The sequence below is a fragment of the Pseudomonas sp. FG-3G genome (assembly GCF_901007645.1).
In the GTDB taxonomy this organism is placed as follows: domain Bacteria; phylum Pseudomonadota; class Gammaproteobacteria; order Pseudomonadales; family Pseudomonadaceae; genus Aquipseudomonas; species Aquipseudomonas rhizophila.
Genome location: NZ_CAAKGZ010000041.1, coordinates 56065 through 108410 on the forward strand (window position 1 = coordinate 56065; position 52346 = coordinate 108410).

Below are 52346 nucleotides of genomic sequence, written 5' to 3' on the forward strand. Positions count from 1 at the left end.
ACTACGCCAAACTGATCAAGATCGCCGCCGCACGCGGTTAAAACCGATTCGATAGGAGTGACCGGATGAAAATCATCATCCTCGGCGCAGGGCAGGTCGGCGGTTCGCTGGCTGAACATCTGGCCAGTGAAGCCAACGACATCACCGTGGTCGACACCGACGGTGACCGCCTGCGCGATCTCGGTGACCGCCTCGACATCCGTACCGTACAGGGCCGTGGCTCATTGCCTACGGTGCTGCGTCAGGCCGGTGCCGACGATGCCGACATGCTGGTGGCTGTCACAAACAGCGATGAAACCAACATGGTGGCCTGCCAGGTCGCTCACACGCTGTTCCACACCCCGACCAAGATCGCCCGGGTGCGCGAGGCGGCCTACCTGACCCGCGCCGACCTGTTCGACAACGAAGCGATCCCGGTGGATGTACTGATCAGCCCCGAGCAAGTGGTGACCAACTACATCAAGCGCCTGATCGAACACCCGGGCGCTTTGCAGGTGATCGACTTTGCCGAAGGCAAGGCGCAATTGGTCGCGGTCAAGGCCTACTACGGCGGACCGCTGGTGGGCCAGCAACTGCGCCAGCTGCGCGAGCACATGCCGAATGTGGAGACGCGGGTCGCGGCGATTTTCCGACGTGACCGGCCGATCCTGCCCCAGGGCGATACGGTGATCGAAGCGGACGACGAGGTTTTTTTCATCGCCGCCAAGGCCAATATTCGCGCGGTGATGAGCGAAATGCGCCGTCTCGACGAAAACAACAAGCGCATCGTGATTGCCGGCGGCGGGCAGATCGGCGAGCGTCTGGCCGAAGCCATCGAAAGCCGCTATCAGGTCAAGATCATCGAGATGAACCCGACGCGCTGCCGTTACCTCTCGGATAACCTCGACAGCACCGTGGTGTTGCAGGGCAGCGCCTCGGACCGTGACTTGCTCCTGGAAGAAAACATCGCCGACGCCGACATCTTCCTGGCCCTGACCAACGACGACGAAGCCAACATCATGTCCTCGCTGCTGGCCAAGCGCCTGGGGGCGAAGAAGGTGATGACCATCATCAACAACCCGGCCTACGTCGACCTGATCCAGGGTGGCGAGATCGACATCGCCATCAGCCCGCAACTGGCAACCATCGGCACCTTGCTGGCCCACGTGCGGCGCGGCGACATCGTCAGCGTGCACTCCCTGCGCCGTGGCGCGGCCGAAGCCATCGAGGCGATTGCCCATGGCGATGCCAAGTCCAGCAAAGTCATCGGCAAGGCCATCCGCGACCTCGGCCTGCCGCCAGGCACCACCATCGGCGCGATCATCCGCGACGAGCAAGTGCTCATCGCCCATGACGACACCATGATCCAGACCGGCGACCATGTGATCCTGTTCCTGGTGGATAAAAAGCATATTCGTGATGTGGAGAAGCTGTTCCATGTGGGGTTGAGTTTCTTCTGATCCAGGCTTTGCGGTGGCAGCAATGGCCTCATCGCGAGCAAGCTCGCTCCCACAGAGGATCTCCATGGCTCACAAATATTTGTGAGCCACCCCAACCCCCTGTGGGAGCGAGCTTGCTCGCGATAGCTATCTAGCAGCCAACTAATCAACCCCTGACACACCAGATAAGGACGCCGCCATGCTCGACTCCCTGGAAAAAATGCTCGCCAAAGGTGTGGATAACTCATTGCTGCGATTCGGCCTGGGCAAGGGCTACCTGGACCTCGGCGAATTCGCCCGGGCCGCCGAACACTTCCAACGCTGCGTCGAACTCGACCCCAAATACTCAGCAGCATGGAAACTCTTAGGCAAAGCACACCAAGGCCAAGGCGACCTACCGGCAGCCCGCCAAGCCTGGGAACAAGGCCTCGAAGCCGCCCGCGCCCATGGCGACAAACAAGCCGAAAAAGAAATGACCGTGTTCCTGAAAAAACTGGACCGCCACCCCTGAACGCCACGTACCCGTGGCGAGGGAGCTTGCTCCCGCTTGAGTGCGAAGCACTCACAAAAAAGCCCACCGCGTTCTCACTACCCGCCCGCCAAACAACCAACACACAAAACCCTGTGGTGAGGGGATTTATCCCCGCTGGGCTGCGAAGCAGCCCCAAACAGCCAACACGCAACTTCAGCCAGCCTAGCGTTGTCTTGCGCAGTTGCCGGAGACCGGTTGCATCGATAGTAGAAGGTCGCCCAAGAACCTCCCTTCGTCTCGTAAAGTGGCAACCCGACCGACCCGTGCCTATAGTCTTTGGCGCTAGACAGCTACCGGAGGCATGGACATGAGCCAGAGCATTTCGCCCGCCGCTTCACTTGTGCAAAAAACAGGCATGGTCGCCACGACCTTATGGGGCTCGGACAAAATCGCAGGTATCACGGTCGATCCGGACGGTGCTATCTGGCTTGGCGCTTATAGCCGCCTGGGGCTAGGAGGCGAAGAGGATTCAGGCTTCACCGGCAGCCTGGTCCGGTTCAATGCCAACGGTAGCCTGGACCGCGACTTCAGCGGCGACGGTAAATCCCTTCTCCCGGTGTCGCTCGACATCGAGGACGGCGGCAATGCCGCCGTGCAGCCGGGCGGGGGCTACCTGGTGGCGCGCTACGTGAAAGTAGGAGACGCCTGGGTGTCGGGCGTCAGTCGTAACTTGGCGGACGGCAGCCTCGACACGAGTTTCGGGAACGGCGGCACCGTGACAGTGCCTTTCTATTGGAATGAAGATCTAGGCCAGCAAGCGTCGTTCTCCGTGCAACGCGACGGCAGCTTTTTCGCCAGCGCTGGATATCCCTCTGGGGAGATCTATATCGCCCGCTTCGACGCGACGGGGGGCTTGATTTCGTCTTTTGGAGAGGCCGGGGTCCTGCACCTACCCGCGTCCATCGGCATTCACCCCAGCGGCACGTTCGACGTTTCATTGCAGGGAGACGGGAAGGTATTGGTCACGGGGCAAGACACCCTGACCCGCCTCAACCCGGACGGTACGCTGGATAGCAGCTTTGCGAACGGCGGCAGCCTGGCCCTGAATGTCCACGCAGACGCCCTGGTCATCCAGGATGACGGCAAAATCCTGCTGGCGGGCGCCTCGGGCGGCGTGGCGACCGTCATCCGACTCAATGCCGACGGCTCACTCGACAGCGATTTCGGTGAACAAGGTCGGGTAAGTTGGGGCTCGGAAAGCGCTCCTTTTGCAGTCGCCGACATGATCGTGCTGGCCGACGGCAAGCTATTGATTGGCGGAAGCCAAGGTACGAGCGCGGACGGCTATCTGGCCGCCTTGGTCCAGTTGAACCCCGACGGTCGTCTGGACCACAGCTTTGGCAATCCCGACGACGGCTATTACCACCTTGACGGTGGCCACGACGATGACTTCTTGCTCGGCACCGCGTCGTTCGACGATGCGATCTTTGGCGGGGCTGGAAACGATCTGCTCGACGGCCAGCAAGGTCGTGACCTGCTCACGGGCGGTGCCGGGGCCGACACGTTCCGTTACCAGTCAGTCACAGACAGCTACCGAACCGCAACCGCGGCCCATAGCGACCGCATCACCGACTTCGACCCCAACAGCGATACCCTCGACCTCTCCTCCCTGGGCTTCCTCGGGCTTGGCAATGGCCATGACGGAACGCTGGCGATACGCGTCAATGAAAGCGGGACGCGGACCTACCTCAAGAGTTTCGAGGCCAACGCCGATGGGGAACGCTTCGAAGTGGTCTTTGACGGTAACTTGGGCCAAGCGCTGAATGAAACCAACATCCTGTTTCAGCAAGCCAGGTTGATGGGCACCGAAGGGGACGATCGTTTACAAGGCAACGCTCGAAGCGAAATCATCGAAGGGTTCGCGGGCGATGATCGCCTTTATGGCGCGCTAGGGAATGATGTGTTGGTTGGCGGAGAGGGTCGAGACCTGTTGGTGGGGGGCGGTAACAACGATGTGTTCCGCTTCGACGGACTGAGCGACAGCTACCGTACCGCCACCGAAAACCATACTGATCGCCTGATGGACTATACCGCGGGTGAAGACACGATCGACTTGTCCGCTTTGGGTTTTACCCGGCTGGGAAATGGTTACGACGGCACGCTGGACGTGATTTTCAATGAAGCCAAGAACCTGACTTACTTGAAGAGCTACGAAGCCGACGCGTCCGGGGCTCGATTCGAGTTGAGCTTGGTGGGGGACCATTCCGGTTACCGCGACTTGAACATCATCTTCGCCGAGCCCTTGGATGAGGAGGCTATTCAATTGATTGGAGTGGCTAACGACTTCTGGGTGTAAAACACAAACTTGACCAGTTCAGATCGCCACTCCTGACTTCGCATAGGACCGCTTCTGTGGCGAGGGAGCTTGCTCCCGCTTGAGTGCGCAGCACTCATAAAAAAGCCGACCACGTCTTCAATAACAGCCCGCCAAACAGCCAACACACAAAACCCTGTGGCGAGGGGATTTATCCCCGCTGGGCTGCGAAGCAGACCCAAAAAAGCCAACGGAATCAGCCTGACACACTGCGACTCCTGCGCATGACCAACACACCCTGCCGGCAAGGCGAAATGATTTGAATCCAATCCGCTCCTTGTAGAGAATCGCCACCTTTACCCCAAAAGGATATGGGCGATGAAGTTCGAAGGGACTTTCCAATACATGGGCAATCACGGGATCGTCTTCAACGTCTCGCAGATCACCCTCACCGACAGCGAACGTGGGCGCTTGCGCGAGCTGCATTTTGGCGAAGCGAAAAGTGCCCACTATGAGGTCAACAGCAAGGTCGTCGAGGTGTACGACAAGATGCTGGCCAAAAACCTGCCGTGCGTGATGATGATCGGCATCTCCAAGCCGCTGACCCGGCAACAGGGCGATGCCCTCAATACCCAGCGCACCACGATCGCCACCCTTGCAGCCGCGGCCTTCACTGCCGCCGCCAAGGCTGTGGCCCCCTCTTACGTGGCGGCATCTGTAGGGGCCGGTGTGCGCACGTATGCCAATGAAATCCTGCCCACCTACCATGCGGGCGACGTACTGGTCAGCATAGAAGCGCAGGTCAACGGCGGCATCGGCCCGCAACGCACCCTCTCGACATTGATCATCAAGGCCTGACTGGAGACGTACATGTCCGTAATTACTCAATTGGTCATTGCCTTGGTGTTGTCCTTTCTGCTCGATCGATTCCTCAAACCCTATCTGCTACGCAAGTGGCTAGGCGTGGTGTTGGTGGTGGCGGGTGCGGTTGGCTGCGTTTTGGCCGGTCAGACCCGCTTGTTGGGGTTTGATCTGGGGTTGCTGTCGGTTTTTGCCGTGGCGATAGGGATGGGGTTGTTCATGAAGCGGCGGCGGTTTGAGGAGGTTGGCTGAATGGTAAAGGGGAGAGTTCTTCTGAAAATGTATTCTTCGCCTTTCGCTCTTTTTATGCACCCGTCGCGATGAGGAGCCGTTGATGCAATTTCGAGGTTTTACGTTTGGCCACATTGAGGTCGAGGCCGAAGGACGAGCCCACGACCTACATAACTTCTATGCGGCCAGCGCCATTCACTATGCAGCGCTAGAGCGCACACTCATTCTCAGGTTTACTCGGCGCACCGAAGACTGGGTGCCACCAGAGGAAGCGAGACAGATCACCGTGAAATTCCGTGAGGTGAGCTACTTTCGTGCCGAGGGGCGCGATCCGGATTTGGCCGAGGATGATTGTGTACTTCATGCGATTGGAACTGTGGAGTCTGGTGCTGAGACGAAAAATTTTTACCTGGCGGATAACATTCCGGCAGACCAGCACTTAGTTGTGTGCTTTGCGTCAGGGCTGACGTTACGGATACAGGCGGAGGAAGCAATATGTGAGATTGATGTCTAGGCGCCCGCTGTGGCCGATTCTCGACTGTCGTCACCGGCAGAGAGCGGCCCCTGGACATCCTGATGGCGAAACAGTAGCTTTTTTAGCTAGTAGGCGAGAAATACTCAATAGCGAATCATCCTCCTCATGCCGCACTTCACTTGGACTATGTCGAGAAATGGGACCGAAAACTGAAGAGCTGATCTGCATTCTTGATCAGCTTGCAATAGTGCTTGAAAGCGGCGGAGACACCCACTGGAGTTTCTGGATGCGTAAGGCAAGGGCACTATTGCTGGATTCTGATTACTCTGGGATTGAGTATCTACTGTCAGCCTATGGCGGAATGGGCTCATTAAATGATCTCATTCTTGGTCAAAGCTATGTCGGTGGCGTCCTTTCCTGGAATCCAGGTCATGTCGAGCTAAACGAAAAATTCATTGAATTGCGCAACAACGCCGAGCAGCTCGCCTACGCAATAAAACGGTCTCAAGATTGATCAGGCACCTAAACAACGTCCCCCGCAGCCGCGTTTGTGCATTCCCTTCGCGTCAAACCTTAGACGGCAGTAGATGAATCCAACTCTCGACACGGAAGTGTCTAGTCCTGAAACAGGTGTAAACCTTATTCAGGACTAGACAAAATAAATCTGAGAATCATCTGGCCGGCCTTCCCCCTCACAGAGGTGGCGCAAAATTCAAGGTGCGAACTTAGACTTCTGCTGAGGAGGCTGTGATGAAATTCTGTGGCATAGACCTGCATTCGAACAGCAGCGTTGTAGTGCTGGCCCTGGTCCTCACGCTGTTCGGCTGCGCTACCGCGTCGGACCCGCCGAGGAGTGCGGGTGGCGATTGGCGGTCCTTCTATGTAGTGAATCATGGCCTGCATACCGGGTTGGTCATTGCGCGCCCCGATCTGCTTCAGGTGCTTCCCACACTGGCCGAAGCGTTCAGCGACGGCGACTTCGTGGAGTTCGGTTGGGGTGACGAGGATTTTTACCGAGCCCCACAGGCCACCTTGAGCCTCGCCCTGCGAGCCTTGTTCGGGTCGAAGGCAACCGTGCTGCATGCGGTCAAGATTGACGGGGATCCCAGGCGGCGTTTCGCCACAAGCGAGGTCATCGAGGTGCGGGTGACGGAGGACGGTTACCGACGACTGCTCGCGTTCGTGGCCGGGACCTTCACTCACTCAGCGACGGGCACCTTGGTGGTGCTCGGGCCTGGCTTGTATGGAGAGAGCCGGTTCTACCAGGCCGAGGGTCGCTATTCGCTGTTTTATACCTGCAATACCTGGGTCGCAGAGGCGCTGACCGCGAGCGGTTGCCCAATGTCGCCTACGACGGCGATTACGGCGGGGAACGTCATGTCGCAGTTACGCCGGGCGACAGCGGTCGGTGCGTCCTGCCTTGACTGAAAAGGGGACGACTGAAAAAGGGAGACTGACAAGGGGAAAGAGAGATCTTCTGAAAATGAATCCCTTTGTCCAAGGAGAACCGTGATGTGGCCTAGTCAGTCGACATTTCCAATGTTCGCGAGAAAAATCCTGGTGTCCCGATTAGACCGCAGACAGACTACGCGGCATGCCGATGGCGCAGTCGCCACAAGTTGTTCCATCTTCGCTCGTGCTGATTTTTTCGTCCGCCACATGAACCTGAAAAACTCCGGCAGATTAGCCAGTCGTTCGGGGCAGTTCTCCGGCAAGTCAGGCCGAGATCGACCGTGCTTAAGCAGCGTTCTGAGCAGTACGCGCCAGAATCTAAGCGTCGCCGATCGATCAATCCATATCAAAAGATCTGCGCGGCTCAATCGGTTGTCCCAAGTAGCTGAATGGCCTCCTTCGAATATCCAGCGATCACGGGCCTCGACCTCGCGACAGAGGCGCGTTTTTTCGTCACAGGTTCGTTCGACCCATCCTGGCAGCCAGTGAATAGTGTCGATATGAACGACAGGCAAGCCCGTATGCTCGCCAAGCTTACGTGCCAAGGTGCTCTTTCCAGACCCAGGCTGACCAACAATCATCACCCGTTGCATCGAAGCTCCTTTTCGCTATGCATGCTGATTTTGGGGGCGCGATTTTACGTCGATGCGCGTCTCCGTCAACTGCAAGGTGGGTTTACGTCCTTGGCGCTACTTCGGAAAGAGACCATGATTTTGCGTTCACCTGTAACCGGACCGTCTCATCATCGTGGGCTGTCGCCGTTTCAGTGAGTGGCTAGGGAGCTGTTGTCCCGAATCTGGTTGATACACCACCGAATCCATTATCATCAGCCCGCGATTCGGCAGCCCCAAGCCCCGGAAAGGTCAGGGCACCCAATGGAAATCAGGGAGAGATGGATGTACCTCAATCAAAAGTCCGGCCGCTGTATCTTGTTGGCCGGTGCGCTGGTAATTAGCGGTTGCACTTCTTTTTTGCAGGGCAAGCAGTATGTCGTTCCCGGCCCCAATGAACCCTCCGCAACGGTTCGCCTCAAGGCTGGAAATGGTGCGAGACTGGATGCCATGACCTTCAGCGATAATGGATGCTATGCGGGTTACACAATCCTGCCCTCTAACGGCGACTACATCGAATCCCGGGTTGCCGTGGACAAGGAGCTGATCCTGACCTATGGGCAGGTCGCAGGAAGCAGCGTGTGTCAAATACCGTTCTCCTTCACGCCACAGAACGGCGCCACCTACACCTTGATCCAAGGCTCCTGGAGCAAGCCCAAGGTGGGCATTCTCCCAATCTTCAACCGCGACGAATACTTCTGCGGGGTAGGCGTGATCAAGAAAGTCGGCGATCAGGAGAGCGTCGAACCCATTCAACAGCTGCAAATCAAGACTGGGTTCGCATGCCTGAGGTTCGTTAAATAAAGGCACTGCACGGCATCCGTTGCGCGTCGGTTGAATCTTTTCGGACGGATACTGAAGAATGAATTTGGCCTCGTTTTCAAATCTGCTCAACAACGCGGCACCGTCCGTAACACCAATGATTTCATGGATCACGGCGATTTTTAGGGGCGTGTGATCGAGCTGAAAATCTGAGTTGTTGCGGGAACTGGGGACAGATCACGATTTTGCGCTCACCTGTAATCGGACCGTCTCATAATCGTGGTCTGTCCCGTTTCCTTCCCCGTTTCCGCGCGTTTGCCCATGTCCCCGTTTCCGCAGGCGGAAAAGGAAATGACCGAGTTTCTCAAGAAACTGGACCGTCACCCCTGATACCCCCCCGGCGACTCGATCTACCGTGGCGAGGGCGCTTGCCCCCGCTTGAGTGCGCAGCACTCATAGAAAACATCAGAAATAAATCCGCTTCTATTGAATGATAGCAATGCATAGCAAAAACTAGGTATTTCAGCTAGCTTTAGCTATCTTTCTATAGATTTTGCTATTTCGTGAGGTCGACATGGATCCCTACCGTAATCCGTTTGCGCCCGGGGCGGGCAGCAGGCCCCCTGAACTGGCGGGGCGCGACCTGATTCTTGAGGCGGCAAGAATTGCCTGTGGGCGAGCCGTCAATGGGCGAAGTGCTCGTTCCATCATGCTCCTTGGCTTAAGAGGCACGGGTAAGACGGTCCTGTTGAATGAGATAGGAAAAATTGCAAAGGAGGAAGGTCTTTTCGTCTCCAAAGTGGAGGCGCCAGAACGTGAAAGCCTTGCACGTCTTCTTTATCCTGAAATGCGAAAGGTCATGCGCGCGCTTTCCAGCGTTGAGGTCGCCAAGCAAATTGCTAATCGTGGGCTAAAAGGACTTCGCAGCTTTGCATCAATCTTCAAGATTGATATTGGCGGTATTGAGATTGGTGTTGAGCCTGAGCCTGGACTCGCGGATAGCGGAAATCTTCAATACGACCTTCCAGATCTTTTTACTGTAATAGGTGAAGCCGCACAGGCCGCCGGTAAAGGCTGGATTCTTCTCATTGATGAAGTCCAATACCTCACCGAAGCAGATCTATCGGCACTGATTGTCTCTATCCATCGCATGTCGCAAGAAGGGCTTCCGGTGCTGCTGGTCGGTGCAGGTCTTCCGCAAGTTGCTCGGTTGGCGGGTGAGGCGAAGTCATATGCCGAGCGGCTTTTCCTTTACCCGGAGGTGGGGGCGCTTGATCAACCGTCTGCGGCTCAAGCCGTTCAAAAGCCGATCCTAGAGGAGCAAGCCTCTATCGACACTGCAGCTCTGGACAGCATTGTTGATCGGACGCAGGGCTATCCTTTCTTTCTTCAAGAGTGGGCATCCACGGCATGGAACAACGCCGAGGGACCTGAAATTACCGCTGACGATGTCGAGCATTCTTATTCGGAGACATTGGCCTCTCTCGATGCGGGCTTCTTCAGGGTCCGTATCGATCGGCTTACACCTTCGGAGGTTCAGTTTGTAAAAGCCATGTCCACCCTTGGCGATGGCCCCTATGCCATCGCTGATGTTGCGAAGGTTATGGGGCGTCCTCAATCATCGCTTGGTCCGACTCGGGCCAACATCATTTCCAAGGGAATGATCTACAGCACAGATCACGGATATCTGAATTTTACAGTTCCTCTTTTCGCAGAGTTCATGCGTCGCCAGGAATGAGGGCCTGCAATGTGTGGCGAGGGGAATATCTCCTCGCCACACAGCTTGATGGTGTTGCGGTTAACGTGGCTCCACGTTATCCAACACCCGATTCGCCAACAACGAACTCAGCTCAATCAACTGCTGAATCCCCTGCGCCACATGGCGCCTCGATCCATCCAGATCAAACGCCAGATCACTCACCATGGCATCAGCCGAAGCTAACGTCTCGCTGAGGTTGGCGAGCAAGCATTCGTTATCAAGGCCTTTCACAACGGTGTATAGCTGCCCCGGTTTGGGGTCGTCTTGAGATTTTTCAGATTTCGGCAGCAAGTAGTGATCAAGCACGCGTTTTGTGGTTTCGTCTTGCTGCTTGGCTTTCGATTTTGCGGATGTAGAAGTGGAATCTGCCTCTGGCGGATTCGGGGTTATTTTGAACATAGGTGTGGGCCTCATATTAGGCCGCACCATCTCGCTACTAAACGAAAGGGTGGCGGCTGTGCGCAAGTTAGTAGACCGGTAACCCACACCAAACCCGGCGCGCCCGAGGGCGCCATGCGCACAGCCACCATCGAGAACAGGCAAATGCCTGACTGATGAGACTTGTACAACCGAAGTGGGACCCGAGCTACTAAACCCGACCACTGATGGGCAGTGGCAGGAAGACAATAGAACCCCGGGACAAGGCGCACAAGCGGGCGGATTCTGGCGTAGTTGTAGGCAAAGGCGCAAGGATGCGTGGCTTGGTGAAGGTGTGTGGGCAGGTTCTGTAGGAGCGGGGTTTGCCGGCGATGCGGGTGACTTGTTTTGGTCTGGAACCGCGTCGATTTCATCGCGAGCAGGCTCGCTCCCACAGGGGGCTGCGTTGGGCTGGATATTCGGTTCGACACAAACCACCTGTGGCGAGGGAGCTTGCTCCCGCTGGCCTGCGCAGCGGACCCCTGCATTTCTTCAGGCAAACCGCATCGTCCGGTTTTGCGACTGCTGCGCAGCCGAGCGGGAGCAAGCTCCCTCGCCACGGGGTTGTCTGGGCTGGTGTCGGCATGTTCAACATTGATGCAAGCTGACCCGCCGCTTTCGCGAGCAAGCCCGCTCACCACAAGGAGTTGTGGTGGGAGCAGGGGCTTTATTTGCGTTTCAGCATCTCCGGCAACTGCGCCACTAGCTTCTGGTTGTTCAACGGCGCACGAATAAACCCGCGTTGAGTACCATCCGGCCCGATGACCGCGAGGTTGCCGCTGTGATCGACCGTGTAGTTGGGCTTGCTGGTGTCCGCCGGGATGAATGGAATGCTCACCGCGTTGGCCAGCTTCTGCAGGTCTTCGATCGATGACGGGGTCAGGCCGATGAACTGCGGGTCGAAGTAGCCCAGGTACTGCTTGAGTTGCTTGGGCGTGTCGCGGTTCGGGTCGACGCTCACCAGCACGATCTGCAATTTATCCACAGCCTCGGGCGGCAGTTCGCTTTTGATCTGGCGCAGTTGGGCGAGGGTGGTGGGGCAGATGTCCGGGCAGAAGGTGTAGCCGAAGAACAGCAGGCTCCATTTGTCTTTCAATCCGTCCATCGTTACTGGCTGACCGTCCTGGTCGGTCATTTTCACGTCTGGCAGGTTGCGGCTTTGAGGCAGCAGGATGATGCCGGCGTCGATCAGCGCCGTGGGGTCGCCTTCGCCTTTGCCGGTCAGCACTTTATTGATGGTAAGGCCGAGGATCAGCGCGATCACGGCCACGAGAATGAAGACGGTTTTCTGGGTTCGAGTCATAGGCTCAACAGTAAGTAGTGATCTACAAGCAGGGCGATGAACAGCAGGAACAAGTACCAGATAGAGTACTTGAACGTGTTGATCGCCGCGTGCGGCCGACTGCCACGGTACAACACCACGGCCCATTGCAGAAACCGGGCACCCAGCACGAGGGCGCAAACCAGGTACAGCAAGCCGCTCATCTGGATCACAAAGGGCATCAGGCTCACTGCCAGCAGCGCCAGGGTGTACAGCAGGATATGCACCTTGGTGTAGTGCTCACCGTGGGTCACCGGCAGCATCGGGATATCGGCCTTGGCGTATTCCTCCTTGCGATGAATCGCCAGGGCCCAGAAATGCGGCGGGGTCCAGGCGAAGATGATCAGCACCAGCAGCAGCGGTTCGGCGCTGACATGACCGGTGGCGGCCACCCAGCCCAGCAACGGTGGTGCCGCGCCGGCCAGGCCGCCGATGACGATGTTCTGCGGCGTCGCCCGTTTGAGGAAACCGGTGTAGATCACCGCATAACCGAGCAAGGAGGCCAGGGTCAGCCAGGCGGTCAGCGGGTTGGTGAACGCCAGCAACAGCGCTTGGCCGGCCACCGCCAGTGCCAGGGCGAAGGTCAGTGCTGCGGCCGGTGAGACTCGGCCTTCGGCCAGCGGGCGTTTATGGGTACGGGCCATCACCGCATCGATGCGCCGGTCCACCACATGGTTGACCGCCGCCGCGCCGCCGGCACACAGGGCGATGCCCAGGTTGCCGAACACCAGCACCGTCCACGGCACCCCGGCGCGGGTGGCGAGGAACATGCCCACCAGCGAGGTGATCAGCATCAGCACCACCACTTTGGGCTTGGTCAGCTCCAGATAATCGCGCCAGATCGCTTGGCTGTGGCGTTCACCGGTCAAGGTTGCCATGGCATCTCTCCTTTTATTGTTATGGGGCTGGGGCCGTGTTTATGCGGGTTGAAGCGCCAGCGCAGCGGGACTTGATGCTTGACCCGGACCAGGCTGGTACGGGCGTGATAATTGACCAACACCAGGCTCAACAACAGCGCGGCGCCTCCGGCGTTGTGGGCCACGGCGACCGGCAGCGGCAGGTGGAACAGCACGTTGCTGATGCCCAGGCTGATCTGGGCCGCCAGGGCTATCAACACCAGCCCGGCCAGGCGTGTCATGCCGACGGTCTTCAACTGCCAAGCCAGCCCCAACAGCACCACCGTCACCAGCAACGCGCCGATACGGTGGGTCAAGTGAATGGCGGTGCGCGCATCGCTGTCGAGTTGGCCACCCAGGTAGTTGGGGCCGATGTGCTGGGTCAGATGAAAGCCGTTGGCAAAATCCGCCGGTGGTAGCCATTGGCCGTGGCAGGTCGGGAAATCAACGCAGGCTACGGCGGCGTAATTGGAACTGACCCAACCGCCGAGGGCGATCTGGCCGATCACCAGCAGTAACCCGGCGGTGGCCCAATGTTGAAGACGCTTGGGCACGGTTAGCGCCGGCAACACACCAGACAATCTCAACGTGAGTAGAAACAGCAGGCTGAGGGTCGCGAACCCGCCCAGCAAATGCCCGGTCACCACTTGCGGCCACAGCTTGAGGGTCACGGTCCACATGCCGAACGCCGCCTGGGCAAAGACCACCGCCAGCAGAAACAGGGGCAGCTTCAAGGGCAGGCCTGGGTGACGCCGGTTCATCCAGGCCCGGGCAGCCAGCACGGTAATCATCAGCCCCAGCAGGCCGGCGAAGTAGCGATGGACCATCTCGTTCCAGCCCTTGTGGGCTTCCACCGGGGCGTCGGGAAAGTGCAGTTCGGCATGTGCCAGCTGGGCTTCGCTCTTGGGTACGCTGATGAAGCCGTAGCAGCCGGGCCAGTCCGGGCAGCCGAGGCCGGCGTGGGTGAGCCGGGTGTAGGCGCCCAGCAGTACGACGATCAGTGCCAGCAACGTGGCAAACAGCGCGAGGCGAAATCCAGGTTTGGCCATGTCGTTGCCCTCATCCGATGTTCGACAGTTTCAACAGATGTCGCAGGTCGTTGAGCAGTGCCTTGCCCTTGACCCGGGCGTCATAGCGCAGCACCAGGTTGCTGTGGGGATCGATGATCCACAGCTGCGCTTCGCCGTTGCCTTGGGCGCCTTTCTGATAGGCCGGCAGGTCCAGCGGGTAGCGTTGCAGTTGAGGGTATTCGCGTTGCAACTGGGCGTCGTATTGCGTGTCCAGCGGCTGGGCGATGGCCAGGGCATGGCTGGCGCGAGAGGCGTCGCGACCCAGGCCGATCTGCACCTGACGGGCCAGGTAGACCAGTTGCCGGCAATCGGCCGAACATTCCTGCGGCGCCGTGACCAGGATCTGCCAGCGCTGCTCATCGGCCTGCACGCCGATCTCGGCGCGGGTCTGGCCGTTGCCGATCAGTTCGCCGTGGTAGCTGCGGCTTTCCGGGACCCAGAACTGGAATTTGTACATGCCGGTGGCCAGGATCATCGGGCCGATCACCCCGAGCACGATCAGCAGCAGTTGCAGGCGACCCTTGCGACGGTTGCGCGCCGTAGGTGCCTCAGACGTGTTGGTTGGATTCATGGTGGTTCCCATGCTGTCTCCCTGCGTTGTGCCATCCGAGATAAAGAAAGAGGCCGAACAGCGCCGCCGCCATGGCGAACCACTGCACGGCATAGCCGAGGTGTTTTTCCGGTCCCATGGCCACTACCGGCCAATCGATCCGATAGGCGCCGGGGCCGCTTTGCTGGCGTAATTGGTAGGCGAAACCGTTGCGGCCCAGTTCGGCCCAGAGCTTGTCCGGCTCAATGGCGGTCACCAGTCGCGGCCACGGGGCGTCGGCTGGGTCGGCGTGGAGCTGGAACGTGGTGCCCGGAGCAACGTAGACCCAGGCTTGAAGGTTCACCGCTTGTTCGGGGGTGCTGAAGGCCGGCGGAGTGCGCCGGTCAGGCCAGGGCAACCAGCCACGATTGACCAGCAGCCAGAGCCCGGTCGCCTGGTCGAGGAAGGGTTGGAGCAACTCCACGCCGACCTTGCCGTCGTGCTGGCGGTTATCCAGCAGGATGCTGTGTTCGGCGTCGAACTGGCCCCGCAGGCTGACCGGTCGAAAGGCCGGGTCCGCCGTGTGTTGCAACTCCACGCTTGCCATCGGCTGCGCCACGCGGCGTTCGGCGTAACTGTCCATGAGCACGCGCTTTTGTTCGCCCCGGCTCAATTGCCAGAACCCCAGGCACACCATCACCGGCAACAGCACGGCTACCACCAGTGACGGCACGATGCCTGGCCGGAAGCCTTTCATGGCGCCGTTCCAAAGCTGTCGAACGAGATAGCTATACTCACGTGCATCGCGTCCCCCCGGAGTGTCCCTAATGCTAAAAGCAGCCATCGTCCTGATGCTGATTGCCACGATTGCGAGCCTGTTCAGCGGCCTGTTTTTTCTGGTCAAGGACGACAGCAGTTCCAATCGCCTGGTCATCGCCCTGGCGATTCGGGTCAGTCTGGCCGCCGCCACCGTCGGCTTGATTGCCTGGGGTTTTTTCAGCGGCCAGTTGGTGTCGCATGCTCCTTGGTAAAGAGCCGCCTTGGTAACGGCTGCCTCAGAGGATGTAGACGAAGAAGAACAAGCCGATCCACACCACATCGACGAAGTGCCAGTACCAGCTCGCGGCCTCGAAGCCGAACTGATGCTCGTTGTCGAAATGCCCGCGCATGATGCGCATCAGCATTACGAACAAAATGATCGTGCCGATGGTGACGTGAGCGCCGTGGAAACCGGTGAGCATGAAGAACGTTGCGCCATAGATTCCCGAGCCCAGCGTCAGGCCCAGCTCTTTATAGGCGTGGATGTATTCCTCGGCCTGGAAGCCCAGGAAGGCGCAACCTAGCAGCACGGTGATAGCCAGCCAGATTTTCAGCGCCCCGCGATGGCCTTTTTTCAGGGCATGGTGGGCGATGGTCACGGTGACGCTGGAACTGACCAGCAGGATGGTGTTGAGCAGTGGCAAGCCCCAAGGGCTGATCACATCCTTGGGCGGTGGGAAGAGCTTGGGGTCGGGGTTGTTCAGCAACGGCCAGACGTATTCGAAGTTCGGCCAAAGCATCTCCGACAGGCCCTTGCTGCCTTCACCGGCCAGGCCCGGCGCCGAGATCATGCGCACATAGAACAGCGCGCCGAAGAAGGCGATGAAAAACATCACTTCAGAGAAGATGAACCAGCTCATGCCCCAGCGAAACGAGCGGTCGAGCTGCGCACTGTAGAGCCCGGCGCGGCTTTCCTTGATGACCGCGCCGAACCAGCCGAACAGCATGTAGGCCAGCAACAGGCCGCCGACAAAAAAGATCAGCGGGCCGTTGGAGTCGGGCCGGTCAGCTTTCAGGTCGTTGAACCAGGTCGCCAGGCCGTACACCGTGACGAACATCCCGACGGTGGCGATGATCGGCCATTTACTCTGGGCCGGAACGTAATAGTGTTCGTGAGTTGCCATTTATTGTTCTCCTTATCGGGCACGCTATCGGTCAGTGTTTACAGCCACCGGTGGATGACGAGCGGTGATATCGAACAGCGTGTAGGACAGCGTCAGGTGCTTCACTTCCTTGGGCATGTCCCGGTCAACGATGAAGCGCATGGGCATTTCGATACGTTCGCCGGGTTGCAGCACTTGCTGGGTAAAACAAAAGCATTCGGTCTTGTGGAAATAGGCCGCCGCGTTGCTCGGCGCGATGCTGGGAACCGCCTGGGCGCTCATCGGCCGATCGGTGGGGTTGTGGGCAATGAAGACCATCTCGTTCACGGCCCCCGGCTGAACCACCAATTGGTCGGCTTTGGGATAGAAATCCCAGACCATGTCCACGGAGTTGGTCGACAGGAACTGCACGCGAACCTGGCGCGACTCATCCACGGTTTGCTCGCCTTCGTACTGCCCGGCGGTCTTGCCGTTGATGCCGAAGGCTTTGCACATCACGTCGTAGATCGGCACCAGGGCAAACCCGAAGACAAACATCGCCACCACCACCAGCAACAGGCGCGTGACCAGTTTCTTCAGCGAAATCGAGTCAGCCATGATTTCCAGTCCCTACCGAGAACCCTGTGGGAGCGAGCTTGCTCGCGATGGCGGCGACTCGGTGTGTCAGACACACCGCTATCGCGAGCAAGCTCGCTCCCACATAAGCCCCCGGTGTCATCTATTTCACTTCCGGCGGCGTAGTGAAGGTGTGATACGGCGCCGGAGACGGCACGCTCCACTCCAACCCCTCAGCCCCATCCCACGGCTTGGCCGGGGCCGGTTCGCCGCCGCGGATGGTCTTGATCACGATGAACAGGAAGAACAACTGCGTGGTGCCGAACATGAACGCGCCGATGGACGAGACCATGTTGAAGTCGGCGAACTGCAGGTTGTAGTCCGGGATCCGCCGGGGCATGCCCGCCAGGCCTACGAAGTGCATCGGGAAGAACGCCAGGTTCATGCCGACGAACGACAGCCAGAAGTGCAGCTTGCCGAGGGTTTCGTCGTACATGTGGCCGGTCCATTTCGGCAGCCAGTAGTAGGCCGAGGCGAAGATCCCGAAGATCGCGCCGGGCACCAGCACATAGTGGAAGTGCGCGACCACGAAGTAGGTGTCCTGATACTGGAAGTCCGCCGGAGCGATGGCCAGCATCAGTCCGGAGAAGCCGCCGATGGAAAACAGGATCACGAACGCCACGGCAAACAGCATCGGCGTCTCGAAGGTCAGCGAGCCTTGCCACATGGTGCTGGCCCAGTTGAACACCTTCACCCCGGTGGGCACGGCGATCAGCAGGGTGGCGTACATGAAGAACAGCTCGCCCACCAGCGGAATGCCCACCACGAACATGTGGTGCGCCCAGACGATGAACGACAGGAACGCAATGGCCGCTGTGGCGTAGACCATGGAGGTGTAGCCAAACAACGGTTTGCGGGAGAAGGCCGGGATGATCGAGCTGACGGCACCGAAGGCCGGCAGGATCATGATGTACACCTCGGGATGGCCGAAGAACCAGAACACGTGCTGGAACAGCACCGGGTCACCGCCGCCGGCAGCACTGAAGAAGCTGGTGCCGAAGTGGATGTCCATCAGCATCATCGTCACGCAACCGGCCAGCACCGGCATCACCGCGATCAGCAGGAACGCGGTGATCAGCCAGGTCCAGACGAACAGCGGCATCTTCATCAGGGTCATGCCGGGGGCGCGCAGGTTGAGGATGGTGGCGACCACGTTGATCGCGCCCATGATCGAGCTGATACCCATCAGGTGGATGGCAAAGATAAAGAACGTCACGCTTTCCGGCGCATAGGTGGTGGACAGCGGCGCGTAGAAGGTCCAGCCGAAGTTCGGCCCGCCGCCAGGGGTGAACAGGGTCGACACCAGCATCAGGAACGCCGCCGGCAACAACCAGAAACTGAAGTTGTTCATCCGTGGCAGGGCCATGTCCGGCGCCCCGATCATCAGCGGGATCATCCAGTTGGCCAGACCGACGAAGGCCGGCATCACCGCGCCGAAGACCATCACCAGGCCATGCATGGTGGTCATCTGATTGAAGAACTCCGGCTGCACGATCTGCAGGCCGGGCTGGAACAGCTCGGCACGGATCACCATGGCGAACGAGCCGCCCAGCAGGAACATGGAGAAGGCGAACCACAGGTACAGCGTGCCGATATCCTTGTGGTTGGTGGTCAGTACCCAGCGCATCAGCCCTTTGGCGGGGCCGTGGGCGTGGTCGGCATGACCGTGGTCATCGATCACAGCACTCATGTCCTGTCTCCTTCGAACGAGTGGGCTGGGCGGCGCGCGGCGATGAGCTGCGACCGGTTGCGGGAACAAACGTCAGGCCGGCTCATTGGCTTTCTGCCTGTTTGAGTTCCAGTACTTGTTTAGGCGTAACCATGTCGCCCTTGTTGTTGCCCCAGGCGTTACGTTCATAGGTCACGACCGCCGCGATATCGACTTCCGACAACTGTTTGCCGAACGCCGCCATGGAGGTGCCCGGTTTGCCGTGGAAGACAATGTTCAGGTGATCAGCCACAGGGCCAGTGGCGATTTTCGAGCCCTTGAGCGCCGGGAACATCGGCGGCAGGCCCTGGCCTTCGGCCTGGTGACAGGCCACGCAGGTGGTGTGATAGACCTTGTCGCCACGTTCGATGAGCTCTTGCAGGGTCCATTCCTTGCTGGTCAGCTCTTTGAGTTGCGCGGCTTCGGCCTTGCGCTCGGCCAGCCATGCTTCGTAGTCGGGCTTGCTCTTGACCTCGACAACGATGGGCATGAACCCGTGGTCCTTGCCGCACAGTTCGGCGCATTGGCCGCGATACAGGCCGGGCTTGTCGACGCGGGTCCAGGCTTCGTTGACGAAGCCGGGAATCGCATCGCGCTTGACCGCGAACGCTGGCACCCACCAGGAGTGGATCACGTCGGCGGAGGTGACCAGAAAGCGCACCTTGGCATCGACCGGCAGCACCAGCGGCTTGTCGACTTCCAGCAGGTAATGTTCGCCCTTGGCGCTCTGGTTATTGATTTGTTCGGCGGGGGTGGCCAGGTTGCTGAAGAACTCGACGTCTTGCCCCAGGTACTTGTAGTGCCACTTCCACTGATAGCCGGTGACCTGGATATCGATGTCCGACTCGCTGGAGTCGTACATCTTGATCAGGGTCGCGGTGGCGGGAACCGCCATGGCAACCAGGATCAGGAAAGGTACGATGGTCCAGAGGATTTCGACGCGGGTGTTTTCGTGGAAATTGGCCGCGTTCTGGCCGGTTGAGCGGCGGTGCATCATCATCGACCAGAACATGGCGCCGAAGACGATGATGCCGATCACTACACAGATCCAGAAGATGGTCATGTGCAGGTCGAACACTGCATTGCTGATCTGTGTCGCTCCAGGCGCCATATTCACAGTCCAGGCCGCTTGCGCCTGGCTGAAAATCGACCACAACAGGAGGCCCATCCATACGTGTGGATGTCGCGTCATTGCGGGTTCCCCTTATCGTTCTTGTTATCCCGTCGGCGTAACGCCAGCGGCAAGGGATCGGCTACTTCAGACTACCAACTTGACTCGCCGCGCCTTGCTGCACATGCAATCGGGTGTCATCAGCTAACTCCATTCCAAACCGAGTATAGACAGCGACTGCAACCTCGCAACGCGATGGCGTAAATCGTTTGAAACAGGCAGGGCTTGCGCTAGAGCCCACGAATGGAGAAGGATGCGAACCTGAGTGATGGCAAACCGATATAACTGCGACGTATCAAGGATGAGTAGGTTTATGAAAAATAGGTCTTAGGAGTGTTTTTGCGCCAGCTAAGTTATGTCTTCCTTATTTCATTGCCTTGTTCCCTGGAGTTGTCATGAACACCGCCGCATTGCGCGAGCAGATCCAAAAAGCCCAACAACATGAGGCCGAGACCGGCCAACTGACGCGTCAGCTGGAAGCCCAGCTGCCGAACCTGCACGCCGCGATCCAACTGCCGGACATCGACGCCAAGGGCGTGATGACCCGCTTTGTCACCGCGTATATCGAGCAAGTGCCCGACCTGCTGGACGCAGCCAACGAGGTGGCCCGCGAAGCTGGCATCGAATCGCAGATCAAACCGGTGCTGAAAATCGCCGAGCAGTTTTTCCTCCAGCCACCCAAGGTCATGGAGGGTCACGTTGGCCTGGACAGCCTGCTGGACGAAGCCTACTTGGCCCATCGGCTGGTGGAGGAGGTCAACGACCTGTACATCAAGCACTTCGGCCAGCCGCTGATTCCGTTGGATATGACGGTGGCCAACCTGATCGCTCACCATTTGATCGGCGAACCCTTTGCCAATCAACTGGATGAAGCGGTGCATCACGCGGTCGATGAAATGCTCGACGAAGACAGCTTTGCGCTGGAGTCGGTGGAGTCTTACCGGGAAAAACTCAGCAACCCGGACACGGGCGCTGCCTGGAAACGCTGGCCGTGCCTGTCGCGGCAGTTGGGAGTAGGGCTGGAGCTGGATCAGCCGGCGGCTTGATCTGGCTGAAACACTCATCCCCCTTGTGGGTGTTCACAAAAATTGTGTCCACCACAGATCCCTGTGGGAGCGAGCCTGCTCGCGATAGCGGTTGAACCTGCAACATTAATGTCGACTGATTCACCGCTATCGTGAGCAGGCTCGCTCCCACATTTTGCTCAAGGTGTCAGGTAGCCGCTGCGCCCACCCCTACCGTGGTGCGCAAGCGCCCTTCCAGCCTGCGCTTGAGCCCACGGGATTCGATCAACAGCTTCGAGCCCTTGCTGGCATTCGCCCGGCCCCATTCTTCCAAAAGCTCCAAGCACGAATGGTCGATGTAGCTCAGGTTATTGAGCGGCACATGCACCGTCGCGCCTGTGGGAATGGTGCCCAGCACCTGGGTCAGCGCCGGAACCTTCAGGAAGGTTGCCGCCCCCACCAGTCGCAATTCCATCTCACCCTCCTGGGGCAGATCGATCAGGCTGATTTTCAGTCGGGAAGCTTTCCAGGCCAGTTTTGCCAGGGTCAGGCCGAAACCGATCAATACGCCGGTCAGCAAGTCGGTGAAGATGATCGCCAGCGCCGTCGCGGCATAGGTGAACATCGGCATCCGGCCATACCGTCCCAGCCCGCGAAACGCCTTGAGATCCACCAGTTTGAAACCGGTGTACACCAACACACCCGCCAGGCTCGCCACCGGAATGCTCTGTAGCACGCTGGACAGCAGAAGCACGAAGAGCAACAGCCACAGGCCATGGAAAATCGTCGACATCCGCGTGGTGGCCCCGGCCTGGACGTTGGCCGAACTGCGCACGATCACGCCGGTCATCGGCAGGGCGCCGAGCAGACCGCAGAGCATATTACCGATGCCCTGGGCGGACAGTTCCCGGTCGAAGTCTGCGCGTTCGCCGCTGTGCATGCGGTCCACGGCAGCGGCCGAGAGCAGCGTTTCGGCACTGGCGATGAAAGCGACAGCGAACGCGGCGATCAGCAACGTGGGGTCGGCCAGGTTCAGCAGGTCCGCCGGGCGCAGCCAATCAATGGCTTCGGCGAGGTTCTCCGGGACTTCCACGCGCTTGACCTGCAAGGCCAGCAGCAGGCTGGCAATGGTCGCCAGGCCCACGCCGAGCAAGGCACCGGGAACAAAGCGCAAGCTGTGAGGGCGAAACTTTTCCCACAGCCACATCACCGCAATCGTCGACAAACCGAGCAGACCCGCCTGCCAGCCGAACGACGGCAACGCCTGGGCCACTGCCGCAGGGAACGCCGCCAGATTATCCAGCCCCGACGGCTTAGGCACCGCGTCGAGCATCACATGGACCTGGGACAACACGATCAGCACACCGATACCCGCCAGCATGCCGTAGACCACCGCGGGCGCGGTTACCCGGAACCAGCAGCCCAGGCGAAAGCGCCCGGCCAGTAACTGTAGAAGACCGGCCAACAGCAGAATCGGCCCGAGCATCGCGACGCCGTGCTGGCGCACCAGTTCGAAGACCAGTACCGCCAACCCGGCGGCCGGGCCGCTGACTTGCAACTTGGAGCCGGCCAGAAAACCCACCACCAGACCACCGATGATGCCGGTGATCAGACCTTTGGCCGGTGGCAGGCCGGACGCGATGGCAATGCCCATGCACAAGGGCAGCGCCACCAGAAACACCACCACGGAAGCCAACAGCTCCCGTGGCAGAACAGCTTTTAATTGAGCAGCACGCATGGCGACTCTCCCGAAGTTTTCTTCAGGCATGGCAAGGCCCGACCGCTCAAATGGCAGGCTGGGCTTGTACCACGCAAGGATGTTTAGGAGTGGTTAGAAGCGCGCTTTAGGCGTCGCCACCGGTATCGGATGGCTGCCATCGAGCGGCAGGAAACAGCCCTGGTCCGCGTCGTAGGCTTTGATCTCGCTGGTCTCGATGTTGTACACCCAGCCATGGATGAACAACTGGCCGTTAGCCATGCGAGAGGCGACCGAGGGATGCGTTCGCAAATGCTGCAGCTGCGCGATCACGTTCTCTTCGGTGAGGATGGGCATGATCTGTTTTTCGTCGCCGCACGGGCAGTTGTCATGAACCATGGTCTTGGCCACTTCGGCGTGGCGCAACCAGGCTTTGACCGTGGGCATTTTTTCCAGAGTGTCGGGATTCAACACCGCACGCATGGCGCCGCAGTCGGAGTGACCGCAGACGATGATGTGCTGCACACCGAGGGCCAGCACGGCGTATTCGATGGCGGTGGAGACGCCGCCGTTCATCTGCCCGTACGGCGGAACGACGTTGCCGACGTTGCGGGTCACGAACAGGTCGCCTGGGGAGCTATGGGTAATCAGCTCGGGCACGATGCGCGAATCGGCGCAGGTGATGAACATCGCCCTGGGCGCTTGCGCCGTGGCGAGTTTCTTGAAGAGCTCTTCCTGCTGGGGAAAGATTTCGTGATGGAAATGCAAAAAGCCGTCAACAATATGCTGCAGCGCTGCATCGGCGGTTTCCGCCTCGGGTTGGGCTGAAGCCGACGCAGCCAACGGCTGTTTATCCTTGTCACTCATGATTCATCCTCTTTGACGGTATAGCGCCAGTGGCTGGTTAAAAAACATCCAGGTCGAAATGTTCGACTTGTCAGTCACTCGATGAACAAGGTAGCGACCGAAACTTAACTCAAACTGAATCAAAGGCTCTAGAACAACGATTACAGGTGTGGCCGGGAAGCAAGCGTCGCTCATGCCTGCCCATGCCCCACGTTCAACTTTAATCAAATCAAAGACATCTGTCGGCCCGGCGGACAAAAGGCGTCGCAATCGAGATTGTAACCTTCCCGGCGCTCAAGCCCCAGACGCTTGAGCGCCTTGGCGAAACGCTGCGCCAGCAGGTCGGCGAACGGGCCTTCGCCACGCATCCGAGAACCGAAGCGGCTGTCATACAGTTCGCCGCCACGGCTCTGGCGAACCAGGCTCAGCACATGAGCCGCGCGTTGCGGGTAGTGCGCCTGCAGCCATTCTTCAAACAGCGGCGCGACCTCCAATGGCAGACGCAACATGATGTAGGAAGCACTCTGCGCGCCGGCGGCATGGGCCTCGGCCAGCAGATTTTCAATCTCGCTGTCGTTGATCATCGGGATCATCGGCGAACACAGCACCCCCACGGGAATGCCCGCCTCGCGCATGACCTTGATCGCCCGTAATCGCGCCTTGGGCGCCGCCGCGCGCGGTTCGAGGATGCGCTTGAGTTCATCGTCCAGGGTGGTGAGGCTGATCATGACCTTTACCAGGCGCTGTTGCGCCAGCTCGGTCAGCAGGTCCAGGTCGCGCAGAATCAGCGAGCCTTTGGTGACGATGGTCACCGGATGACGGTAGCGCAACAGCACTTCGAGAATCCGGCGGGTAATGCGATGCTCGCGTTCGATCGGCTGGTAAGGGTCGGTATTGGAGCCCAGGTTGATTGGGGCGCATTGATAGCCACGCCTGGACAGCTGTTCCTCCAGTACGTCGGCGGCATTGGTCTTGGCGATCAGTCTGGTTTCGAAATCCAGCCCGGGCGACATGTCCCAGTAAGCGTGGCTGGGCCGTGCATAGCAGTAGATACAGCCATGTTCACAGCCCCGGTATGGATTGATGGAGCGGTCGAAAGGCAGATCCGGCGAGGTGTTGCGGGTGATGATGGTCTTGGCCGTTTCGATCCGCACTTCGGTGCCTTGGGTCGGCGGTACTTCCTGATACCAGCCATCCTCCTCGACCACCGAGTGACTCGGGGCGAAGCGGTTGTGCGGGTTGGTGGCGGTGCCACGGCCACGGGGCGGAAGAGAGATGGACATTGGAAGGCTCCGTTGCTGTATGTGCATACAGTATTCGCTGGAATTCAATTAGGCCAGCGCCGTTTAGCAGCCCACCGCTATGGATCGTGTTCACGTCGTGTTGACGTCTTGCTCACAGGCCTTTAACCGGCTCGTGCCGAAACTGACCGTCTCGTTCTTCTTCGTTTCGGTCGTCCACGCATGTTCAAACTCTATTCCCGCTCGCTGCTCCTCCTGTCCTTGTTCCTGGTCTTTGCCGAGTCCCAAGCCCTGGCGGCCGATCTGGGCGAGGCAAGGTCTTCCGAATGGGCCCAGCCGGTGGAAAAGCGCTACAACCTTTATCAAATGTCGCCGGCGCTTTACCGCAGCGCCTTGCCGGACGCTGATGCCTTGCCTCTGCTGACGAGGCTCAACATCGGCACAGTCATCACATTTCTGCCGGATTCGGACGCCAGTTGGTTATCCACACCCGGCGTCAAGCAAGTGCAGTTGCCTTATCGCACCAATCATGTGGATGACAGCGACATCCTCGCTGCCTTGCGCGCCATTCAGGCTGCCGAAACCGATGGCCCGGTATTGATGCACTGCAAGCATGGTTCGGACCGCACCGGGTTGGTGGCGGCCATGTACAGGGTGGTCGTACAGGGCTGGAGCAAAGAGGAGGCCTTGAACGAAATGACTGAAGGCGGCTTCGGCAACAACCCGCACTTCAAGGACGGGGTTCGTTACATGATGCGGGCCGATGTTGAGAAGCTCCGCGTTGCGCTGGCCAACGGCGACTGCAGTACCAGCGTTTTTGCTCTTTGCTCGCTGCAAAGCTGGGTCGGTTCCGTCATCACGACTCGTCAGCCCGACCGACAGGTTATTCGCCCTTCACCCTGACGGCTGACATCCCTGCAAAGGCTGCCACGGACTCGGCCAGAGGCCTTGAATCGCCAGGGCCGAATATTGTTTCACGCAACGCCCGGCCTGTTGTCCCGTCGAACAACCCCTCCTGCTCAAACCTTTGGAACGCGGTGATTGCCAACGCTTTTGACCAGGCATAGGCGTAAATCCGCGCCGCATAACCGGTCACCATGTAATCCAGGCCATTGGGCCAGCGTTCGCTCCCCCATACGGGCAGATGTCCGACTTGGGCGCTGACTTGATCGAATACCTGCTGAGCCGTGCGCCCATCGCCGTGGGTCAGGTGCAGTTCCATGTCAAACAGCGCGTTGCGCAGCAGCGAGGCGGTTTCCCAGCTGGCTTGAGTGTTGGCGAAGGTCAGCAACTGATCGGCGATGGCATCGGGCATGGCCGCGCCGGTCCGGTAATGCTTTGACAGACGGACCAGGCATTGCCGGGTAAAGCACCATTGTTCCAGTAGCACCCCGGCAAATTCCGAGGTGTCCCGGGAGAGCTCGGTGATGCCCGATACGTCGCGATACTCGGCGCGGGTCAACACATGGTGCAAGCAATGGCCGAACTCATGAAAGAGAATTCGCAGTTGCAGATGGTCGAGCAAGACCGGCGATGCATCTGAACTGCGCGCCAGCCAGCCGTGCAACACGGCGATGGGATGTCGGGGCCGGCCCTCGGCCGTGATGCGGCGGTTTCGCAGGGTGGTGGTGTTCGGGTAACCGTCTCTGTTCGCATCCTCGAACGGATCGAAATAGATGTAGCCGATGGTCTGGTCCCACTCGCGGACTTCGAAAAGACGCACGTCCGGATGCCAGGTGGCCGCGTCAGCGCGTTCGAGAATGTCCACCCCAAACAGATCCTTGGCGATCAGCAATAGCTGTGAAAAGGTGGACTCCAGCTCGAACCAGGCGCTGAGGGCCAGCTTCGAGATGCCGGCCGTATGCTGACGAAGTTTTTCTACCAGATACGGGTAATCCCAAGGTTGAAGCTCGGTGAAACCTTGCCTTCGGGCAAATGCCCTGAGCTGTTCGGCGTCGCGGGCAAAGAGGCCTTGTTGCTGTTCAAGTTGATCGCGCAAGAACCCCATCACCTTTTCGGGAGACTCGGTTTGCTCAGGCTCGATGACCATTTGAGCGAAATTCGAATAACCCAGTAACGTCGCATACCGACGACGATCTTCCAGCAAGCGTCTAAGCACCTCGCTGTTATCAAACCGGCCAGCGTCGGGGCCCTGGTCCGAGGCGCGTGTGCTGTAGGCCAGGTACACCTCTTTGCGCAAAAGACGATTGTCCGCGTAGCTGGTGACGATGCCAAACGATGCATCACTGAGGGTCAGCAGCCATCCCGTGCGCCCGGCCTCGCGGGCCTGTTTGGCCAGCTGTTGTTTGAATTGCGGCGCCAGGCCGCTCAACTGAGCCTCATCGTCGAACGCTTTGCTCCAGGCCTTGTTGGCCTTGTGCAACTGATCGAGGAACAATTCCCGGCCCTGTTGAATGCGTTGCTGCAGGGCTTTCAAGTCTGACGGTGCGGTATGGGCCAACCCGTGCTGGCGAAACTGGCGCAGGGCCTTCTCCAGAACTCTTTTACGAGGCGGTTCGAAGTGCCTGGCAATCTCGCTGTCGGCCAAGCGCTGATAGAGTTGGAACAATTGGCGATTGTGTCTCAGCGCGCTCTGGAAATCGTGCACCCGTGCGCTGCAGTCGAGCGAAGCCTGGGCCCAGTCGTCTCCTGGCCGGGTGGACGCCAGCAGATCCAGCAGGTCGTCGAAACCCTTCAAGCGGGCGTGAATCTCGTCCATGGCCAACACCAGGTCGTCCCAGGTGGGGAAAGGAGTTTGAGTCTTGATGATGTCGGCCACTTGATCGCGGCTCTCGGCAAGGATCCGGTCGAGGGCCGGTGAAAAATGTTTGGCTTGGATCTGCGCAAAGGGGGGCAGGTCATAGGCCTGCAACAGCGGATTGTCATTGTCGGGCATGGCAGCCTTCCTGTCTGTCTGGACTGGGGAACAGTCTGGAGAGGAAGGCGTGACGCGTTGCGGTATATATGTATCGCTTCCGGGCCGGACGGCCCGGAAGGTGATGCCGAAGATTTCAGTCGGTTTTTTTCTTCAACTTGGGATTGGGGAAAAACTGTACCGCCTGGACCTTGGCGTCCGGGACTTTGAGCGCCGATGTGTTGACCCGGGTGCCCAACTCCTTGGGCACCGACAGGCCTTGTTCGTTGAGCGTGTCGGAATAACCGCAGGCCACACACTCACGGTGCGGCACGCCGTCTTCGTTCCACATCATCAACTTGTCCGGTTCGCTGCACGCCGGGCAGACTGCCCCGGCGATAAAGCGCCTTTTGGTAATCACAGGCCCCTCGCTCATGCTGCTGCGTCCTCGGTCAGGCCGCTGTGGCGCAAGAGTGCGTCAATCGATGGCTCACGGCCACGGAAGTCGACGAACAGCACCATCGGCTCCTGGGAGCCGCCACGGGCCAGGATCGCTTCACGGAAAGCGCGACCGGTGTCGGCGTTGAGCACGCCGTCCTCTTCGAACTTGGAGAACGCATCGGCCGACAACACTTCCGCCCACTTATAGCTGTAGTAGCCCGCCGCATAACCGCCGGCGAAGATGTGGGCAAAGCTGTTGGGGAAGCGGTTGTAGGCCGGTGGACGCATCACCGAGACTTCGTCGCGCACGCCTTCGAGCACTTGCAGCACGCTGCGTCCATCGCCATGGGTGGCGTGCAGCTCGAAGTCGAACAGCGAGAACTCCAGTTGGCGGACCATCATCAGGCCGGACTGGAAGTTTTTCGCCGCGAGCATTTTTTCCAGCAGGTCCTGGGGCAGCGGTTCGCCGGTTTCATAGTGACCGGAAATCAGCGCCAGGCCTTCGGGCTCCCAGCACCAGTTTTCCATGAACTGGCTCGGCAGCTCCACGGCATCCCAGGCCACGCCGTTGATGCCGGACACGCCGGCATGTTCGACGCGGGTCAGCAGGTGGTGCAGGCCATGGCCGAACTCGTGGAACAGGGTGGTGACTTCGTCGTGGGTCAGCAGCGCGGGTTTGCCGCTGTCGGCCGGGGTGAAGTTGCACACCAGGTTGGCGACCGGGCTTTGCAGCACGCCATCGAAGGTGCGCCGACGGTCGCGGGCACCGTCCATCCAGGCGCCGCCGCGCTTGTTGGCGCGCGCGTAGAGATCGAAGAAGAAGCGGCCGACGTGCTGGCCGTTCTCCTTGATTTCGAACAGGCGCACGTCCGGATGCCAGCTGTCGAAACCTTTCAGTTCGGCGATCTCGATGCCGTAGAGGCGCTGCACGATGGCGAACAGGCCGCTCAGTACCTTGTCGATCGGGAAGTAGGCGCGCAGGGCTTCCTGGGCCACGCTGTAACGCTGCTGGCGCAGCTTTTCACCGTAGAAGCCGCTGTCCCAGCTTTGCAGGTCGGGGCAGCCCTGTTCGGCGGCGAACGCCTTCAGCTGTTCCAGATCCAGGGCGGCAAATGGTTTGCTGCGCTTGGCCAGGTCGCGCAGGAAACTGAGCACCTGATCGCTGGATTCGGCCATTTTGGTCGCCAGGCTCAACTCGGCGAAGTTGGCGAAGCCCAGCAGTTGGGCCAATTCCTGGCGCAGGTCGAGGATTTCTTCCATCACCGGAGTGTTATCGTTCTGACCGGCGTTGGGGCCTTGGTCTGACGCGCGTGTGCAGTACGCGGCATAGACTTCTTCACGCAGGGCGCGGTCTTCGGCGTAGGTCATCACCGCGTAATAGCTGGGGAACTCCAGGTTGATCAGCCAACCGTCCAGCTCTTTGGCCTGGGCGGCCGCGGCCATTTGCGCCTTGGCCGAGTCGGTCAGGCCGGCGAGGGCGGCCTCAGAGGTGATGTGTTTGGTCCAGGCCTGGGTCGCGTCCAGCAACTGGTTGGAGAAGCGGCTGCCCAGTTCCGACAGTTTGCTTTGCACTTCGGCATAGCGTTGCTGCTGCTCGGGCGGCAGATCGATACCCGACAGACGGAAGTCCCGCAGGGAATGTTCCAGGATGGTTTTCTGCGCCACGTCGAAACCGGCGGCTTCGGGGCTGTTCGCCAGGGCTTCGAACGCCTGGAACAGCTCGCGGTTCTGGCCCAGCTCCGTGGAGTAAGCACTCAGCGCCGGCAGGCAGGCCTCGTAGGCTTCGCGCAGTTCGGGGCTGTTGCGCACGGCGTTCAAATGGCTCACCGGGCTCCAGGCCGCGCCCAGGCGATCATTGAGCTCGTCCATCGCCAGCACCAGGCCGGCCCAAGTAGGCTGAGTGCCCTGGGTCTTGAGGATCTGGGCAATGGCGGCACGGTTGTCAGCCAGGATCTGCTCGATGGCCGGTTGCACGTGCTCGGCACGGATCGCCGAGAACGGCGGCAGGTCGTAGGGTTGCAAAAGAGGGTTGTTCACGCTCACGGTTGACACCTTGGCTGGAAGAAACATGGACCCATCTTAATTACAATCGACGTTCACCGCAGCTAGCAGCGCCTATCACCGGATAAGAGAGAGCCTATCGTGACCCTTCGCACGTACCAGAATCACAGCCCACGGCTTGCCCGCGGCGCTTTTGTCGACAGCACCGCGGTGGTGATCGGCGACGTTGAAATCGGCGAAGACAGCTCCGTCTGGCCGCTGACGGTCATTCGCGGCGACATGCACCGCATCCGTATCGGTGCCCGTACCAGCGTCCAGGATGGCTGCGTGCTGCACATCACCCACGCCGGCCCCTTCAATCCCGATGGCTTCCCGCTGCTGATCGGCGATGACGTGACCATTGCCCACAAGGTCATGCTCCATGGCTGCTCGGTGGGCAGCCGGGTCTTGATCGGCATGGGCAGCATCGTCATGGACGGCGCGGTGGTTGAAGATGACGTGATCATCGGCGCCGGCAGCCTTGTACCGCCGGGCAAACGCCTGGAGAGCGGCTTCCTGTATGTAGGCAGCCCGGTAAAACAGGCCCGGCCGCTGACCGACAAGGAACGCGCCTTTTTCACCTACAGCGCGGCGAACTACGTGAAGCTCAAGGACCTGCATCTGGCCGAAGGCTACGACCGGCTCTGAATCGTTCCGCCCTTACCCAGGAATTTGCATGCATTACCAGACCGTACTCTTCGACCTCGACGGCACCCTCACCGACCCCCGCGAGGGCATTACCCGTTCGATCCAGTTCGCCCTGAGCCAACTGGGCATCGACGAACCCGACCTGACCCGTCTCGAACACTTTATCGGCCCGCCACTGTTGCAGGCCTTCATGCAGTTTTATGACTTCGATGAGGCGAAAGCCTGGGAGGCGGTGAATTTCTATCGCGAACGCTTCAAAGTCACCGGGTTGTACGAAAACCGCGTCTTCGACGGTGTGATGCCCCTGCTGGAAACCCTGGGCGAGCAGGGCCGGCAGTTGTACATCGCCACCTCCAAACCCTGGGTCTTCGCCCGCGAAATCGCCCGCCACTTTGACTTCGCCCGGCACTTCAAAGTGATCTATGGCAGTGAGCTGGACGGTACGCGCACCGACAAAGTTGAGTTGATTGCTCACCTGATGGCTGAAGAAGGGCTCGACCCGGCGAATACCTTGATGATTGGCGACCGCAAACACGATTTGATTGGCGCTCGTAGCAATGGGCTGGATGCCGCGGCGGTGGGCTATGGGTTTGGCAGTTATGAGGAGCTGAATGCCGAGGGCCCGGCGTATCACTTTCAGACGCTGGATGAGTTGCATCGGGCATTTTTGCAGGGGTAGTCATATTGCGATCGCGGGCAAGCCTTGCTCCCACAAGGGGGCGGTGTTGTACATGCAAGCCGCGTTCACTGAGATCTATTGTGGGAGCGAGCCTGCTCGCGATGAGGCCGGTTCAATCACCAGAAATTTTCGATCCTGCCAGCGCCTTCAGTGCCGCTTTGCGCTCATCAATCGGCAAACTGCCAAGCTTTTCCACTGCGGCATAAAACGCAACCCAGTCTCCGCCTTCCTGTTGAAACAGCGCCGCAAACGCTGGCACCCACTGGCTATACAGGCCGAACGGCAATAGCCGCGCATTGTTCAGCGGCGCATAGATCCACGCGTCGTAGCGTTTGTCGCCTGCCCACCGGGTGTCGCGCAGTCGCTGATAATCAGCGCGCAGGCGCTCGAACTCCTGGGCCTTGCGCTGGCGCATCTGTTCGGCCGGCAGGGGTTGGGTATAGAGCTGTTCCAGCCGCTGACGCGTGTCCAGGACCAGTTGGATGAATTGCTCGCGCTGGCGCATCCGTTTGCCATTGTCCGGGGCCAGCCCGCGACTGGCGCGCCATTGCCGGGTGCCTTGCTGTTCGACGAAGGTGGCAAAGGATTCATTGAATTCGGTGTCGTCCTTTACGTAGAAGCGCTGGTGCGCCAGTTCATGAAAGATCAGCGTCGCCAGGCGTTCGTCGCCCCAGTGCATCATCGAGCTCAGGATCGGGTCGTTGAACCAGCCCAGCGTCGAGTAGGCCTCTACGCCACCAATCGCCACATCCATGCCCCGCAAGCGTTGCAAGGCTGCCTCGCCACGGGCGGCGCCCTGGCTGTAGTAGCCGCGATAGGCCACGCAACCGGCGATGGGGAAACAGTGGTTTTGCGGGGCCAGGGAAAATTCTGGCGTGGCGAAGACATTCCAGACCACGAATGGGCGGCCAATGTCCGCATACAGGCGGTAGCTTTTGTTGTCCGGCAGGTGCAACTGCGCACTGGCGAATGTGCGTGCCGCACGCGCCTGGGCCAGATGAGCCCGCAATGTAGGATCGCGGGCGGGGTCGGCAATCACTTGGTCGATCGGCTCTCGGGCCTGCAACAGCCGTAGCTGTCCACTGGCGAGCTGACTGTAGTAACCCACGCTTGCACAACCGTTGAGTAACAAAAGCAGGAGGCCTGGAAACAAAATCCGGAAAACACGGTCGAGTAACCGATGGCTTGGATGCGGCCTGATCAATTGGAATCACCCTGGGAAAGTCTGCCCACAAGACTATCCCGCCTGCCTGGAGCTTCGCTATGCGCGTATTGATGCTGACGAGTGGCCTGTTGCTGCTGAGCGGTTGCGCCGGTTTGCCCGATCCCGATCCGTCGCAGGCATGGATCGACCTGGGAAGCCATCAGGACACGGCGCTGCAAGCGCTGGAAGTCGATGACAAGACGTCTCTCGACCGACGTTATTTTGAAGTGCAGCCGGGCAGCCATGAGCTGACGGTGCGTTATCAATTTGCCGTCGAGCCCGGCAACATCGGCCCGAATGCCGAGCCACTGTGGCGCGATTGCCGGTTGAATGTGAAGTTCAAGGACTTCAACGCAGGCCAGCGTTATCAGTTGCAGGCTGGCAACATCGGTTTCCGGCCATGGGCCAAGCTCTATGATCAACAGCGAAAAGTCGTGGGCCAAGGCACGCCAGCAGGCTGTCAGCAAAGCTGATCGGCGCTATGCTCATTGTCTGACTTCAGGAAATCATCATGCGCCTACCTCTGCTGCTATTGGCCTTTGTCTCCATGAGCGGCTGTGCAACCAGCCCGCCGCCCAAGGTTGATCCGAACATGGCCTGGATCGACTTCGCCACGCCCATGCCGGGCGGCAAGATGCTGATGGCTGAAAGCCTGGATGGCCAACGACTGCAGGACGGACGTTTCTTCCAGGTTTCTCCGGGCAGCCACGAACTGAAAGTGCGTTTCGACTTCGAGGTGCCTGGCGGTGGTGGGCTGGGTATGCAAGCCGAGCCGCAAGAGCGGCTGTGCTACATGCTTGTGCGTTACGACCATTTCGAGGCGGGCCAGCGTTATCGCCTGGAGGGTCGCAATCTGGCGTTTACCCCCAGCGCCCGACTCTATAACGCCAAGCGTGAAATCGTGGCCGAAGAACGGCAGGTCAATTGCGTTCCGTAGGACGGCTTAGCTGTCGTTCTTCTGGTAGATGATCTTTTTGGTGCCGTTTTCGCAACTGCCCACGACCATATTTTCATCATGCACTTCATCATTGGTCACGATTTCCAATGTGTAGGAAGGCACGTTATTCGCCTGGATCTTCGCTTCGATTTCAGCTTTCAGTTCTTCGCAGGATTTGGGGGCCGCGAGGGCCGACGTGGCCAATGCGCAACTGATGACCGCCAGGGCGAATCGTTTCATGCTCGAATTCCTCATGACAGCGCGCACTGCCTGTGCGCTGAAACTGCAGGTGTGCATTCGACCACAATTGCTGCAGGGTAAACAGATCACAGCCTTCAGCCGCAGTTGAAGGCTGTGATGGGTATCGCATCAGCTCACCAGCGTCGCATCCAGCGTAATCTTGGCGTTCAGCACTTTGGAAACCGGGCAACCTTCCTTGGCCTTGTTGCTCAGCTCTTCGAATTGCTCCTGGCTGGCGCCGGGGATCTTCGCTTTAAGCGTCAGTTTCACTGCCGTAATCGCAAAGCCGCCCTCGACCTGATCGAGGGTGACATCGGCGTTGGTATCGATACTGCTGGCTGTGAGCCCAGCCTCGCCAAGGATCATCGAAAACGCCATGGAGAAGCAGCCCGCATGGGCCGCGCCGATCAGTTCTTCCGGGTTGGTGCCCTTGCCGCCTTCGAAGCGCGCCTTGAAGCCATAGGGGGCTTCGCGCAGCACGCCGGTTTCCGTGGAGATGGAGCCGATGCCGGTTTTCAGGTCACCTTCCCAATGAGCCGATGCTTTCTTGATGATAGCCATGTCTGCCTCCTCAATATCCGGCGCGAGGGTTCGCGCCTGGGTGTTTTTCGTTGTCAGGGTTGTGAGGATAGACCGCCCGATAAAGTTCATCCTGTCGATTAGCCGACCGATTTAGTAGGAAATTTCATGGTAGCTATTGAAACTCGGGTATATGCCCACATTGCATGGAACACACCTATAGAAACGGCAGGCTTTTGCCCGTAGGAAAAGCCCCTCATGCCGTTGGAGATGCCGGCCCATGAAACAGCTGTCCGAAGTGAAGTTCTCGACCCTCGACCTCGTGCCTGTGCGCGCTGATGGCAACGCTGCCCAGTCCTTGCGCAACTCGCTGGACCTGGCGCAGCACGTGGAAAAATACGGCTACACCCGCTTCTGGGTCGCCGAGCACCACAACATGGATGGCATCGCCAGCTCCGCGACGGCGGTCCTGCTGGGCTATCTGGCGGGGGGCACTTCGACCATTCGGGTCGGCTCCGGCGGCGTGATGCTGCCCAACCATGCGCCGTTGATCATCGCCGAACAGTTCGGCACGCTCGAAAGCCTCTATCCAGGCCGTATTGATCTTGGCCTGGGGCGCGCGCCCGGGTCCGATCAGATGACTGCCCGGGCGTTGCGTCGCGAGCGCTCCGGTAGCGCGGACGATTTCCCTGAAGACGTGGCCGAACTGATGCGCTACCTCGGCCCACGTACGCCGGATCAACGCATCATCGCCATGCCCGGCACCGGGACCAACGTGCCGGTCTGGCTGCTGGGCTCGAGCCTGTTCAGTGCGCAACTGGCCGGCGAGCGCGGCTTGCCCTACGCCTTCGCTTCCCATTTCGCACCGCGCTACATGCATGAGGCGATCCGTATTTATCGCAATCACTTCAAGCCGTCGGCGGTGCTCGACAAGCCTTACGTGATGCTCGGCGTGCCTTTGGTGGCAGCCGACACGGACGAACAGGCTGATTACCTGGCGACCTCGGTGTATCAGCGGATCCTGGCCCTGATGCGTGGCCAGAGCCTGGTGCAGCGCCCGCCTGTGGAAACCATGAACGGTCTCTGGTTGCCCCATGAGAAAGAGGCGGTTGGTGACTTCCTGAGCCTGGCCATGGTCGGCGGCCCGCAGAAAATTCGCGCCAAGCTCGAAGTGCTGATCGAGCAAACCCAGGCCGATGAATTGATCTTCACCAGCGACCTGTATGAGCATGCTGATCGCCTGCACTCCTATGAGTTGCTGGCGCAGGTCATGAAAGGCTGATCACGCGCATAAAAAAGCCGACGCATGCGTCGGCTTTGACCTTCCTGAAGTATCAGCCCTTCTTGTAGACGATTTCCTTCGTGCCGCCTTCGCAGGAGCCGACGACGTCTCCGTCAGTAGCCGTACCCTTATCGACAATTTCCAGCGTATAACCCGATGCACCTTTGGCATCGATTTTCGCTGCGATCTCGCTTTTCAGCTCCTCGCATGGCTTGCCGGCGGCAAACGCAGTACCCGCAAGGCTCAGCAAACCCAGGACCAACATCAAATTTTTCATCGCTCGCACTCCTTGGTCGGATCAATAGGGCAGGGATCGAACAGACATGACGCGCTTGCCAGATAGCGCATCGCCATTCCCTATGGCACTCCGCCAGCGTGCAAGTTCACAGCCCGTCAGCTATTGGCAATGCGGAAGCCGACTTTAATGGTCACCTGAAAGTGCGCGGCCCGGCCATTTTCGATGTGTCCACGGGTTTCCGTGACTTCGAACCACTCCAGGTGCTTGAGGCTTTTGCTGGCTTCGGCCAGCGCATTGTTGATGGCGTCTTCGATGCTGGTGGGAGAGGAGCCGACCAGCTCGACTTTTTTGTACGTGTGGTGATCACTCATGACGTTCTCCTTGGTTGTCTTTAACAGCCTAGCAGCGAATTTTCGCCTTACGTGTGTCGCCTTTTACCGGGTGAAAGTTCAGATTTACTGCACTTTCAGAAACGGCTGGAGTCCCAATTCACACACGCCACTCAACCACTGCAGGAGAGAGCCACCATGGCCAGCAATTCGTTACGTAAAGCCTCGTTGCAAAGCATGGAAGCGGAGATCGAGAGTCTGCTCAAGTCGTTGGAAAGCCTGAAGGACGACGCTTCGGACGAGTCGCGTAAGACCCTCAAGTCGCTGAAGGCAAACGCCGAAAACGCGCTGAAACATTCCCGGCATCTGCTGAGCGACGCGTATGAAGAGGTCAAGGTGAAAACCCGTGAAACCGGAATCGCCACCCGTGATTACGCTCAGGAGCATCCCTGGACCACCGCTGGCGTCGCGGTCGGGGCCCTGGGTTTGTTGGCGGCTTATTTGCTGTGCAAGCGCGGCGACTGAGTCGGCTGGTTCAGCTCATGCCTGAGCCATTGCGCCAATTGCCGAGCGCGCCCGTCCGCGGCGCGCTTGGGTAGCCACAACGCCAGTCGCGCCGGGGTTTCGTCAAAGCCCCACGGCGCGACAAGGCGCCCGGCGCGCACATCCTCGGCGACCAGCGGTTCGGGTGCGATGGCCACCCCGAGCCCCGCCACGGCCGCCTCCAGCAAGTAATACAAATGCTCGAAACCCTGCCCGAACTTCAGCGCCTTGGGTTCAAGGGCGTTTTGCCGTGCCCAAGTGGGCCACGCCTGGGGACGAGAGGTGGTATGCAGCAGCGCCTCGCCCAGGATTGCACTTGGCGGGGCGTTTTGCAGGCGGGCGAAACCGGCGTAATGAGGGCTCATGACCGGACCGATCCGCTCGCTGACCAGTTCATAGACCTGCATGTCTGCCGGCCACGGCGGTTCTGCGAATACCAGCAACGCGTCAAGCCCCGGTCGCCTCGGGTCCAGGTCGCCTTCGCCAGCGGAGAGATGCAAACGCAGATCCGGCAGGTCGGCGTTGAGCCGGCCCAGGCGAGGAATGAACCAGCGCGCCAGCAGACTACCGGAACAGCCCAATACGAATGGTGCATCTGCCGTGCTTTGCGTCAGCTGCGCACAGACGGTGCGTAATCGCTCGAACGCCTCGGCGCTGGCGTCGCGCAGACGCATGCCTGCATCTGTGAGTTTAAGGCCGCGTCCCTCCTTGATGAACAGGCTGACGCCCAAGTGTTCTTCCAGCACCTTCAACTGTCGGCTAACTGCACCATGGGTGACATGCAGCTGTTCGGCCGCCTGACTGACGCTGTTCAGGCGGGCAGTGGCTTCGAAGGCGCGCAAGGCGTTGAGCGGGGGAAGGTCATGGCTCATTTTATCTGTGAGTTTTCCTGACAGGTTGCGGCGATCTTATCGGTTTTCAGCGCGGGATGTCAGGGGTAGAGTGAACCTCATTGTCTTTCTACGCATTCGCCTGGAGCCCCCGATGACCCAGCCTACAACCCCTTTCAACCTGCGCAGTGGCCCGGACGCCAACGGCCTGTTCGGTGCATTCGGCGGTCGTTATGTGGCCGAAACCCTGATGCCGCTGATCCTCGATCTGGCCCGCGAATACGAAGCGGCGAAGGAAGATCCGGCGTTCATTGAGGAACTGGCCTACTTCCAGCGTGACTACGTCGGACGCCCAAGCCCTCTGTATTTCGCTGAGCGCCTGACCGAATACTGCGGCGGCGCCAAGATCTACCTCAAGCGCGAAGAGCTGAACCACACTGGCGCGCACAAGATCAACAACTGCATCGGCCAGATCCTGCTGGCGCGGCGCATGGGCAAGAAACGCATCATTGCCGAGACCGGCGCCGGCATGCACGGCGTGGCCACGGCGACCGTGGCCGCACGTTTCGGTCTGGATTGCGTGATCTACATGGGGACCACCGACATCGAGCGCCAGCAGGCCAACGTGTTCCGCATGAAGCTGCTCGGTGCCGAAGTCATCCCAGTGGTCGCCGGCACCGGTACCCTCAAGGATGCTATGAACGAGGCGCTGCGCGACTGGGTGACCAACGTTGACAGCACGTTCTACCTGATCGGCACCGTGGCCGGCCCGCACCCGTACCCGGCCATGGTCCGCGACTTCCAAGCAGTGATTGGCAAGGAAACCCGCGATCAGTTGCAAGCCCAGGAAGGTCGTTTGCCCGACAGCCTGGTGGCGTGCATCGGCGGCGGTTCCAACGCCATGGGCCTGTTCCATCCGTTCCTGGACGACAAGAGCGTGGACATCATCGGCGTCGAAGCCGCCGGCTACGGTATCGAGACCGGCAAGCATGCTGCCAGCCTGAACGGCGGCGTCCCCGGTGTATTGCACGGCAACCGCACCTTCCTGTTGCAGGACGATGACGGCCAGATCATCGATGCCCATTCGATTTCCGCTGGCCTCGATTACCCGGGCATCGGCCCTGAACACGCCTGGTTGCACGACATTGGCCGTGTCCAGTACACCTCGGTCACCGACGCCGAAGCCTTGGAAGCCTTTCACAAATGCTGTCGCCTGGAGGGAATCATTCCTGCCCTGGAAAGCGCTCACGCCCTGGCTGAAGTGTTCAAGCGTGCCCCGAACCTGCCCAAGGATCACCTGATGGTGGTCAACCTGTCCGGCCGTGGCGACAAAGACATGCAAACCGTAATGCACCACATGGAACAGTCCCAGCAGGAGAAACACTGATGAGCCGCCTGCAAACTCGTTTTGCCGAACTCAAAGAACAGAACCGCGCCGCCCTAGTGACTTTCGTGACCGCTGGCGACCCGGACTACGACACTTCGCTGGCGATCCTCAAGGGCCTGCCGGCGGCGGGTGCTGACGTGATTGAGCTGGGCATGCCGTTCACCGACCCGATGGCCGACGGTCCGGCGATCCAATTGGCGAACATCCGCGCCTTGGGCGCACAGCAGAATCTGGCGAAAACCCTGCAGATGGTTCGCGAGTTCCGTGAAGACAATAGCGATACGCCGCTGGTGCTGATGGGGTACTTCAATCCTATCCATCGCTACGGCGTGCAGCGTTTCATTGGCGAAGCGCTGGACTCTGGCGTGGACGGGCTGATCGTGGTGGACATGCCACCTGAGCACAACAGTGAGCTGTGCGAGCCGGCCCAGGCCGCCGGTCTGGACTTCATTCGCCTGACCACGCCGACCACCGATGATGTGCGTTTGCCGACCGTGCTCAACGGCAGTTCTGGCTTTGTGTATTACGTCTCGGTGGCCGGCGTGACCGGCGCCGGCGCCGCGACGCTGGAACATGTGGAAGAAGCCGTGACGCGTCTGCGTCGTCACACCGATCTGCCGATCAGCATTGGTTTCGGCATTCGCACGCCGGAACAAGCTGCGGCCATCGCACGGTTGGCCGACGGGGTTGTGGTCGGTTCGGCCCTGATCGACCATATCGCCAGCGCTGAGACGCCGGAGCAGGCGATTGATGGGGTCTTGAGCCTATGTGCTGCCCTGGCTGATGGGGTGCGTAAGGCGCGGATTAGCTAATTGCATGATTGAGTCTGCCAGTAATAAAAAAGGGGTTCAGAACTCGGTTCTGAACCCCTTTGTGGCTTCAAGGCAACTCCAACCCGCCACCCGCCTTGTGCAGCTTACGCAAATGCTCGCCTATCTCTTTGACGTTAGCCTCACTGGCACTGATTTCTGCCGCGCGGCTTGGCTCAAGCAAGGCCCTGACTTCCTTATCCAAATCCCCTGTCAGTGTTTGAAGCTGTTTCTGACGCAAGCTGCTTTCGGATTCAAGTCGCTGCCATTCGCTGGGCTGCGGTAGCCCGTAACCGCTGCTGCCCAGCAACTCGGCGGGGCGGCTCAGGAAACCGCTGTTGGCGAGGATCTGTTGCAGTGTTGCGTTGGCCCTTTCCATGCCGCCGTTCTGTAATTCACGGGCACCGAGGTAGCGCTGCTTGACCTCATCCTGGGCCAATAACAGTTGTCGGCGATAGCTGGCCTGTTCCAGCAGGAGTAACGCCGCGCTGGTGCGCAGGTCGGCCCGTTCAAACCATGGCCGGCGTTCTGCGGCGCTCAGGGCCAGCCAGTCTTCCACGTTTTGTTGCTTGATCGGCAAGTGTTTCTTCAACACCTCGAACATGGCCTGGTACCGCTCGCGGAAAGAGTCGAAGCGGTAACCCAGGCGCAAGGCCTCCTTGGGATCATCGAGCACGCTGGTATCCGCCAGACCTCGCCCCTTGAGCACTTCCAGCAAACCGTTGGGCATGATGCTGTCCAACCCCTTGAGCTGCGCATTGTTGCTGCCGCTGCGCAGCAATTTCAGGCTTTCCACCGCGCAATTGTTGGACAGGAAGTAATAGTTGCCGTCATAGCTCCAGTGCATTTCGGCGGCGTGTTCAACCGTTTCCTCGATCTCGGACCGTGTCAGGTTCAGCGGCACCGAGGCCAGGCTGCGCAGTTCGGTCTTGGTGTATTCATCGATGACCTGGGCCAGCGGCAGTACGAACAGGCGCGACGGGTATTTGCCCACCAGGCCATCCCAGCTCGACAGCTGCACATCGCCCACGAAGGCGCGGTATGACAGCACCAGGTGTTGATCCAGATCCAGACGGCAATCCGGCCCACGGGGGCGGTCCGGCGCGCAGATCACCAGCCGCAGCATGCTGTGGCCCCAGCGGCTGACCCAGTTCTGGTTGGCTTCGGCCAAGAGGTAATCGATGGCGTAGACCCGCTCTGGATCAACCTTGCCCAGTGGCGTCTTGGCAAAGTCGTTGCCGGCGTTGAGGAACGCGAATGACGGGGCGCAGGTATTCTTGGCGGCGGGGGCCCAGCCAAAGTGTTCCTGATAATAGCGATACAGTGCTGGCCGTCGGCAGGCGTAACTCGGGTCCAGGAGAAAGTACTCCATGTTGACCGCGACGAACTCCTTGGGGCTGCTCGTTTCGTAGATGTCCGGGCTGCGGGCGACCTGGCGATTATGCTGTTCCCGTTCACCACGACGGCCGACGTATTGCGGCCAGCCGGCGAGGTCCAGCAAGCGGGGATCATCACTGAGGGTGAAGCGGCGGTCGTTCTGGCCCCGGCATTCATCGGGAAGGCCGATCAGCCCGGCGCTGCTGGTGCGTCGGGTGCAGCGTTGGATCAGCGCGCGTTCGGCGTTTGGCCATAAACGCGAGCGATCATAAATGTGGGTCAGTTCATGCAGGACCGTGGCGAGCATTTCCCGCCGCACGGTGCCGTGGGGCCGATGGGTCTTTTGCGTGGCGGCACTGCCGTCGGTGAGGCTGTCGAGCAGGTTGCGATTGAGGTCCAACTGCGACACCAGCGAGGCCTGGCCGTAGGCGTTGGCGGGCATCCGGTCGGTCCAGCCCACATTGATGCGTCGGTCCAGCTGTTCGATGAATCGCGGCGGCAGGGCCTGCATCGCTTCATCGAGCAGCGCCTGGCTGGCCTGCTGTTGCGCCGGGGTCAGTCCTTCGTCGTTAAGGTGCAGTTGCAGGCCGGCCTGGGCGGTGCTGCTCAAGAGCAGCACGACCCCGGCCGTCAGCCAGACGGCGAACGGCCTCACAATGCGAGGATGGCTTCGGCGAGAACCTGGTCACTGGCGTCGCGGGCTTCCGGTACGCGGGTGCGCAAGGTGTCGAAGGCGGCCTCGAGGTGAGCGCCACGAATTTCCCCGTTACTGGCGACGAAACTGGCCGCATCGTCATGGGCTTCACGAACGATTTTCGAGTCACGGATGGATGTGGTGGTGTCGGAGGTGAAATCGATCGTGCGCTGGGAGGCGCGAACGACGATGTTACTGGTGGCTACCAGGGTTTGTGCCTGGGCCACATCGGCCAACACCAGCAGGCCTAGGGTGGCAGCAATCAGCGGGCTACGCATGGAACGACTCCGAAGAATAAAGATAACTATTGGACGAGAATTGCCTGTGCCAGTTCAAGGTCGCTGACGTGAAGTTTTGGTTGGGTCCGGTGTAGATAATCCAGGGCCGACTCCAGTTGCGCACCTCTCAACTGCCCATCGCTGGCAACGAATGCCGCAGCGTCATCGTGGGCGGCGGCGATCAGTTTATGGTCGAAGGGCGCGGAGGTCACCATGCTCGTGGCATAGCCGCTGATCACGACTTGCTGGGTGGAGACATCGAAAGCATGGGCCGGAACGGACCAGCATAAAGCGCTGCAGAAAAAAGCGAGGGACAGATCTGAGTAGAAACGCATGGGACTCGACTGTTGATGGTGAGTCCGAAGGCTAGCGCAAACCACTGCGCCAGAGCCAGCGCTGAAACATCGGAACACCATTGGCGTCCCGATGTTTCATGTCTGGAATCAGATCACCAGGATGGCTTGGGCCAGCTGCGCGTCGGAGGCGTTCAACTGCGGTGCCTGCTGACGGATGTAATCCAGAGCGCTTTCCAGTTTCACACCACGGATGGCGCCGTTAGTGGCGACGAAACTGGCAGCATCGTCACGAGCGGCCAGGACAATTTTGTCGTCGCGAAACGACGAAGTGATATCGGACGTTGCGTCGGAAGTGGCCTTGAGCGCACCCACGAGGGAGTCGGTGGTGACGATAAAACTACTGGCATTGGAGTGTGCGGCTACGGCCAGCAGGGCGGCGGCGCTGAGCAGACGAAGACGGATCATGATGAAACTCCTTGAATAATGAAGTGGTGCCGGTGCGTGTAGCTGGAAGAGAAGACGCATGCTCGACCCGCTTCGCCACGTTCGTTTCGATATTAGGTCAGAACGAGGTGGATGACAGCTTGGCCATTGGCAATTTCCACGCTTCTACAACAGCTCGATAAAACTGTACTGGTTATTTTCTAGCTATTCTTAACTGTGCAGGTGCGTGGTTTTTGGCAAAACCAGGCCTCTGAAACGACAAGACCCGTCGCGGTTTCCCGCGACGGGTCTTGTTTGTTTAATTCGGTGCTGGCGGTGGACCCGATGGGTCAGGGCCAGCGACGCTGAGTTAGCGCCAGAACGGCTTGCTCAGCTCTTCGTAGCGTTGTGCTTCGCTGATACCGGCGTCAGCCAGCAGGCGTGCATCCAGACGGGCCAGTTGGTGGCGGCTGGCGATGCGGCGCTGCCACAACATCAGGTTAGCGATAACGCGAAGAGGCAGGGAAGCCTGGTTTTTTTCAGCTTTGTCTTCGAAGAACAGCTCGGAACTGAGTGTACGTTCCATGGTTGACATCCTTCCGCTTATGGCGGGATTAGGTAGTGGTTTAACTGGTGCCCATGATCCTCTCGTTTGGCCAGTCTCTCTAGATACAGTTCACCTGTAATGTGAGAGACCAGTTAACTGTTAAACAGTGGTGTACTGGTCAATATTGAGGCAACTGTACCTGTGCGCACTATTTATGTGCATTTTTGCTGTGAAAGCAGAGATGCGTAGGAGTTTGCTGTAGGAAATCACAGGTACAGTAGTACAGTTTTTGTGGTTTGTGGGTTGAAAGCGATGGCCAGTGAAAACTGTATTTGTTGCCCGGGTGATCCAGCTGTATTAAACCGCCAGCATCTGCCCGGTCTCTTCCAGATTCAGGTGCCAACTCAGTGCATCGCGCAGGATGTGCGGTGTATGTCCGCCCAAGGCGCACGCCGCTTCAAAATACTCGTTCAATGCCTGGCGATAGGCCGGATGCACGCAATTGTCGATGACCACCCGCGCCCGCTCCCTTGGCGCCAGGCCACGCAGGTCGGCCAGGCCGATCTCCGTCACCAGGATGTCGACATCGTGCTCGGTATGGTCCACATGGCTGACCATTGGCACGACACTGGAAATTGCGCCGCCCTTGGCGATCGACTTGGTGACGAAAATCGCCAGATGCGCATTACGCGCAAAGTCCCCCGAGCCGCCTATCCCATTCATCATCCGCGTGCCGCAGACATGGGTGGAGTTGACGTTGCCGTAGAGGTCGAACTCCAGTGCCGTATTGATGGCGATGATGCCCAGGCGGCGTACCACCTCGGGGTGGTTGGAAATTTCCTGGGGGCGCAGGACCAGCTTGTCCTTGTACTTCTCCAGATTGCCGAATACGTCGGCATTGCGCCGGCCCGACAGCGTAATGGAGCTGCCAGAGGCGAAGCTCAGTTTGCCGGCGTCGATAAGGTCGAATGTAGAGTCCTGCAGGACCTCTGAATACATGGTCAAGTCTTCGAATGGGGAGTCGATCAGCCCGCACATCACGGCATTGGCGATGTTGCCGATCCCGGCCTGTAATGGACCGAGTTTATTGGTCATGCGCCCGGCGGCGACTTCCTGTTTGAAGAAGCCGATCAAATGATCGGCAATGGCCTGGGTGTCGCTGTCCGGCGGCATGACTGTCGAAGGCGAATCCGGCTGATTGGTGATGACAATGGCGGCGATTTTTTCCGGCGGTATCGGGATGGCGGTGCTGCCGATACGGTCGTCGACCTTCACCAAGGGAATCGGTGTGCGGGTCGGGCGATAGGTCGGGATATAGATGTCATGCAACCCTTCCAGATCAGGGTTGTGGGCCAGGTTGATTTCAACAATGACCTGCCTGGCGAAAATAGCGAAGCTGGCCGAGTTGCCCACCGAGGTGGTGGGCACGATATGGCCTTGCTCGGTAATGGCCACGGCTTCGATCACTGCAATGTCCGGCAACTTGAGCTGGGCGTTACGCAATTGCTCGACGGTTTCCGACAGGTGCTGGTCGATGAACATCACCTCGCCAGCGTTGATGGCCTTGCGCAACGTGCTGTCGACCTGGAATGGCATGCGCCGGGCGAGTACGCCGGCTTCGGTGAGTTCCTTGTCGAGGTCGTTCCCCAGGCTCGCACCGGTCATAAGACTGATTTTCAGTGGCGTGACCTTGGCGCGCTCAGCCAGGGCGTGGGGCACTGCTTTCGCTTCTCCGGCGCGGGTGAAACCGCTCATGCCGACGGTCATGCCGTCCTGAATCAGCAAGGCTGCTTCGGCAGCGCTCATCACTTTGTTCAACAACGAAGGCAGGCGGATGCGATCACGGTACATGGGTGGTTATCTCGGGCTGGAAGCTGGATGCGCAGTCTAGTGAATTCGCGCCGTGCCCGACCCGCTACAAAAGTCGCATTTAAGGCGTCTATTACGGGCGTTTCAGGCAAAACATTATTACCGGATCGGTAACGTTCGGCCTTGATACAAATCAAAACGCCCCGACAAGTCGGGGCGTTAGTGGCGAAGCAGTGAGCGTTATTCCACCGCTTTGACCATGTCTTCGATAACCTTCTTGGCGTCACCGAACACCATCATGGTCTTGTCGAGGTAGAACAGCTCGTTGTCCAGGCCGGCGTAACCGCTGGCCATCGAGCGCTTGTTGACGATGATGGTCTTGGCCTTGAAGGCTTCGAGGATCGGCATGCCGGCAATCGGCGACTTCGGATCGTTCTTCGCCGCCGGGTTGACCACGTCGTTGGCACCCAGTACCAGCACCACGTCGGCCTGGCCGAACTCGGAGTTGATGTCTTCCATCTCGAACACCTGGTCGTAAGGCACTTCGGCCTCGGCCAGCAATACGTTCATGTGCCCGGGCATACGACCGGCCACTGGGTGGATCGCGTATTTGACGGTCACGCCGTGATGGGTCAGCTTCTCGGTCAGCTCTTTCAGCGCGTGCTGCGCCCGTGCCACCGCCAGGCCATAGCCCGGCACGATGATCACGGTATCGGCATTGGTCAGCAGGAAGGTGGCGTCGTCAGCCGAGCCGGATTTCACCGGACGGGCTTCTTTGGAGCCTGCCGGGCCAGCGGCATCCGCCGTGTTGCCGAAACCGCCGAGCAGCACGTTGAAGAACGAACGGTTCATCGCCTTGCACATGATGTACGAGAGGATCGCACCGCTGGAACCCACCAGGGAGCCAGCGATGATCAGCATCGAGTTGTTCAGCGAGAAGCCGATACCCGCTGCAGCCCAGCCGGAATAGCTGTTGAGCATCGACACCACCACCGGCATGTCGGCACCGCCGATCGGGATGATGATCAGCACGCCCAACACAAACGCCAGGGCCAGCATCAGGGCGAATGCCCCGAGGTTGCCGGTGAACATGAACATCAGGCCCAGACCCAGTGTTGCCAGGCCCAGGATCAGGTTGAGCTTGTGCTGGCCGCCAAACTGTACCGGTGCGCCCTGGAACAGGCGGAACTTGTACTTGCCCGACAGCTTGCCGAAGGCGATCACCGAACCGGAGAAGGTGATTGCACCGATGGCGGCCCCAAGGAACAGCTCCAGACGGTTACCGGCCGGAATTGAATCCCCTAGTTGCTTGACGATGCCCAGGGACTGCGGCTCGACCACGGCGGCGATGGCGATAAATACCGCGGCCAGGCCGATCATGCTGTGCATGAACGCCACCAGCTCGGGCATCTTGGTCATCTCGACGCGCTTGGCCATGATTGACCCGGCAGTGCCGCCGACCAGCAGACCGACGATCACATAGCCGATGCCTGCGGTAGCCAGCTCGGCGCCCAACTTATAGATGAGACCCACGGTAGTGAGCACCGCCAGCGCCATGCCGAGCATGCCGAACAGGTTGCCTCGGCGAGATGTAGTGGGGTGCGACAGGCCTTTGAGGGCCTGGATGAAGCAGATCGACGCGATCAGGTAGAGCGTCGTTACCAGGTTCATGCTCATTACTTGGGCGCCTCTTCTTTTACGGCTTTCGGGGCTTTTTTCTTGAACATCTCAAGCATGCGGCGCGTCACCAGGAAGCCGCCGAACACGTTCACTGCGGCCAGGGCCACGGCGAGGGTGCCCATGGTCTTGCCCAGCGGGGTCACGGTCAGTGCGGCGGCAAGCATGGCGCCGACGATCACAATGGCCGAAATGGCATTGGTCACCGCCATCAGCGGTGTGTGCAGCGCGGGCGTTACGTTCCAGACCACGTGGTAACCGACATAAATCGCCAGCACAAAGATGATCAGGTTGTAGATACCGGGGGAGATAAGCTCTTCCATTGTCTGAATCCCTGCTTAGGCGTTTTTGCGGATGACTTGGCCGTCGCGGCACATCAGGCACGCGGCGACGATGTCGTCTTCCAGGTTCACGTCGAACTGACCTTCCTTGGTGAAGACCAGCTTCAGGAAGTCCAGCAGGTTACGGGCGTACAGCGCCGAAGCGTCTGCCGCGACTTCGCCGGCCAGGTTGGTCGGACCGCAAATGGTCACGCCATTTTCGATCACCACCTGATCGGCCACGGTCAGCGGGCAGTTACCGCCCTGGGCTGCCGCGAGGTCAATGACCACCGAGCCGGGTTTCATCTGTGCGACGGTTTCGGCACTGAGCAAAGTCGGTGCCTTGCGGCCCGGAATCAATGCGGTGGTGATGACGATGTCAGCCTGCTTGGCGCGCTCGTGCACGGCCTGGGCCTGGCGCTGCATCCAGCTGGCGGGCATGGGTCGGGCGTAGCCGCCAACGCCGACGGCGCATTCACGCTCTTCGTCGGTTTCGTAAGGTACATCGACGAACTTGGCGCCGAGGGATTCGATTTGTTCCTTCACTGCCGGACGCACGTCCGACGCCTCGATCACCGCACCCAGGCGCTTGGCCGTGGCAATCGCCTGCAACCCAGCCACGCCAGCACCGAGAATCAGCACCCGCGCCGCTTTCACGGTACCCGCGGCGGTCATCAGCATCGGCATGAAGCGTGGGTAATGGTGGGCGGCCAGCAGCACGGCCTTGTAGCCGGCAATGTTCGCTTGAGACGACAGCACATCCAGGCTCTGGGCGCGGGAGGTACGTGGCGCGGCCTCAAGGGCGAAAGCAGTAATGCCGCGTTCGGCCAGCTTGGCAATGGTTTCGTTATTGAACGGATTGAGCATGCCCACCAGAACGGTACCGCTCTTGATCAGCGTCAGTTCGCTGTCGCTGGGGGCGACCACCTTGAGAATCAGTTCGGCCCCGAAAGCATCACTGGCGCTGCCAATGGTGGCGCCCGCTGCTTCATAGGCACTGTCGATAACGCTGGCCTTGGTGCCGGCGCCGCTTTGAACAGTGACCTTATGGCCTTGGCCGATCAGCTTCTTGATGGTTTCCGGGGTTGCAGCAACCCGCGTTTCACCCGTCTGGGTTTCGAGAGGAACACCAATGTGCACGTCAAATCTCCTGCGTGATCTTATTGAGTAAACCCAGGCACTTCGGATGGTGCGGCTGGGGCGGCCGATCAGCACGATCCCGCCGAATCAGGCGGGGCGCGGCATTTTGCAGGCGAAAATTCAGCCCTTCAAGGGATTATGACGGGTGACGGAAAATTAACTACAAGTCACCCTGTGACCGAATGTCGCAACGATCGGCATATATCCCTTGTAGGCTGGGCTTTCCAGGGTTTCAGGCCAAATTTGACGATTTTTCCATTGGCGACGTGAATGAACCCTGATGAGCTGCGTAACGTGGCTCAAAGCCACGTATTTGAACGGTTATGAGACTACGATACTGATTTCGTAACAGATTGACTGTATGCGACATAAATTTATATCTGTAGCGCTTTTGATTAGCTTACTACCGGAGTCGGATATAGATTTTTTCCTTGTTAATCAAGGCTGTAGCTACTAGCTTGATTAACCAGCCAATCGCGAAAAGCCCTCAGAGAGGCCGATTCGACCTTTCGTTCGGGGATCATCAGGTAGTAGGCCTTGATGCTCGACAAGGCATTTCGATTGGCAACGACCAATCGTTTCTCGGCCAGCTCGCGCTGTATCAAAAAAGGTGGAATCAAGGCGATTCCCATGTCATGCATCGCCGCTTGGGCAAGCATGGAGAATAGTTCATAACGCGGGCCTGTCAGGTCTCGCGCGATATTGAGGTTTTGAGCGTTGAACCACTGGCGCCACGCATACGGGCGGGTGGTTTGCTGAAGTAGGGGCAGTTCGGCGATGGCTTGCGGTGTCAGGCTGTTCCGGTTGCCCAGTAAGGTAGGGCTGCACACGGGCATCGGGTTTTCTCCCATCAGCTTGTGGGATTCGGTACCGGACCAGTCCGCATCGCCGAAATAAATGGCTGCGTCAAAATCCGTATCCGCAAAGAGAAACGGCCGCGTGCGATTGGTCAGATTGACCGTGACTTCTGGATGCTGCTGTTGGAAGTCCTTGAGGCGCGGTAGCAGCCATTGAGTACCAAACGTCGGAACCACTGCCAGCTCTATCACGTTGGCGCCGGTATGCCCCATCACTGAAAGAGTATCGCGCTCCACGGCGTCCAGTTGAGTGGCAACGCGGCGGCTGTAGGAGAGTCCGGCCTCTGTCAGTTTGACTCCCCGCCGTGAGCGTCGGAACAACTCCACACCGAGGAAGTCCTCCAGGCTGGCGATCTGTCGACAAATAGCACCCTGTGTGAGGGAAAGCTCCTGTGCGGCCTTGGTGAAGCTCTCATGACGTGCGGCGGCCTCGAAGCTGACCAGGGCGGCGGTGCTGGGGATTTTTCTGCGCATGTACATCAACCTCACTCGTCAGGATCGTAAACGGGGTTCAGGGCGTTTACGGAGTGAGAAATTAGCACAAGAGCGTGCGTAATCCTCGTTTGCTCTGATAGGAAAGCGCGCCTAGGATCAATCCACGATTTTTAATCTGATTGGCGAGGATTCTTTCATGGCCGGTAAAGCGAGTTTCAACTGGATTGATCCATTGTTGTTGGACCAGCAACTCACCGAAGAAGAACGCATGATTCGCGACACTGCCGAGCAGTTCGCCCAACAGAAGCTCGCGCCGCGGGTGTTGGAAGCGTTCCGTCATGAAAAAACCGACCCGGCGATTTTTCGTGAGATGGGTGAGGTCGGCTTGTTGGGCGCAACCATTCCTGAACAGTACGGCGGCAGCGGCTTGAACTACGTCAGCTATGGCTTGATCGCTCGTGAAGTGGAACGCGTTGATTCAGGTTATCGCTCGATGATGAGCGTGCAGTCCTCGTTGGTCATGGTGCCGATCAATGAGTTCGGTACCGAAGCTCAAAAGCAGAAGTACCTGCCGAAGCTGGCTTCCGGCGAGTGGATCGGCTGCTTTGGTCTGACAGAGCCGAACCACGGTTCCGACCCGGGAGCGATGATTACCCGTGCGCGTAAAGTGGAAGGCGGCTACAGCCTGACGGGTAGCAAGATGTGGATCACCAACAGCCCGATTGCCGATGTATTTGTCGTCTGGGGTAAGGATGACGCCGGTGATATCCGCGGCTTTGTTCTCGAGAAAGGCTGGAAAGGCCTGAGTGCACCGGCGATTCACGGCAAGGTCGGTCTGCGCGCTTCGATCACTGGCGAGATCGTCATGGATAACGTCTTCGTTCCAGAAGAAAACATCTTTCCGGATGTGCGTGGGCTGAAAGGGCCTTTTACCTGTCTGAACTCGGCTCGCTATGGCATCTCCTGGGGGGCCTTGGGTGCCGCCGAATTCTGCTGGCACACCGCCCGCCAGTACACCCTGGATCGGCAGCAGTTTGGTCGTCCTTTGGCTGCCACTCAGTTGATCCAGAAAAAGCTGGCCGACATGCAGACTGAAATCACCCTTGCCCTACAAGGATGCCTGCGTCTGGGGCGTATGAAGGATGAGGGTACGGCCGCTGTTGAAATCACATCGATCATGAAGCGCAACTCCTGCGGCAAGTCCCTGGATATTGCTCGCATGGCGCGGGACATGCTGGGCGGCAATGGCATCTCCGATGAGTTCGGCATCGCTCGCCATCTCGTGAACCTGGAAGTGGTGAACACTTACGAAGGTACTCATGACGTTCATGCACTGATCCTGGGGCGTGCGCAAACCGGTATCCAGGCGTTCTATTAATAGGGGGAACGGCATGGGCGCGCTTTCGCATCTGCGGGTACTGGATTTATCGAGGGTGCTGGCCGGCCCGTGGGCTGGTCAGATCCTGGCGGACCTGGGAGCTGAGGTCATCAAGGTCGAGCGGCCGGGTGGTGGTGACGATACGCGCGCCTGGGGGCCGCCGTTCCTGAAGGATGCGTCTGGCGAGAATACGACCGAGGCGGCCTATTACTTGTCGGCCAATCGCAACAAGCAATCGGTGACCATCGATTTCACGCACCCCGAGGGGCAAAGGTTGGTGCGGGAGTTGGCGGCCAAGTCCGACATTCTGATTGAGAACTTCAAGGTAGGTGGGCTGGCGGCCTATGGCCTGGACTACGACTCGCTGAAGGAGATCAACCCACAACTGATCTATTGCTCGATTACCGGGTTTGGTCAAACCGGTCCTTACGCCAAGCGCGCCGGATATGACTTCATGATCCAGGGGTTGGGGGGCTTGATGAGTCTCACCGGCCGGCCTGAAGGTGATGCGGGGGCGGGCCCGGTGAAGGTAGGGGTGGCGCTGACGGATATCCTGACCGGTGTCTATTCGGCCGTGGCCATCCTGGCAGCGTTGGCTCACCGCGATCATGCCGGCGGCGGGCAGCATATCGACATGGCCTTGCTGGACGTTCAAGTGGCTTGCCTGGCGAACCAGGCGATGAATTATCTGACTACGGGTAACGCGCCGAAGCGGTTGGGGAACGCTCATCCGAACATAGTGCCTTATCAGGATTTTCCTACGGCGGACGGTGACTTCATCCTTACGGTGGGCAATGACGGTCAGTTCCGAAAGTTCGCCGAGGTCGCGGGTCAGCCGCAGTGGGCTGATGACCCTCGTTTTGCGACAAACAAGTTGCGGGTGGCGAACCGTGCAGTATTGATACCTTTGATTCGCCAGGCGACGGTATTCAAGACCACTGCCGAATGGGTCGCTCAGTTGGAGCAGGCTGGTGTCCCCTGTGGGCCGATCAACGATTTGTCCCAGGTGTTTGCTGATCCTCAGGTCCAGGCGCGTGGGCTGGCGATGGAGTTGCCTCATGCACTGGCGGGTAAAGTGCCGCAGGTTGCCAACCCGATCCGGCTGTCCGCGACCCCGGTGGAATATCGCAATGCGCCTCCTTTATTAGGGGAGCACACGCGGGATGTCCTGCAGCGAGTATTGGGGTTGGATGAGGCGATGGTGACGGGGTTGAGAGAGGCTGGGGTGCTCTGATTCTCTCTGCTATATAGAAGAGGCTTTTTGAGGGGCACGGTGGCTTTTTCGAATGCCCTGCAACTTATTGATAGAAAAACGAAATTAAGTGTTGACGGCAAATTCTGGAC

General features: G+C 59.3%; 57 protein-coding genes (1 of these 57 running past the window's edge). 24 read left to right on the forward strand and 33 right to left on the reverse strand.

Annotation, left to right across the window (positions count from 1 at the left end):
* The 9 genes from rsmB to PSEUDOMOFG3G_RS24425 all read left to right on the forward strand — a co-directional run.
* A protein-coding gene (gene rsmB, locus PSEUDOMOFG3G_RS24385; protein ID WP_139048728.1) for a 16S rRNA (cytosine(967)-C(5))-methyltransferase RsmB crosses the window boundary here: on the forward strand, positions 1-41 show its 3' portion. The gene continues 1270 nt to the left of window position 1, outside the view; only the last 41 of its 1311 coding nucleotides appear in the window; the start codon falls outside the window, past its left edge; it ends in the stop codon at positions 39-41.
* Between the two features lie 24 nt (positions 42-65).
* Complete coding sequence (gene trkA / locus PSEUDOMOFG3G_RS24390; RefSeq protein WP_139048729.1) at positions 66-1439, forward strand: Trk system potassium transporter TrkA; 1374 nt, start codon at positions 66-68, stop codon at positions 1437-1439.
* A gap of 178 nt (positions 1440-1617) precedes the next feature.
* Positions 1618-1929 (forward strand): tetratricopeptide repeat protein, encoded by a 312-nt coding sequence (locus PSEUDOMOFG3G_RS24395; protein ID WP_047229821.1) that lies wholly within the window; start codon positions 1618-1620, stop codon positions 1927-1929.
* A 328-nt stretch (positions 1930-2257) separates the two neighbouring features.
* A complete protein-coding gene (locus PSEUDOMOFG3G_RS24400) occupies positions 2258-4246 on the forward strand; it encodes a M10 family metallopeptidase C-terminal domain-containing protein (protein ID WP_139048730.1) in 1989 nt (662 codons plus the stop codon).
* 336 nt (positions 4247-4582) lie between these two features.
* Complete coding sequence (locus PSEUDOMOFG3G_RS24405) at positions 4583-5062, forward strand: hypothetical protein (protein WP_139048731.1); 480 nt, start codon at positions 4583-4585, stop codon at positions 5060-5062.
* Between the two features lie 12 nt (positions 5063-5074).
* The gene (locus tag PSEUDOMOFG3G_RS24410; RefSeq protein ID WP_139048732.1) at positions 5075-5317 is read left to right on the forward strand and encodes a hypothetical protein; all 243 of its coding nucleotides are present in this window, start codon (positions 5075-5077) and stop codon (positions 5315-5317) included.
* Between the two features lie 82 nt (positions 5318-5399).
* Positions 5400-5810 carry a hypothetical protein gene (locus tag PSEUDOMOFG3G_RS24415; protein ID WP_139048733.1) on the forward strand — a complete coding sequence of 137 codons (411 nt, stop codon included), beginning with the start codon at positions 5400-5402 and terminating at the stop codon, positions 5808-5810.
* A gap of 157 nt (positions 5811-5967) precedes the next feature.
* The gene (locus PSEUDOMOFG3G_RS24420) at positions 5968-6285 is read left to right on the forward strand and encodes a hypothetical protein (RefSeq protein WP_139048734.1); all 318 of its coding nucleotides are present in this window, start codon (positions 5968-5970) and stop codon (positions 6283-6285) included.
* Positions 6286-6521: 236 nt separating this feature from the next.
* Positions 6522-7199, forward strand: a complete 678-nt coding sequence (locus PSEUDOMOFG3G_RS24425) for a DUF2459 domain-containing protein (protein ID WP_139048735.1) — start codon at positions 6522-6524, stop codon at positions 7197-7199.
* A 95-nt stretch (positions 7200-7294) separates the two neighbouring features.
* Here the strand turns inward: PSEUDOMOFG3G_RS24425 and PSEUDOMOFG3G_RS28185 are convergent, their stop codons facing one another.
* A complete protein-coding gene (locus PSEUDOMOFG3G_RS28185; protein ID WP_139048736.1) occupies positions 7295-7816 on the reverse strand; it encodes an AAA family ATPase in 522 nt (173 codons plus the stop codon).
* Between the two features lie 303 nt (positions 7817-8119).
* On the opposite strand from PSEUDOMOFG3G_RS28185, the gene PSEUDOMOFG3G_RS24430 reads away from it, so the two are divergent.
* Together PSEUDOMOFG3G_RS24430 and PSEUDOMOFG3G_RS24435 are read left to right on the forward strand one after the other, a co-directional pair.
* Complete coding sequence (locus PSEUDOMOFG3G_RS24430) at positions 8120-8638, forward strand: hypothetical protein (protein ID WP_139048737.1); 519 nt, start codon at positions 8120-8122, stop codon at positions 8636-8638.
* Positions 8639-9170: 532 nt separating this feature from the next.
* Positions 9171-10334 (forward strand): ATP-binding protein, encoded by a 1164-nt coding sequence (locus tag PSEUDOMOFG3G_RS24435; protein WP_107323203.1) that lies wholly within the window; start codon positions 9171-9173, stop codon positions 10332-10334.
* A 60-nt stretch (positions 10335-10394) separates the two neighbouring features.
* Here the strand turns inward: PSEUDOMOFG3G_RS24435 and PSEUDOMOFG3G_RS24440 are convergent, their stop codons facing one another.
* The 6 genes from PSEUDOMOFG3G_RS24440 to PSEUDOMOFG3G_RS24465 all read right to left on the reverse strand — a co-directional run bounded on the left by PSEUDOMOFG3G_RS24440 (position 10395) and on the right by PSEUDOMOFG3G_RS24465 (position 15345).
* Positions 10395-10754, reverse strand: coding sequence for a DUF6124 family protein (locus tag PSEUDOMOFG3G_RS24440; protein WP_139048738.1), 360 nt, complete (start codon positions 10752-10754; stop codon positions 10395-10397).
* A gap of 685 nt (positions 10755-11439) precedes the next feature.
* Positions 11440-12075, reverse strand: coding sequence for an SCO family protein (locus tag PSEUDOMOFG3G_RS24445; protein ID WP_076383131.1), 636 nt, complete (start codon positions 12073-12075; stop codon positions 11440-11442).
* Positions 12072-12971 carry a heme o synthase gene (gene cyoE / locus PSEUDOMOFG3G_RS24450; protein ID WP_047230047.1) on the reverse strand — a complete coding sequence of 300 codons (900 nt, stop codon included), beginning with the start codon at positions 12969-12971 and terminating at the stop codon, positions 12072-12074. The genes PSEUDOMOFG3G_RS24445 and cyoE overlap by 4 nt, the downstream gene beginning before the upstream one ends.
* Positions 12959-14038 carry a heme A synthase gene (locus tag PSEUDOMOFG3G_RS24455; protein WP_139048739.1) on the reverse strand — a complete coding sequence of 360 codons (1080 nt, stop codon included), beginning with the start codon at positions 14036-14038 and terminating at the stop codon, positions 12959-12961. Before PSEUDOMOFG3G_RS24455 ends, cyoE begins: the two co-directional genes overlap by 13 nt.
* A 10-nt stretch (positions 14039-14048) precedes the next feature.
* Positions 14049-14642, reverse strand: coding sequence for a hypothetical protein (locus PSEUDOMOFG3G_RS24460; RefSeq protein WP_139048740.1), 594 nt, complete (start codon positions 14640-14642; stop codon positions 14049-14051).
* A complete protein-coding gene (locus tag PSEUDOMOFG3G_RS24465) occupies positions 14608-15345 on the reverse strand; it encodes an SURF1 family protein (RefSeq protein ID WP_139048741.1) in 738 nt (245 codons plus the stop codon). The genes PSEUDOMOFG3G_RS24460 and PSEUDOMOFG3G_RS24465 overlap by 35 nt, the downstream gene beginning before the upstream one ends.
* Positions 15346-15415: 70 nt before the next feature.
* Here PSEUDOMOFG3G_RS24465 and PSEUDOMOFG3G_RS24470 point away from each other — a divergent pair, with 70 nt between their 5' ends.
* Positions 15416-15619: a twin transmembrane helix small protein gene (locus tag PSEUDOMOFG3G_RS24470; protein ID WP_014335867.1), complete on the forward strand. Its 204-nt coding sequence runs from the start codon at positions 15416-15418 to the stop codon at positions 15617-15619.
* 24 nt (positions 15620-15643) lie between these two features.
* Here the strand turns inward: PSEUDOMOFG3G_RS24470 and PSEUDOMOFG3G_RS24475 are convergent, their stop codons facing one another.
* The 4 genes from PSEUDOMOFG3G_RS24475 to coxB form a co-directional block, all read right to left on the reverse strand.
* Positions 15644-16531: a cytochrome c oxidase subunit 3 gene (locus PSEUDOMOFG3G_RS24475; protein WP_047230051.1), complete on the reverse strand. Its 888-nt coding sequence runs from the start codon at positions 16529-16531 to the stop codon at positions 15644-15646.
* Positions 16532-16555: 24 nt separating this feature from the next.
* Positions 16556-17107, reverse strand: a complete 552-nt coding sequence (locus PSEUDOMOFG3G_RS24480) for a cytochrome c oxidase assembly protein (RefSeq protein WP_139048742.1) — start codon at positions 17105-17107, stop codon at positions 16556-16558.
* 121 nt (positions 17108-17228) lie between these two features.
* Positions 17229-18815, reverse strand: a complete 1587-nt coding sequence (ctaD, locus tag PSEUDOMOFG3G_RS24485; protein ID WP_047230053.1) for a cytochrome c oxidase subunit I — start codon at positions 18813-18815, stop codon at positions 17229-17231.
* 82 nt (positions 18816-18897) lie between these two features.
* Positions 18898-20025, reverse strand: coding sequence for a cytochrome c oxidase subunit II (coxB, locus tag PSEUDOMOFG3G_RS24490; RefSeq protein ID WP_047230054.1), 1128 nt, complete (start codon positions 20023-20025; stop codon positions 18898-18900).
* Positions 20026-20399: 374 nt separating this feature from the next.
* Here coxB and PSEUDOMOFG3G_RS24495 point away from each other — a divergent pair, with 374 nt between their 5' ends.
* Positions 20400-21050 carry a hypothetical protein gene (locus tag PSEUDOMOFG3G_RS24495; RefSeq protein ID WP_047230055.1) on the forward strand — a complete coding sequence of 217 codons (651 nt, stop codon included), beginning with the start codon at positions 20400-20402 and terminating at the stop codon, positions 21048-21050.
* A 166-nt stretch (positions 21051-21216) separates the two neighbouring features.
* On the opposite strand, the gene PSEUDOMOFG3G_RS24500 is transcribed toward PSEUDOMOFG3G_RS24495, so the two are convergent.
* The 3 genes from PSEUDOMOFG3G_RS24500 to PSEUDOMOFG3G_RS24510 form a co-directional block, all read right to left on the reverse strand.
* Positions 21217-22746 (reverse strand): SulP family inorganic anion transporter, encoded by a 1530-nt coding sequence (locus tag PSEUDOMOFG3G_RS24500; RefSeq protein WP_047230056.1) that lies wholly within the window; start codon positions 22744-22746, stop codon positions 21217-21219.
* 93 nt (positions 22747-22839) lie between these two features.
* Positions 22840-23571: a carbonic anhydrase gene (locus PSEUDOMOFG3G_RS24505; RefSeq protein ID WP_047230057.1), complete on the reverse strand. Its 732-nt coding sequence runs from the start codon at positions 23569-23571 to the stop codon at positions 22840-22842.
* Between the two features lie 203 nt (positions 23572-23774).
* Positions 23775-24833 (reverse strand): PA0069 family radical SAM protein, encoded by a 1059-nt coding sequence (locus tag PSEUDOMOFG3G_RS24510; RefSeq protein WP_139048744.1) that lies wholly within the window; start codon positions 24831-24833, stop codon positions 23775-23777.
* A 180-nt stretch (positions 24834-25013) separates the two neighbouring features.
* On the opposite strand from PSEUDOMOFG3G_RS24510, the gene PSEUDOMOFG3G_RS24515 reads away from it, so the two are divergent.
* Positions 25014-25694, forward strand: a complete 681-nt coding sequence (locus PSEUDOMOFG3G_RS24515; RefSeq protein WP_047230059.1) for a tyrosine-protein phosphatase — start codon at positions 25014-25016, stop codon at positions 25692-25694.
* Here the strand turns inward: PSEUDOMOFG3G_RS24515 and PSEUDOMOFG3G_RS24520 are convergent.
* From PSEUDOMOFG3G_RS24520 to prlC, 3 genes are all read right to left on the reverse strand, one after another.
* Complete coding sequence (locus PSEUDOMOFG3G_RS24520) at positions 25675-27687, reverse strand: M3 family metallopeptidase (RefSeq protein ID WP_139048745.1); 2013 nt, start codon at positions 27685-27687, stop codon at positions 25675-25677. The two genes, PSEUDOMOFG3G_RS24515 and PSEUDOMOFG3G_RS24520, sit on opposite strands and share 20 nt — an antisense overlap.
* Positions 27688-27802: 115 nt before the next feature.
* Entirely contained in the window at positions 27803-28081 is a 279-nt protein-coding gene (locus PSEUDOMOFG3G_RS24525) for a YheV family putative zinc ribbon protein (protein WP_047230061.1), read from the reverse strand.
* The gene (gene prlC / locus PSEUDOMOFG3G_RS24530) at positions 28078-30129 is read right to left on the reverse strand and encodes an oligopeptidase A (RefSeq protein ID WP_139048746.1); all 2052 of its coding nucleotides are present in this window, start codon (positions 30127-30129) and stop codon (positions 28078-28080) included. Before prlC ends, PSEUDOMOFG3G_RS24525 begins: the two co-directional genes overlap by 4 nt.
* 99 nt (positions 30130-30228) lie before the next feature.
* Between prlC and PSEUDOMOFG3G_RS24535 the strand changes: the two genes are divergently transcribed.
* On the forward strand, positions 30229-30774 hold the full coding sequence (locus PSEUDOMOFG3G_RS24535) for a gamma carbonic anhydrase family protein (protein ID WP_139048747.1): 546 nt from the start codon (positions 30229-30231) through the stop codon (positions 30772-30774).
* 28 nt (positions 30775-30802) lie between these two features.
* Positions 30803-31453, forward strand: a complete 651-nt coding sequence (locus tag PSEUDOMOFG3G_RS24540) for an HAD family hydrolase (protein ID WP_047230063.1) — start codon at positions 30803-30805, stop codon at positions 31451-31453.
* A gap of 112 nt (positions 31454-31565) precedes the next feature.
* Here PSEUDOMOFG3G_RS24540 and PSEUDOMOFG3G_RS24545 read toward each other — a convergent pair whose 3' ends face one another.
* Complete coding sequence (locus PSEUDOMOFG3G_RS24545) at positions 31566-32657, reverse strand: aminopeptidase (protein ID WP_139048748.1); 1092 nt, start codon at positions 32655-32657, stop codon at positions 31566-31568.
* A gap of 59 nt (positions 32658-32716) precedes the next feature.
* Here PSEUDOMOFG3G_RS24545 and PSEUDOMOFG3G_RS24550 point away from each other — a divergent pair, with 59 nt between their 5' ends.
* Together PSEUDOMOFG3G_RS24550 and PSEUDOMOFG3G_RS24555 are read left to right on the forward strand one after the other, a co-directional pair.
* Positions 32717-33130 carry a hypothetical protein gene (locus PSEUDOMOFG3G_RS24550; protein ID WP_047230066.1) on the forward strand — a complete coding sequence of 138 codons (414 nt, stop codon included), beginning with the start codon at positions 32717-32719 and terminating at the stop codon, positions 33128-33130.
* A 38-nt stretch (positions 33131-33168) separates the two neighbouring features.
* Complete coding sequence (locus PSEUDOMOFG3G_RS24555) at positions 33169-33594, forward strand: hypothetical protein (protein WP_047230067.1); 426 nt, start codon at positions 33169-33171, stop codon at positions 33592-33594.
* A gap of 6 nt (positions 33595-33600) precedes the next feature.
* Here PSEUDOMOFG3G_RS24555 and PSEUDOMOFG3G_RS24560 read toward each other — a convergent pair whose 3' ends face one another.
* Entirely contained in the window at positions 33601-33834 is a 234-nt protein-coding gene (locus tag PSEUDOMOFG3G_RS24560; protein WP_092399797.1) for a DUF1161 domain-containing protein, read from the reverse strand.
* A 129-nt stretch (positions 33835-33963) separates the two neighbouring features.
* Positions 33964-34395, reverse strand: a complete 432-nt coding sequence (locus PSEUDOMOFG3G_RS24565; RefSeq protein ID WP_047230069.1) for an OsmC family protein — start codon at positions 34393-34395, stop codon at positions 33964-33966.
* A 238-nt stretch (positions 34396-34633) separates the two neighbouring features.
* Between PSEUDOMOFG3G_RS24565 and PSEUDOMOFG3G_RS24570 the strand changes: the two genes are divergently transcribed.
* Entirely contained in the window at positions 34634-35635 is a 1002-nt protein-coding gene (locus PSEUDOMOFG3G_RS24570) for an LLM class flavin-dependent oxidoreductase (protein WP_139048749.1), read from the forward strand.
* Positions 35636-35687: 52 nt separating this feature from the next.
* On the opposite strand, the gene PSEUDOMOFG3G_RS24575 is transcribed toward PSEUDOMOFG3G_RS24570, so the two are convergent.
* Complete coding sequence (locus tag PSEUDOMOFG3G_RS24575; RefSeq protein WP_139048750.1) at positions 35688-35912, reverse strand: DUF1161 domain-containing protein; 225 nt, start codon at positions 35910-35912, stop codon at positions 35688-35690.
* Positions 35913-36028: 116 nt separating this feature from the next.
* On the reverse strand, positions 36029-36244 hold the full coding sequence (locus PSEUDOMOFG3G_RS24580) for a dodecin (RefSeq protein ID WP_003177209.1): 216 nt from the start codon (positions 36242-36244) through the stop codon (positions 36029-36031).
* Positions 36245-36400: 156 nt separating this feature from the next.
* On the opposite strand from PSEUDOMOFG3G_RS24580, the gene PSEUDOMOFG3G_RS24585 reads away from it, so the two are divergent.
* On the forward strand, positions 36401-36727 hold the full coding sequence (locus PSEUDOMOFG3G_RS24585; RefSeq protein WP_003196426.1) for a YqjD family protein: 327 nt from the start codon (positions 36401-36403) through the stop codon (positions 36725-36727).
* On the opposite strand, the gene PSEUDOMOFG3G_RS24590 is transcribed toward PSEUDOMOFG3G_RS24585, so the two are convergent.
* On the reverse strand, positions 36700-37617 hold the full coding sequence (locus PSEUDOMOFG3G_RS24590) for a LysR family transcriptional regulator (protein WP_047230072.1): 918 nt from the start codon (positions 37615-37617) through the stop codon (positions 36700-36702). The genes PSEUDOMOFG3G_RS24585 and PSEUDOMOFG3G_RS24590 overlap by 28 nt on opposite strands.
* 112 nt (positions 37618-37729) lie before the next feature.
* Between PSEUDOMOFG3G_RS24590 and trpB the strand changes: the two genes are divergently transcribed.
* Positions 37730-38962, forward strand: coding sequence for a tryptophan synthase subunit beta (trpB, locus tag PSEUDOMOFG3G_RS24595; protein WP_047739317.1), 1233 nt, complete (start codon positions 37730-37732; stop codon positions 38960-38962).
* Positions 38962-39774 (forward strand): tryptophan synthase subunit alpha, encoded by an 813-nt coding sequence (gene trpA / locus PSEUDOMOFG3G_RS24600; protein WP_047230074.1) that lies wholly within the window; start codon positions 38962-38964, stop codon positions 39772-39774. The genes trpB and trpA overlap by 1 nt, the downstream gene beginning before the upstream one ends.
* A 67-nt stretch (positions 39775-39841) precedes the next feature.
* Here trpA and PSEUDOMOFG3G_RS24605 read toward each other — a convergent pair whose 3' ends face one another.
* From PSEUDOMOFG3G_RS24605 to PSEUDOMOFG3G_RS24650, 10 genes are all read right to left on the reverse strand, one after another.
* A complete protein-coding gene (locus PSEUDOMOFG3G_RS24605; RefSeq protein WP_076383121.1) occupies positions 39842-41803 on the reverse strand; it encodes a DUF4105 domain-containing protein in 1962 nt (653 codons plus the stop codon).
* The gene (locus PSEUDOMOFG3G_RS24610; RefSeq protein ID WP_047230076.1) at positions 41800-42120 is read right to left on the reverse strand and encodes a DUF2388 domain-containing protein; all 321 of its coding nucleotides are present in this window, start codon (positions 42118-42120) and stop codon (positions 41800-41802) included. The genes PSEUDOMOFG3G_RS24605 and PSEUDOMOFG3G_RS24610 overlap by 4 nt, the downstream gene beginning before the upstream one ends.
* A gap of 26 nt (positions 42121-42146) precedes the next feature.
* Positions 42147-42455, reverse strand: coding sequence for a DUF2388 domain-containing protein (locus PSEUDOMOFG3G_RS24615; RefSeq protein ID WP_139048751.1), 309 nt, complete (start codon positions 42453-42455; stop codon positions 42147-42149).
* 108 nt (positions 42456-42563) lie between these two features.
* Positions 42564-42881: a DUF2388 domain-containing protein gene (locus tag PSEUDOMOFG3G_RS24620; RefSeq protein ID WP_139048752.1), complete on the reverse strand. Its 318-nt coding sequence runs from the start codon at positions 42879-42881 to the stop codon at positions 42564-42566.
* 328 nt (positions 42882-43209) lie between these two features.
* Complete coding sequence (locus tag PSEUDOMOFG3G_RS24625; RefSeq protein ID WP_047230079.1) at positions 43210-43425, reverse strand: DUF1127 domain-containing protein; 216 nt, start codon at positions 43423-43425, stop codon at positions 43210-43212.
* Positions 43426-43743: 318 nt separating this feature from the next.
* Positions 43744-45237: an acetyl-CoA hydrolase/transferase family protein gene (locus PSEUDOMOFG3G_RS24630; RefSeq protein WP_139048753.1), complete on the reverse strand. Its 1494-nt coding sequence runs from the start codon at positions 45235-45237 to the stop codon at positions 43744-43746.
* Between the two features lie 198 nt (positions 45238-45435).
* The gene (locus PSEUDOMOFG3G_RS24635) at positions 45436-46872 is read right to left on the reverse strand and encodes an NAD(P)(+) transhydrogenase (Re/Si-specific) subunit beta (protein ID WP_047230081.1); all 1437 of its coding nucleotides are present in this window, start codon (positions 46870-46872) and stop codon (positions 45436-45438) included.
* On the reverse strand, positions 46872-47195 hold the full coding sequence (locus PSEUDOMOFG3G_RS24640) for an NAD(P) transhydrogenase subunit alpha (RefSeq protein ID WP_003187010.1): 324 nt from the start codon (positions 47193-47195) through the stop codon (positions 46872-46874). Before PSEUDOMOFG3G_RS24640 ends, PSEUDOMOFG3G_RS24635 begins: the two co-directional genes overlap by 1 nt.
* A gap of 15 nt (positions 47196-47210) precedes the next feature.
* Entirely contained in the window at positions 47211-48332 is a 1122-nt protein-coding gene (locus PSEUDOMOFG3G_RS24645) for a Re/Si-specific NAD(P)(+) transhydrogenase subunit alpha (RefSeq protein WP_139048754.1), read from the reverse strand.
* A gap of 434 nt (positions 48333-48766) precedes the next feature.
* Entirely contained in the window at positions 48767-49663 is an 897-nt protein-coding gene (locus tag PSEUDOMOFG3G_RS24650) for a LysR family transcriptional regulator (RefSeq protein WP_076386503.1), read from the reverse strand.
* 157 nt (positions 49664-49820) lie between these two features.
* On the opposite strand from PSEUDOMOFG3G_RS24650, the gene PSEUDOMOFG3G_RS24655 reads away from it, so the two are divergent.
* Both PSEUDOMOFG3G_RS24655 and PSEUDOMOFG3G_RS24660 read left to right on the forward strand, forming a co-directional pair.
* On the forward strand, positions 49821-51002 hold the full coding sequence (locus PSEUDOMOFG3G_RS24655) for an acyl-CoA dehydrogenase (RefSeq protein ID WP_025216186.1): 1182 nt from the start codon (positions 49821-49823) through the stop codon (positions 51000-51002).
* A gap of 13 nt (positions 51003-51015) precedes the next feature.
* Positions 51016-52236 carry a CaiB/BaiF CoA-transferase family protein gene (locus tag PSEUDOMOFG3G_RS24660; protein WP_139048755.1) on the forward strand — a complete coding sequence of 407 codons (1221 nt, stop codon included), beginning with the start codon at positions 51016-51018 and terminating at the stop codon, positions 52234-52236.
* The last annotated feature ends 110 nt before the right edge of the window (positions 52237-52346 follow it).

What these genes read in the sequence shown, in the direction of transcription:
- PSEUDOMOFG3G_RS24550 (WP_047230066.1), top strand. Translation starts at nt 32,717, where the DNA reads ATGCGCGTATTGATGCTGACGAGTGGCCTGTTGCTGCTGAGCGGTTGC.
- PSEUDOMOFG3G_RS24475 (WP_047230051.1), bottom strand. Translation starts at nt 16,531, where the DNA reads ATGGCAACTCACGAACACTATTACGTTCCGGCCCAGAGTAAATGGCCG.
- PSEUDOMOFG3G_RS24640 (WP_003187010.1), bottom strand. Translation starts at nt 47,195, where the DNA reads ATGGAAGAGCTTATCTCCCCCGGTATCTACAACCTGATCATCTTTGTG.
- PSEUDOMOFG3G_RS24410 (WP_139048732.1), top strand. Translation starts at nt 5,075, where the DNA reads ATGTCCGTAATTACTCAATTGGTCATTGCCTTGGTGTTGTCCTTTCTG.
- PSEUDOMOFG3G_RS24630 (WP_139048753.1), bottom strand. Translation starts at nt 45,237, where the DNA reads ATGTACCGTGATCGCATCCGCCTGCCTTCGTTGTTGAACAAAGTGATG.
- coxB (WP_047230054.1), bottom strand. Translation starts at nt 20,025, where the DNA reads ATGACGCGACATCCACACGTATGGATGGGCCTCCTGTTGTGGTCGATT.
- PSEUDOMOFG3G_RS24510 (WP_139048744.1), bottom strand. Translation starts at nt 24,833, where the DNA reads ATGTCCATCTCTCTTCCGCCCCGTGGCCGTGGCACCGCCACCAACCCG.
- trpB (WP_047739317.1), top strand. Translation starts at nt 37,730, where the DNA reads ATGACCCAGCCTACAACCCCTTTCAACCTGCGCAGTGGCCCGGACGCC.
- PSEUDOMOFG3G_RS24465 (WP_139048741.1), bottom strand. Translation starts at nt 15,345, where the DNA reads ATGAAAGGCTTCCGGCCAGGCATCGTGCCGTCACTGGTGGTAGCCGTG.
- cyoE (WP_047230047.1), bottom strand. Translation starts at nt 12,971, where the DNA reads ATGGCAACCTTGACCGGTGAACGCCACAGCCAAGCGATCTGGCGCGAT.
- PSEUDOMOFG3G_RS24445 (WP_076383131.1), bottom strand. Translation starts at nt 12,075, where the DNA reads ATGACTCGAACCCAGAAAACCGTCTTCATTCTCGTGGCCGTGATCGCG.
- PSEUDOMOFG3G_RS24650 (WP_076386503.1), bottom strand. Translation starts at nt 49,663, where the DNA reads ATGCGCAGAAAAATCCCCAGCACCGCCGCCCTGGTCAGCTTCGAGGCC.
- PSEUDOMOFG3G_RS24540 (WP_047230063.1), top strand. Translation starts at nt 30,803, where the DNA reads ATGCATTACCAGACCGTACTCTTCGACCTCGACGGCACCCTCACCGAC.
- ctaD (WP_047230053.1), bottom strand. Translation starts at nt 18,815, where the DNA reads ATGAGTGCTGTGATCGATGACCACGGTCATGCCGACCACGCCCACGGC.
- PSEUDOMOFG3G_RS24400 (WP_139048730.1), top strand. Translation starts at nt 2,258, where the DNA reads ATGAGCCAGAGCATTTCGCCCGCCGCTTCACTTGTGCAAAAAACAGGC.
- PSEUDOMOFG3G_RS24455 (WP_139048739.1), bottom strand. Translation starts at nt 14,038, where the DNA reads ATGGCCAAACCTGGATTTCGCCTCGCGCTGTTTGCCACGTTGCTGGCA.
- PSEUDOMOFG3G_RS24625 (WP_047230079.1), bottom strand. Translation starts at nt 43,425, where the DNA reads ATGGAACGTACACTCAGTTCCGAGCTGTTCTTCGAAGACAAAGCTGAA.
- PSEUDOMOFG3G_RS24655 (WP_025216186.1), top strand. Translation starts at nt 49,821, where the DNA reads ATGGCCGGTAAAGCGAGTTTCAACTGGATTGATCCATTGTTGTTGGAC.
- PSEUDOMOFG3G_RS24570 (WP_139048749.1), top strand. Translation starts at nt 34,634, where the DNA reads ATGAAACAGCTGTCCGAAGTGAAGTTCTCGACCCTCGACCTCGTGCCT.
- PSEUDOMOFG3G_RS24495 (WP_047230055.1), top strand. Translation starts at nt 20,400, where the DNA reads ATGAACACCGCCGCATTGCGCGAGCAGATCCAAAAAGCCCAACAACAT.
- PSEUDOMOFG3G_RS24610 (WP_047230076.1), bottom strand. Translation starts at nt 42,120, where the DNA reads ATGCGTAGCCCGCTGATTGCTGCCACCCTAGGCCTGCTGGTGTTGGCC.
- PSEUDOMOFG3G_RS24635 (WP_047230081.1), bottom strand. Translation starts at nt 46,872, where the DNA reads ATGAGCATGAACCTGGTAACGACGCTCTACCTGATCGCGTCGATCTGC.
- PSEUDOMOFG3G_RS24500 (WP_047230056.1), bottom strand. Translation starts at nt 22,746, where the DNA reads ATGCGTGCTGCTCAATTAAAAGCTGTTCTGCCACGGGAGCTGTTGGCT.
- PSEUDOMOFG3G_RS24435 (WP_107323203.1), top strand. Translation starts at nt 9,171, where the DNA reads ATGGATCCCTACCGTAATCCGTTTGCGCCCGGGGCGGGCAGCAGGCCC.
- PSEUDOMOFG3G_RS24425 (WP_139048735.1), top strand. Translation starts at nt 6,522, where the DNA reads ATGAAATTCTGTGGCATAGACCTGCATTCGAACAGCAGCGTTGTAGTG.
- PSEUDOMOFG3G_RS24525 (WP_047230061.1), bottom strand. Translation starts at nt 28,081, where the DNA reads ATGAGCGAGGGGCCTGTGATTACCAAAAGGCGCTTTATCGCCGGGGCA.
- PSEUDOMOFG3G_RS28185 (WP_139048736.1), bottom strand. Translation starts at nt 7,816, where the DNA reads ATGCAACGGGTGATGATTGTTGGTCAGCCTGGGTCTGGAAAGAGCACC.
- PSEUDOMOFG3G_RS24480 (WP_139048742.1), bottom strand. Translation starts at nt 17,107, where the DNA reads ATGGCTGACTCGATTTCGCTGAAGAAACTGGTCACGCGCCTGTTGCTG.
- PSEUDOMOFG3G_RS24615 (WP_139048751.1), bottom strand. Translation starts at nt 42,455, where the DNA reads ATGCGTTTCTACTCAGATCTGTCCCTCGCTTTTTTCTGCAGCGCTTTA.
- PSEUDOMOFG3G_RS24405 (WP_139048731.1), top strand. Translation starts at nt 4,583, where the DNA reads ATGAAGTTCGAAGGGACTTTCCAATACATGGGCAATCACGGGATCGTC.
- PSEUDOMOFG3G_RS24565 (WP_047230069.1), bottom strand. Translation starts at nt 34,395, where the DNA reads ATGGCTATCATCAAGAAAGCATCGGCTCATTGGGAAGGTGACCTGAAA.
- PSEUDOMOFG3G_RS24575 (WP_139048750.1), bottom strand. Translation starts at nt 35,912, where the DNA reads ATGAAAAATTTGATGTTGGTCCTGGGTTTGCTGAGCCTTGCGGGTACT.
- PSEUDOMOFG3G_RS24590 (WP_047230072.1), bottom strand. Translation starts at nt 37,617, where the DNA reads ATGAGCCATGACCTTCCCCCGCTCAACGCCTTGCGCGCCTTCGAAGCC.
- PSEUDOMOFG3G_RS24580 (WP_003177209.1), bottom strand. Translation starts at nt 36,244, where the DNA reads ATGAGTGATCACCACACGTACAAAAAAGTCGAGCTGGTCGGCTCCTCT.
- PSEUDOMOFG3G_RS24395 (WP_047229821.1), top strand. Translation starts at nt 1,618, where the DNA reads ATGCTCGACTCCCTGGAAAAAATGCTCGCCAAAGGTGTGGATAACTCA.
- PSEUDOMOFG3G_RS24430 (WP_139048737.1), top strand. Translation starts at nt 8,120, where the DNA reads ATGTACCTCAATCAAAAGTCCGGCCGCTGTATCTTGTTGGCCGGTGCG.
- PSEUDOMOFG3G_RS24515 (WP_047230059.1), top strand. Translation starts at nt 25,014, where the DNA reads ATGTTCAAACTCTATTCCCGCTCGCTGCTCCTCCTGTCCTTGTTCCTG.
- PSEUDOMOFG3G_RS24420 (WP_139048734.1), top strand. Translation starts at nt 5,968, where the DNA reads ATGGGACCGAAAACTGAAGAGCTGATCTGCATTCTTGATCAGCTTGCA.
- PSEUDOMOFG3G_RS24620 (WP_139048752.1), bottom strand. Translation starts at nt 42,881, where the DNA reads ATGATCCGTCTTCGTCTGCTCAGCGCCGCCGCCCTGCTGGCCGTAGCC.
- PSEUDOMOFG3G_RS24505 (WP_047230057.1), bottom strand. Translation starts at nt 23,571, where the DNA reads ATGAGTGACAAGGATAAACAGCCGTTGGCTGCGTCGGCTTCAGCCCAA.
- PSEUDOMOFG3G_RS24440 (WP_139048738.1), bottom strand. Translation starts at nt 10,754, where the DNA reads ATGTTCAAAATAACCCCGAATCCGCCAGAGGCAGATTCCACTTCTACA.
- PSEUDOMOFG3G_RS24560 (WP_092399797.1), bottom strand. Translation starts at nt 33,834, where the DNA reads ATGAAACGATTCGCCCTGGCGGTCATCAGTTGCGCATTGGCCACGTCG.
- PSEUDOMOFG3G_RS24585 (WP_003196426.1), top strand. Translation starts at nt 36,401, where the DNA reads ATGGCCAGCAATTCGTTACGTAAAGCCTCGTTGCAAAGCATGGAAGCG.
- PSEUDOMOFG3G_RS24470 (WP_014335867.1), top strand. Translation starts at nt 15,416, where the DNA reads ATGCTAAAAGCAGCCATCGTCCTGATGCTGATTGCCACGATTGCGAGC.
- trpA (WP_047230074.1), top strand. Translation starts at nt 38,962, where the DNA reads ATGAGCCGCCTGCAAACTCGTTTTGCCGAACTCAAAGAACAGAACCGC.
- PSEUDOMOFG3G_RS24520 (WP_139048745.1), bottom strand. Translation starts at nt 27,687, where the DNA reads ATGCCCGACAATGACAATCCGCTGTTGCAGGCCTATGACCTGCCCCCC.
- PSEUDOMOFG3G_RS24660 (WP_139048755.1), top strand. Translation starts at nt 51,016, where the DNA reads ATGGGCGCGCTTTCGCATCTGCGGGTACTGGATTTATCGAGGGTGCTG.
- PSEUDOMOFG3G_RS24460 (WP_139048740.1), bottom strand. Translation starts at nt 14,642, where the DNA reads ATGGGAACCACCATGAATCCAACCAACACGTCTGAGGCACCTACGGCG.
- PSEUDOMOFG3G_RS24555 (WP_047230067.1), top strand. Translation starts at nt 33,169, where the DNA reads ATGCGCCTACCTCTGCTGCTATTGGCCTTTGTCTCCATGAGCGGCTGT.
- PSEUDOMOFG3G_RS24415 (WP_139048733.1), top strand. Translation starts at nt 5,400, where the DNA reads ATGCAATTTCGAGGTTTTACGTTTGGCCACATTGAGGTCGAGGCCGAA.
- trkA (WP_139048729.1), top strand. Translation starts at nt 66, where the DNA reads ATGAAAATCATCATCCTCGGCGCAGGGCAGGTCGGCGGTTCGCTGGCT.